The organism is Agrobacterium sp. 5Ca50 (assembly GCF_055381905.1).
Map to the genome: position 1 here is coordinate 57672 of NZ_AP026439.1, position 57157 is coordinate 114828.

53 protein-coding genes, 1 tRNA gene and 1 pseudogene (2 of these 55 only partly in view) are annotated in these 57157 nt (G+C 56.6%); 22 read left to right on the forward strand and 33 right to left on the reverse strand.

The window, feature by feature from the left end; translation table 11 throughout:
* From ACZ5FM_RS17970 to ACZ5FM_RS18030, 13 genes are all read right to left on the reverse strand, one after another.
* Nucleotides 1–1364: the 5' portion of a gamma-glutamyltransferase family protein gene (locus ACZ5FM_RS17970; protein WP_464040814.1), read on the reverse strand. Its footprint begins 217 nt before the window's first position; only the first 1364 of its 1581 coding nucleotides appear in the window; it begins with the start codon at nt 1362–1364; its stop codon lies off the left edge, out of view.
* 17 nt (nt 1365–1381) lie between these two features.
* Nucleotides 1382–2548, reverse strand: coding sequence for an amidase (locus ACZ5FM_RS17975; protein ID WP_464040815.1), 1167 nt, complete (start codon nt 2546–2548; stop codon nt 1382–1384).
* 14 nt (nt 2549–2562) lie between these two features.
* Entirely contained in the window at nt 2563–3522 is a 960-nt protein-coding gene (locus ACZ5FM_RS17980) for a PDR/VanB family oxidoreductase (protein ID WP_464040816.1), read from the reverse strand.
* Nucleotides 3523–3527: 5 nt separating this feature from the next.
* The gene (locus ACZ5FM_RS17985; protein ID WP_259147410.1) at nt 3528–4328 is read right to left on the reverse strand and encodes an ABC transporter ATP-binding protein; all 801 of its coding nucleotides are present in this window, start codon (nt 4326–4328) and stop codon (nt 3528–3530) included.
* A 2-nt stretch (nt 4329–4330) separates the two neighbouring features.
* Nucleotides 4331–5164 (reverse strand): ABC transporter permease, encoded by an 834-nt coding sequence (locus tag ACZ5FM_RS17990; RefSeq protein WP_259147245.1) that lies wholly within the window; start codon nt 5162–5164, stop codon nt 4331–4333.
* On the reverse strand, nt 5161–6855 hold the full coding sequence (locus ACZ5FM_RS17995) for a CocE/NonD family hydrolase (RefSeq protein ID WP_259147248.1): 1695 nt from the start codon (nt 6853–6855) through the stop codon (nt 5161–5163). The genes ACZ5FM_RS17990 and ACZ5FM_RS17995 overlap by 4 nt, the downstream gene beginning before the upstream one ends.
* Nucleotides 6852–8246 carry an FAD-binding oxidoreductase gene (locus tag ACZ5FM_RS18000; protein WP_275642118.1) on the reverse strand — a complete coding sequence of 465 codons (1395 nt, stop codon included), beginning with the start codon at nt 8244–8246 and terminating at the stop codon, nt 6852–6854. The genes ACZ5FM_RS17995 and ACZ5FM_RS18000 overlap by 4 nt, the downstream gene beginning before the upstream one ends.
* 4 nt (nt 8247–8250) lie before the next feature.
* A complete protein-coding gene (locus ACZ5FM_RS18005; RefSeq protein WP_259147254.1) occupies nt 8251–9075 on the reverse strand; it encodes a creatininase family protein in 825 nt (274 codons plus the stop codon).
* Nucleotides 9076–9144: 69 nt separating this feature from the next.
* Entirely contained in the window at nt 9145–10140 is a 996-nt protein-coding gene (locus ACZ5FM_RS18010; RefSeq protein WP_275642117.1) for an ABC transporter substrate-binding protein, read from the reverse strand.
* Nucleotides 10141–10171: 31 nt separating this feature from the next.
* Entirely contained in the window at nt 10172–11563 is a 1392-nt protein-coding gene (locus ACZ5FM_RS18015; protein WP_275642116.1) for an FAD-binding oxidoreductase, read from the reverse strand.
* A gap of 16 nt (nt 11564–11579) precedes the next feature.
* Nucleotides 11580–11999, reverse strand: a complete 420-nt coding sequence (hpxZ, locus tag ACZ5FM_RS18020; protein ID WP_210323932.1) for an oxalurate catabolism protein HpxZ — start codon at nt 11997–11999, stop codon at nt 11580–11582.
* Nucleotides 11996–12781 carry a cysteine hydrolase family protein gene (locus ACZ5FM_RS18025; protein WP_464040817.1) on the reverse strand — a complete coding sequence of 262 codons (786 nt, stop codon included), beginning with the start codon at nt 12779–12781 and terminating at the stop codon, nt 11996–11998. Before ACZ5FM_RS18025 ends, hpxZ begins: the two co-directional genes overlap by 4 nt.
* A gap of 3 nt (nt 12782–12784) precedes the next feature.
* Nucleotides 12785–13207 (reverse strand): cupin domain-containing protein, encoded by a 423-nt coding sequence (locus ACZ5FM_RS18030; RefSeq protein ID WP_192488974.1) that lies wholly within the window; start codon nt 13205–13207, stop codon nt 12785–12787.
* A 141-nt stretch (nt 13208–13348) separates the two neighbouring features.
* On the opposite strand from ACZ5FM_RS18030, the gene ACZ5FM_RS18035 reads away from it, so the two are divergent.
* Nucleotides 13349–14272 (forward strand): LysR family transcriptional regulator, encoded by a 924-nt coding sequence (locus ACZ5FM_RS18035; RefSeq protein ID WP_464040818.1) that lies wholly within the window; start codon nt 13349–13351, stop codon nt 14270–14272.
* A 79-nt stretch (nt 14273–14351) separates the two neighbouring features.
* Here the strand turns inward: ACZ5FM_RS18035 and ACZ5FM_RS18040 are convergent, their stop codons facing one another.
* The 5 genes from ACZ5FM_RS18040 to ACZ5FM_RS18060 form a co-directional block, all read right to left on the reverse strand.
* Nucleotides 14352–15182, reverse strand: a complete 831-nt coding sequence (locus ACZ5FM_RS18040; RefSeq protein WP_259147266.1) for a carbon-nitrogen hydrolase family protein — start codon at nt 15180–15182, stop codon at nt 14352–14354.
* Nucleotides 15183–15198: 16 nt separating this feature from the next.
* Complete coding sequence (locus tag ACZ5FM_RS18045; protein WP_192488971.1) at nt 15199–15951, reverse strand: aldolase/citrate lyase family protein; 753 nt, start codon at nt 15949–15951, stop codon at nt 15199–15201.
* Nucleotides 15952–15992: 41 nt separating this feature from the next.
* On the reverse strand, nt 15993–17366 hold the full coding sequence (locus ACZ5FM_RS18050; RefSeq protein WP_464040819.1) for an aminotransferase: 1374 nt from the start codon (nt 17364–17366) through the stop codon (nt 15993–15995).
* Nucleotides 17363–18871 (reverse strand): NAD-dependent succinate-semialdehyde dehydrogenase, encoded by a 1509-nt coding sequence (locus ACZ5FM_RS18055; RefSeq protein WP_464041048.1) that lies wholly within the window; start codon nt 18869–18871, stop codon nt 17363–17365. Before ACZ5FM_RS18055 ends, ACZ5FM_RS18050 begins: the two co-directional genes overlap by 4 nt.
* 125 nt (nt 18872–18996) lie before the next feature.
* Nucleotides 18997–19458, reverse strand: coding sequence for an Lrp/AsnC family transcriptional regulator (locus ACZ5FM_RS18060; protein ID WP_250985054.1), 462 nt, complete (start codon nt 19456–19458; stop codon nt 18997–18999).
* Nucleotides 19459–19597: 139 nt separating this feature from the next.
* Here ACZ5FM_RS18060 and ACZ5FM_RS18065 point away from each other — a divergent pair, with 139 nt between their 5' ends.
* From ACZ5FM_RS18065 to ACZ5FM_RS18105, 9 genes are read left to right on the forward strand one after another with little or no spacing between them, the layout of a single operon-like run.
* Complete coding sequence (locus ACZ5FM_RS18065) at nt 19598–21145, forward strand: ABC transporter substrate-binding protein (RefSeq protein ID WP_464040821.1); 1548 nt, start codon at nt 19598–19600, stop codon at nt 21143–21145.
* 22 nt (nt 21146–21167) lie between these two features.
* Complete coding sequence (locus ACZ5FM_RS18070; RefSeq protein ID WP_192488967.1) at nt 21168–22112, forward strand: ABC transporter permease; 945 nt, start codon at nt 21168–21170, stop codon at nt 22110–22112.
* Nucleotides 22109–22924 (forward strand): ABC transporter permease, encoded by an 816-nt coding sequence (locus ACZ5FM_RS18075; protein WP_060725923.1) that lies wholly within the window; start codon nt 22109–22111, stop codon nt 22922–22924. Before ACZ5FM_RS18070 ends, ACZ5FM_RS18075 begins: the two co-directional genes overlap by 4 nt.
* A gap of 3 nt (nt 22925–22927) precedes the next feature.
* Entirely contained in the window at nt 22928–24592 is a 1665-nt protein-coding gene (locus tag ACZ5FM_RS18080) for an ABC transporter ATP-binding protein (RefSeq protein ID WP_464040822.1), read from the forward strand.
* A complete protein-coding gene (locus tag ACZ5FM_RS18085; protein ID WP_464040823.1) occupies nt 24589–26145 on the forward strand; it encodes a serine hydrolase domain-containing protein in 1557 nt (518 codons plus the stop codon). Before ACZ5FM_RS18080 ends, ACZ5FM_RS18085 begins: the two co-directional genes overlap by 4 nt.
* Entirely contained in the window at nt 26138–26995 is an 858-nt protein-coding gene (locus ACZ5FM_RS18090) for a creatininase family protein (RefSeq protein WP_275642106.1), read from the forward strand. Before ACZ5FM_RS18085 ends, ACZ5FM_RS18090 begins: the two co-directional genes overlap by 8 nt.
* Nucleotides 26988–27686 carry an RraA family protein gene (locus ACZ5FM_RS18095; protein ID WP_464040824.1) on the forward strand — a complete coding sequence of 233 codons (699 nt, stop codon included), beginning with the start codon at nt 26988–26990 and terminating at the stop codon, nt 27684–27686. The genes ACZ5FM_RS18090 and ACZ5FM_RS18095 overlap by 8 nt, the downstream gene beginning before the upstream one ends.
* The gene (locus tag ACZ5FM_RS18100; protein WP_464040825.1) at nt 27683–28576 is read left to right on the forward strand and encodes an N-formylglutamate amidohydrolase; all 894 of its coding nucleotides are present in this window, start codon (nt 27683–27685) and stop codon (nt 28574–28576) included. Before ACZ5FM_RS18095 ends, ACZ5FM_RS18100 begins: the two co-directional genes overlap by 4 nt.
* 13 nt (nt 28577–28589) lie before the next feature.
* Nucleotides 28590–29423: an alpha/beta hydrolase family protein gene (locus tag ACZ5FM_RS18105; RefSeq protein WP_312948853.1), complete on the forward strand. Its 834-nt coding sequence runs from the start codon at nt 28590–28592 to the stop codon at nt 29421–29423.
* A 32-nt stretch (nt 29424–29455) separates the two neighbouring features.
* Here ACZ5FM_RS18105 and ACZ5FM_RS18110 read toward each other — a convergent pair whose 3' ends face one another.
* Both ACZ5FM_RS18110 and ACZ5FM_RS18115 read right to left on the reverse strand, forming a co-directional pair.
* The gene (locus tag ACZ5FM_RS18110) at nt 29456–30334 is read right to left on the reverse strand and encodes a sucrase ferredoxin (protein WP_464040826.1); all 879 of its coding nucleotides are present in this window, start codon (nt 30332–30334) and stop codon (nt 29456–29458) included.
* Between the two features lie 6 nt (nt 30335–30340).
* Nucleotides 30341–31285, reverse strand: a complete 945-nt coding sequence (locus ACZ5FM_RS18115) for a GntR family transcriptional regulator (protein WP_259147286.1) — start codon at nt 31283–31285, stop codon at nt 30341–30343.
* 244 nt (nt 31286–31529) lie between these two features.
* On the opposite strand from ACZ5FM_RS18115, the gene ACZ5FM_RS18120 reads away from it, so the two are divergent.
* The gene (locus ACZ5FM_RS18120) at nt 31530–32690 is read left to right on the forward strand and encodes an AAA family ATPase (RefSeq protein ID WP_464040827.1); all 1161 of its coding nucleotides are present in this window, start codon (nt 31530–31532) and stop codon (nt 32688–32690) included.
* A 21-nt stretch (nt 32691–32711) separates the two neighbouring features.
* On the opposite strand, the gene ACZ5FM_RS18125 is transcribed toward ACZ5FM_RS18120, so the two are convergent.
* Together ACZ5FM_RS18125 and ACZ5FM_RS18130 are read right to left on the reverse strand one after the other, a co-directional pair.
* Entirely contained in the window at nt 32712–33851 is a 1140-nt protein-coding gene (locus ACZ5FM_RS18125; protein ID WP_464040828.1) for a M20 aminoacylase family protein, read from the reverse strand.
* Between the two features lie 100 nt (nt 33852–33951).
* The gene (locus ACZ5FM_RS18130) at nt 33952–35037 is read right to left on the reverse strand and encodes a CapA family protein (protein ID WP_464040829.1); all 1086 of its coding nucleotides are present in this window, start codon (nt 35035–35037) and stop codon (nt 33952–33954) included.
* Nucleotides 35038–35259: 222 nt separating this feature from the next.
* Here ACZ5FM_RS18130 and ACZ5FM_RS18135 point away from each other — a divergent pair, with 222 nt between their 5' ends.
* From ACZ5FM_RS18135 to fecE, 3 genes and pseudogenes are all read left to right on the forward strand, one after another.
* A complete protein-coding gene (locus tag ACZ5FM_RS18135) occupies nt 35260–36603 on the forward strand; it encodes an MFS transporter (RefSeq protein WP_464040830.1) in 1344 nt (447 codons plus the stop codon).
* 157 nt (nt 36604–36760) lie between these two features.
* Nucleotides 36761–37453: a GntR family transcriptional regulator gene (locus ACZ5FM_RS18140; RefSeq protein ID WP_464040831.1), complete on the forward strand. Its 693-nt coding sequence runs from the start codon at nt 36761–36763 to the stop codon at nt 37451–37453.
* 388 nt (nt 37454–37841) lie between these two features.
* Nucleotides 37842–38044: pseudogene (fecE, locus tag ACZ5FM_RS18145) on the forward strand (Fe(3+) dicitrate ABC transporter ATP-binding protein FecE); the annotation flags it as partial.
* Between the two features lie 47 nt (nt 38045–38091).
* Here fecE and ACZ5FM_RS18150 read toward each other — a convergent pair.
* Nucleotides 38092–38167: transfer RNA gene (locus ACZ5FM_RS18150), tRNA-Lys, on the reverse strand.
* Nucleotides 38168–38374: 207 nt separating this feature from the next.
* Here ACZ5FM_RS18150 and ACZ5FM_RS18155 point away from each other — a divergent pair.
* On the forward strand, nt 38375–38839 hold the full coding sequence (locus tag ACZ5FM_RS18155) for an N-acetyltransferase family protein (protein ID WP_464040832.1): 465 nt from the start codon (nt 38375–38377) through the stop codon (nt 38837–38839).
* 112 nt (nt 38840–38951) lie between these two features.
* Here ACZ5FM_RS18155 and ACZ5FM_RS18160 read toward each other — a convergent pair whose 3' ends face one another.
* The 9 genes from ACZ5FM_RS18160 to ACZ5FM_RS18200 form a co-directional block, all read right to left on the reverse strand.
* Complete coding sequence (locus ACZ5FM_RS18160) at nt 38952–39746, reverse strand: ABC transporter ATP-binding protein (RefSeq protein WP_464040833.1); 795 nt, start codon at nt 39744–39746, stop codon at nt 38952–38954.
* Nucleotides 39743–41713 (reverse strand): Fe(3+)-hydroxamate ABC transporter permease FhuB, encoded by a 1971-nt coding sequence (gene fhuB / locus ACZ5FM_RS18165; RefSeq protein ID WP_464040834.1) that lies wholly within the window; start codon nt 41711–41713, stop codon nt 39743–39745. Before fhuB ends, ACZ5FM_RS18160 begins: the two co-directional genes overlap by 4 nt.
* Entirely contained in the window at nt 41710–42549 is an 840-nt protein-coding gene (locus tag ACZ5FM_RS18170; RefSeq protein ID WP_464041049.1) for an ABC transporter substrate-binding protein, read from the reverse strand. Before ACZ5FM_RS18170 ends, fhuB begins: the two co-directional genes overlap by 4 nt.
* A 47-nt stretch (nt 42550–42596) precedes the next feature.
* A complete protein-coding gene (locus ACZ5FM_RS18175; RefSeq protein ID WP_464040835.1) occupies nt 42597–44741 on the reverse strand; it encodes a TonB-dependent receptor in 2145 nt (714 codons plus the stop codon).
* Between the two features lie 41 nt (nt 44742–44782).
* Nucleotides 44783–45706 (reverse strand): AraC family transcriptional regulator, encoded by a 924-nt coding sequence (locus ACZ5FM_RS18180; RefSeq protein WP_312948873.1) that lies wholly within the window; start codon nt 45704–45706, stop codon nt 44783–44785.
* 273 nt (nt 45707–45979) lie between these two features.
* Nucleotides 45980–47140 (reverse strand): N-acetylglucosamine-6-phosphate deacetylase, encoded by a 1161-nt coding sequence (nagA, locus tag ACZ5FM_RS18185; RefSeq protein WP_464041050.1) that lies wholly within the window; start codon nt 47138–47140, stop codon nt 45980–45982.
* Nucleotides 47137–48159, reverse strand: a complete 1023-nt coding sequence (locus tag ACZ5FM_RS18190) for an SIS domain-containing protein (protein WP_464040836.1) — start codon at nt 48157–48159, stop codon at nt 47137–47139. Before ACZ5FM_RS18190 ends, nagA begins: the two co-directional genes overlap by 4 nt.
* Nucleotides 48160–48193: 34 nt before the next feature.
* Nucleotides 48194–48958 (reverse strand): GntR family transcriptional regulator, encoded by a 765-nt coding sequence (locus ACZ5FM_RS18195; protein ID WP_312948879.1) that lies wholly within the window; start codon nt 48956–48958, stop codon nt 48194–48196.
* On the reverse strand, nt 48955–49842 hold the full coding sequence (locus ACZ5FM_RS18200) for a glucosamine kinase nucleotide-binding domain-containing protein (RefSeq protein WP_312948881.1): 888 nt from the start codon (nt 49840–49842) through the stop codon (nt 48955–48957). Before ACZ5FM_RS18200 ends, ACZ5FM_RS18195 begins: the two co-directional genes overlap by 4 nt.
* 208 nt (nt 49843–50050) lie before the next feature.
* Between ACZ5FM_RS18200 and ACZ5FM_RS18205 the strand changes: the two genes are divergently transcribed.
* The 7 genes from ACZ5FM_RS18205 (at nt 50051) to ACZ5FM_RS18235 (ending at nt 56993) form a co-directional block, all read left to right on the forward strand.
* A complete protein-coding gene (locus ACZ5FM_RS18205) occupies nt 50051–50944 on the forward strand; it encodes an N-acetylmuramic acid 6-phosphate etherase (protein ID WP_464040837.1) in 894 nt (297 codons plus the stop codon).
* Between the two features lie 61 nt (nt 50945–51005).
* Nucleotides 51006–52265 (forward strand): ABC transporter substrate-binding protein, encoded by a 1260-nt coding sequence (locus tag ACZ5FM_RS18210; protein WP_259147315.1) that lies wholly within the window; start codon nt 51006–51008, stop codon nt 52263–52265.
* Nucleotides 52266–52416: 151 nt separating this feature from the next.
* Nucleotides 52417–53352 (forward strand): carbohydrate ABC transporter permease, encoded by a 936-nt coding sequence (locus ACZ5FM_RS18215; protein ID WP_405049420.1) that lies wholly within the window; start codon nt 52417–52419, stop codon nt 53350–53352.
* Nucleotides 53353–53362: 10 nt separating this feature from the next.
* Nucleotides 53363–54202 carry a carbohydrate ABC transporter permease gene (locus ACZ5FM_RS18220; RefSeq protein WP_250985082.1) on the forward strand — a complete coding sequence of 280 codons (840 nt, stop codon included), beginning with the start codon at nt 53363–53365 and terminating at the stop codon, nt 54200–54202.
* Entirely contained in the window at nt 54199–55257 is a 1059-nt protein-coding gene (locus ACZ5FM_RS18225; RefSeq protein WP_275642086.1) for a Gfo/Idh/MocA family protein, read from the forward strand. The genes ACZ5FM_RS18220 and ACZ5FM_RS18225 overlap by 4 nt, the downstream gene beginning before the upstream one ends.
* Before the next feature lie 15 nt (nt 55258–55272).
* A complete protein-coding gene (locus ACZ5FM_RS18230; protein ID WP_250985084.1) occupies nt 55273–56274 on the forward strand; it encodes an ABC transporter ATP-binding protein in 1002 nt (333 codons plus the stop codon).
* A complete protein-coding gene (locus tag ACZ5FM_RS18235; protein ID WP_464040838.1) occupies nt 56271–56993 on the forward strand; it encodes a copper homeostasis protein CutC in 723 nt (240 codons plus the stop codon). The genes ACZ5FM_RS18230 and ACZ5FM_RS18235 overlap by 4 nt, the downstream gene beginning before the upstream one ends.
* A gap of 70 nt (nt 56994–57063) precedes the next feature.
* On the opposite strand, the gene ACZ5FM_RS18240 is transcribed toward ACZ5FM_RS18235, so the two are convergent.
* Nucleotides 57064–57157, reverse strand: partial view of an ABC transporter substrate-binding protein gene (locus ACZ5FM_RS18240; RefSeq protein ID WP_464040839.1) — the 3' portion only. The gene runs 1046 nt beyond the window's last position; the window shows 94 of its 1140 coding nt (coding positions 1047–1140); its start codon lies off the right edge, out of view; it ends in the stop codon at nt 57064–57066.

Here is a 57157-nt window from a genome sequence, read left to right on the forward strand (position 1 = left end):
CAGCGCGGTGCGGTGATTGCTTCCTGAAGCGGCATGCCAAAACGGGCATGGCGGGTAAAAATTGCAGCTTGCGTCTGCGGTTGGCCCTCACCGCCCATGGTGCCATAGGCCATCACGCGGCCGTCGGCGAGCTTCGCGAGGGCCGGATTGAGCGTATGGAACGGCCGTTTGCCGGGCTCCAGCTGGTTAGGACCTTCGGCAAGCGAAAAACCGGCGCCACGGTTCTGGAAAAACACACCGGTCTCGGGGCAGGTAAGTCCGGAGCCGAACTCCCAATAGACACTCTGGATAAAACTGACGACATTGCCGTATCGGTCGGCAGCCCCCATCCAGATCGTATCGCCCTCTGCTGGTTTGTACGGCCATTGCAGTGCCCGGTTCATGTCGATCCTGGCGGCGAGATTATCGAGCGCTTTAGCCTCAAGCCATGTCTGGGCGTCGGCAGTCATTGTGGCCGGATCACCAAGGTCACGATTGCGTTTGATGAAGGCCTGTTTTGTTGCCTCGATCAGCCCGTGAATGTGGTCGTAACCTTCGCCAGTTTCGACCTGCAGCCGATCAAAGAGACCGAGGATCATCAGCGAGGCGACACCCTGGGTAGGCGCGACCATGTTGTGGAGCGTGCCCTCACGCGTCGTGACGCTGAGCGGTGTAACTTCACGCGGTGCATAGTGCCTGAAATCCTCAACCCGCAACGGACTGCCGTTGCGCTCAAGAAAGGCTGCATGGCTTTGAGCGAGATCGCCGTCATAATAGGAGCGCAGGCCGTTGCGCCCGAGCTCTTCCAGCGTATCGGCCAGTCGTGACTGTCGCAGACGCGCGCCAGCTGGAGGTATTTTTCCATCGATCAGATAGGTTTCGGCAAAACCCGCAACACCGGCAAGTTCGTGTAATTTGTCTGATGTGCAGATTGACTGGTTGGCGGTGACGGCAATTCCGTCGCGTGCTTTCGCGACGGCAGCTGAAACAAGTTCGGAGACAGAAAAGCGCTTTGCGTCATCAACCATCGAAAGCGCCATGTCCCATCCGCCGATGGTGCCGGGGACGGTCAGTGCGGCTTCGCCGTTGCGCGTAGGAATGGCGGCGACATGACCACGGTCACGGTACCAGTCAACTGTCGCAAGACCGGCTGCCTGTCCACAGGCGGAAATGCCAGTAAGTGGTTTGCCCGGTCTGTGGATTAGCCAGAAGCCATCCCCGCCGATACCGTTCATGTGCGGATAGACAACGGCGATCATCGCGGCTGCGGCAACCATGGCTTCCATGGCGGTTCCACCTTCATCGAGAATACGGCGTCCGGCATAGGCAGCTTCGCGGTGCGGTGCGGTGAAAGTGCCGTTAAAGGCGAGCGCGGTTTGCAGCATGCTGATGTCCTGACGCGTCAGAAGGATTGAAACGAGGCGGCGGCTTTGATGAGCAGCAGGTCGCTGCCCGGTCTACCGACCAGGGAAAGTCCAACGGGTGCGCCATCCACCGTTCCGAAGGGAATGCTGAGTTGCGGTAGACCCGCATGACCGGCGACCGACATCAGGCTCAGCGCTCGATTGCGATAGGGCTCAAGTTCTGACTGCGGTGTTGTCAGCAAAGGTGCAGGGCCGGGCGCCGTGGGATAGAGCAGGATTGTCCCTTCCGGCAGAAGTGCATCCAGCCGGGCACGAAGTCGCTCGCGGTAGGCGCTGGCCTCCTCGAATTCGGCTTCGGTGATTTTACTCGCCATGGCGAAACGTTCTTTGATGCCGGGGCCAAAGGCAGGTTGGCGCCGGGTAATCCAGTCCCCGAAATGCTGCCAGATCTCGTATCCCTGATGGAGACGAAATGCGCTTAAGGAAGCTTCCGCTCCACCGTCAGGCAGGATCGTATCAAGCTTGTAGTCGAAGTCGGGGAGGGCAGAGCGGATATGTTGACGGGTTTCATCCATCGGTAAAGCCCAAAGGTCTTCGGGTGCCCAATAACGAATGTCTGTAGCGTCGGGTGATGTCCCGCAAAAGACCGAGATGATCCGTTCCATCAGATTGCGATCCCGCGTGAAGAAACCCGATACGTCATAACTCGCGGCCAGCGGCACCATGCCCTCGGATGAAATCAGCCCATGGGTAGAGCGCCAGCCATAAAGGCCGCAAAAGGAGGCGGGAAGCCGAACGGATCCACCGGTGTCTGTTCCTAATCCAATGTCGGCAAGGTCAGCGGCCACCGCAGACGCTGAACCGGAGGAGGAGCCGCCTGGTACGCGCGATGGTGCTGCCGTATTCAACGGCACGCCGTAACGTGCGTTCAAACCCATCAGGCTGTAGGCAAGTTCGTCCATATGCGTTTTGCCGATGATGGAGGCGCCGTTTTTCAGTAGCGTGTCGACAACGCCCGCATTCACCGCTGCTGGTTTCTGATCCTCCGCAAATTCCGGGTTTCCAGCCCCTGTGATCAGGCCCCTAATGTCGAAATTGTCCTTCGCAGCGACGCTCAAGCCGGAGAGCGGCTGGTCGTTGATTGCCGGGCTCGCTTGAAGCGGGTGATCAAACCATTGGATAAAGGCGTCGCAGAAATCGGGCATGGGGCAGTCCTAAATTACAGATCGAGGGTTAGTTGGGCGGTTTTGGCGCGGGACACACAAGGCATGATCCACTGGCCGGATGCGATCTCCTCCGGGGTGAGAAATGTGTCGCGATGTTCGGCCTCGCCTTCAAGCAGGGCCGTCATGCAGCTTCCGCAAAAGCCCTGTTCGCAGGAGTGTTCGATGTCGTGGCCATTGGCCATCAACACGTCGAGTATGCTGCGATTGGTCGGCACATCGATTGTGGTTCCGCTACGCGCAAGAACCACACGAAAACTATCCGCATTCTCTGGAGCCGCCGCTCCGGAAAACCGTTCCTCATGGATTTCCGTCTCGGCCCAGAGGCGTGATGCCTGCGTGCGTACGTGATCCATGAAAGGGCCGGGGCCGCACATATAAAGATGGCTACCGCTGCCTCTTTGCGCGAAAATTCCATCCAGAACCGGTGCTAGTGCCGCGGTCTCCAGACCAAAATGAAAATGGACATGGTCTGCGAAGGCGCCGGATGAAAGCACTTCGAAAAAGGCGGCCTGTTCTTTCGAACGCGCGAAGTAATGCAGTTCAAATGGTTTGCTGGCGGAGAGGAAATGCATGGCCATGCTGTAAAGCGGTGTAATGCCGATACCGCCTGCCAACAGAATATGCCGCTCGGCTTTGCTTGATACGGAGAGAAGGCTTCGCGAAGCACCCATCTTCAACTTGGCGCCGATGTGCGCGGCCTCATGAAACCATTGTGAACCACCCCGTGACTGAGGTTCACGCTTGATGGCAATCCGGTAGAAGTTGGTTTCCGCCGGATCATTGCAAAGCGAATATTGCCGCACCAGACCGTCGGGCAGGTGGATATCGATATGTGCCCCTGCCGGAGAAGCTGCGAAAGGCTCACCATCGGTACTTTCCAGTCTGTAGGAGCGAATGCCGTCTGCCTCATCATCGATGGCGGTAATGACGATGTCACGCATCGAAACCTGCATCGGCCTTACTCCATCGCCTTGTTGAGCAGCGCGGATACGTCGCGGCAGTAACCAGCATATTCAGGGGAAAGGCGGTATTCGGCATCGCGTGGATAAGCCCGCTCGATGGGGATTTCGCCAATGATACGGCCGGGGCGGGCTGCCATGACCACGATGCGGCTTGAGAGAAACACGCTTTCATAAACACTGTGGGTGACGAACATCACTGTGGACGAGGTAGATGCCCAGATGCGCAACAGGTCGTTGGACAGGCGGTTGCGGGTAATTTCATCCAGCGCTGCAAAGGGCTCATCCATCAGCAGCAGTTTTGGTTTTGTGACCAATGCGCGGGCGATGGAAACACGCATTTTCATGCCGCCGGACAGCTCGCGCGGATAGGCATTCGCGAAGTTTTGCAGGCCAACCATTTCAATGACGGACAGCACGTCATCACGGGCGGCGTTTTTCGATTTTCCCGCCAGTTTCAGCGGCAGAAAAATATTGTCGAAAACCGTTGCCCAAGGCATGAGGTGCGGCTCCTGAAAAACGAAACCGATTTCCCCGCGTGCGTCGGTTACGTCGTCTCCCGGTCGGTCGACACGCCCTGCGGTGTGCTGGCCAAGGTCGGCAACAATGCGCAGTGCGGTAGACTTGCCACAGCCGCTTGGGCCGAGAAGGCTGACGAATTCGCCGGGCTGAACTTTCAAGTTAAGGTCGCGAAGAGCAACCGTGCCATTGCCATAAATCTTGTCGACGCCGCTGAGGCGCACGATTGGTTTTACCTGTGTCGAGGCAATGTCGAGCATAGCGGTGTTTCCTGCGTTCATCATCAACCCTCCTGCACCAGTTCGCTCTCATGCCACCGGCTGAGCAAAGCATGTTGCACCTTGGCCATGATGAACCAGATAGTCAGACCAAAGGCGGAGAGCATGAAAAGTGCCGCGAACATGCGGGCGACATCCAGCATCGCGCCGCTTTCAACGATGGTCCAGGCAAGGCCTGTGGCATTACCAGCGCCAGCAACAAATTCGGCAACCACGGCACCAATGACTGAAAGACCGGAGGATATCCGCGCCCCTGCCAGTATGAAGGGAAGTGCGGATGGCAGTTGCAGGTAGCGAAAACGCTGCCAGCGGGTTGCCTTGTAGAGGCTGAAGACGTTGCGCAGGCCGTGATCGGCAGATTTCATGCCGACTGCGGTGTTGGACAGCATGGGAAAGAAAGCCACGATCCAGGCAAGGATCATCAGTCCAAGCCATACCCGGTTCAGGCCAACCCAGATTACCACGAGCGGAGCAATCGCCACCATGGGGGTCACCTGCAGGGCAACGGCATAGGGCCACAGGATACGTTCCACCTGCTTGTTCTGGGTCAGAAGCACGCCCAGGGTTACGCCGGATACGAGTGCGGCGACAAAGGCGCAGACGGTGATCGATGCAGTGAACCCAAGAGCGCTCAACAGCGAGGGGAACTCATCGACCATCTTGACGATAATTGCCGACGGTGGTGGCAGGATAAAACGCGACACCTGAAAATGGGTTACCAGTGCTTCCCATGCAATGAGGAAAATAACACCGCCGAGAGCTGGAGCAGCAGTCTCGGCCGCCGCCCTGCGCCATTTGACCGGGGTTGGATTGGAAGAGCTCACAGCAAGATCGGTCAAGACGGCACTCCCGAAAGTTTGGCGATGGGCAGACGCAGGGTTGAGCTATGCGACGGGCCATGTGACACGCAAATCGTCGTAACCACCGCCTTTGTTTTTGGGGTGGATACCGGGTCTTCACCGGTGCCGGGATTGACCGGATGGGCGGGGTAATCGGAGGCTGCAATGGATAGTCGCAACTGTTCACCCGCCAGAATGGTCGAACACGTTGTTGTCAGAGGCAGGGTGTAGGTTCCCTCGCCAGCGTCTCTATAATGTGCATAACCGCTCGAAATCTGCAGGACCCTACCGTCCTTTGTGACTGCGGAGAGAACGCAGGACAGATCGAAACTCGGGCAATCTGAGGTCGCGGATATCTCGATCACCGGTTCTCCGGCCAAGGTCAGGCTGGATTGCAACGGCGCGGTCGTGAATGTCAGAACATCACCGCGCTCGTCAGTGATGCGGCGGTCGACAGGGCCGGCCGGTACGCCGTAACAGCCACCGCTTACAGGAGCTGGGCGCCAAGGATCGTGTACGATGTAATCGCTGGCATCCAATAGACCTTGCTGTTCGCTCAACGTGCCGTCATCGGCGCGGATCGCCGCACGTCCGGTGCTGCCAAGGTAGAAGGTCTGCTCATCCTCAGGCCAGCTTTCCAGGTCGCGCCAGGATTTTGTGCCCATGTCGAAGAATGAGATTGGCTTGCTGGTGATTTCGGTAGTTGGCTTATGTTTGAGAGCCTGATCGAAGAATCGGATATGCTCCATGTCGGTGTCTCGCTCCGCCGCAGGCCCGAAGTCGACAGTGCCGACCTTGCTGACCCAAGGGAAATGGACCCAGGGGCCGATGATCAACCGTGATATGCCGTCATCGCCGTGCGAAAGCTCTTTCCACGCTTTGATCGTGCTGGCCAGATGTGTGTCAAACCAACCGCCAATGACCAGCACGGGGAGTTTGCGGGCCTTGATTTTTTCGGCATGGGTTGAAGGGGAAATTTTGGCCCAAAAATCGGAGTCCGCAGGTGTTTCAAGCCAGTCCATGACATGAGAGTAATCGCGGTATTTTGCCAGAATTTCGGGCTTTGCGGCAATTGGACCGTTAACCGGTAGGTTGGCGGATACAGCCATCAGTGCCGCGTAGGCTTCGTCGTCACCGGCACGGCGTGCCGCTTCGGCGGTGATCTGAATGCCCCAGCCGACCATCTGTTTCATCCGCAGCGCGCCGTTTTCATAGGCCCAGGTGGAACCTGCATCCCATGGACCCATGGCCGGTGCGATGGCCTTTAGCGACGGGCTGTTGCCAGCGGCGGCAAGGAGCTGGTTGTAGGACTGATAGGAAAAACCATACATCCCGACATCGCCGGTCGATCCTTCCAGTGCTGCAGCCCATTCAACCGCTTGCGCACCATCCTCGATATCGTTTTCGCCGGGACGGAACACACCTTCCGACGTGCCGCGACCACGGATGTCCTGGACCACAACGATATAACCATGCGACGCATACCAGGCCGGATGCGCGTAACAGATGGTGCATGCGATGCGACGGCCATAGGCTTGCCGCTGAAGAAGCACCGGGTAAGGGCCGGGGCCAACCGGACGGTAGATATCTGCATCAAGCCTTATGCCGTCACTCAAATGCATCGACTGCGTTTCCGGAGGCAAAACGGCAAGCCTGCCAGTGAGGTCTTTGGTGTTTGAAATGTCGTTCATGCCTGACGCCGATCCCATTTGTCTGTTGGAAGTTCGATGGCGAATTTTTCATCGGCCTTGTCGTCGATTTCGAAGCGGCCTGGATTGAGCAGATTGTAAGGATCGACCTGACGTTTGAAGGCGATCTCGCGTTCGGTGATTTCCTTTTTGCCGACGGCGCGCACATTGGAGGTATGTGAGTTGGAGACCACGGCTCCGGCCTCCTGCATCAGCCGCACCATGGTGGCCATCTGTTCCGGGCTTTCGTAAACGAAATAGGGCGAGCCGGAGCCAACCACCTGACCACCAACGCGCAGGATTTCCATGCGCATCGGGCCATAATGGCTGACCTTGTCGTGCACCCGCTGCACAAGTCCCACCAGATCGGCATCGCGGAAGAAGCCTTCGACGACGGAACGGCCGGGCTCGGTCTTTTGAATCTGGAACAGCGCGTGGCCGAACACGAATTCCCAGATCGGCCCGCCATAGGGACCTTTGCCTTCTGGCGCGGACGAAACGATGGTGCCACCGAAGGAGGCGACACAGGCCTCGAAATCCTCCCAATTGTCTTTTGCGATCATGGTCGAGCAGATCGAATGACCTTCGGGCACGATATCGGCAAATTGCCGGATCAGCTTTGGTGTTGGCCATTCCTGAACCGAAACGACCTTGCGGTTGATGCCCGCTTCATTGGCAAGCGTCACGCCAAAACGCACCGCCTGCATGTATTCCGGGAAAGCAACAATTGCTTCGATCCAAGGCCATGCCGGAGCAAGTGGCATCTCGACTTCGGTGATGATGCCGGTTGCGCCATAGGTATGGTGAATGAGCTGCGCGTCTGGCCCACGCAGTTCGATCAAGCGTGGTTCTTCCTCCATTGTCAGCACCTGCGCGCCGGCAATATTGCCGCGATCACGCAGGATGCCGTAGACGACCGAACCCGGCCCGCCGGTACCGCCAGCGATGTGGCCGGCGATGGTAGCAATGCGAGCTGTTGTCGGGTGGACGCGCAACTCCCAGCCGATCTCGCGGGCTGCCTTGTCAATGTCGATGACCAGTGTGCCTGCCTTAGCGCGGGCCATGCCGGGAGCTAGCTCGACCATGCCGGCATAGACGCTCATGTCGAGCAGGATGCCGCCCCGCAGCGGCACGCTCTGGCCGTAATTGGCAGACCCGCCACCTCGTTCGGTGATGGGGATGCGATAACGGACCGCTGCCGAGACGACCCGCTTCAACTCCTCAATGGTTTTCGGCGTGACGACTACATCGGCCTGCTTGCCTTCCAGCATGGTGCGCAGCAGCGGGCTGACGGCGTAGCGGTCACGGCTTTTGACGCGAATGCGGCGCGGGTCCATCGTCAATTCGACACCCTCAATGGCGGCGGCGAACTCGGTCAGCGGGTATGAGGTCATTGGCTCATTTCCCCTTCGTGTACATTGTCTCGGATGTGATGCGATCGAGTGGGTAGTGGGCAATTTCGCCGATCAGCTTGATCAGTCGGTCAGACGCCCGCTCGACGGTGATGCGGCCGCGCTCCGCGTCGGCTGCGGCGGCATTGCCGCAAGCGCCGGATGGGTGAATATCCTGCGACTGCCAGCCGAAACCGACTGCACCGCCTTCGGTCATCAGCATGTCGTATTCTTTTTCGAGCTGCTTGGAGAGCGGTACGAAATCCTCGGCATACTGCATGTCGACGAGTTCCGGGTGCAGGTAACGCAGGACGCTGGTTTCGACTTCGCCGGCATGAATGCCGTGTTTGCGTTCTTCGCCATCGAAAAGGTCGCTCAGGTCGGTGAAGCGCGACCACTGCGATGAAACGGCGAACATGCCGAGATTGACCCGCAATTGGCGGCAGACGATTTCCATGACCTGCGGCTGGCCACCATGCGAATTGACGAACAGCACTTTGCGCACACCAGCGCGGTAGGCGCTTTCGCAGACTTCGTACCAGAGACGGCCGAGCGTTTCGGCAGACAGTGTCAATGTTCCGGGGAAGGCAGAATGTTCGTTGGATTTGCCAACACTCATGGTTGGCAGGATAAGGGCTGGAAAATCGGGTGCCATCTTGGCGACCGCATGTTCCATGATGCCATTGTTTATGGCGGCGTCCACTCGGACAGGTAGATGCGGTCCGTGTTGTTCGACGGCGCCAACCGGTAGAACGGCCACGATCTTGCTCATGTCCAGCGTTGCAAAGTCACGCGCCGTCAGATCCCACCACCAATGCGATTTCAGTTTCATACTCATATTCCCGGTTATTATGCGAAGTGTTGTGAGAGGGGCGGCAAGCGCCCGCCCTCGACGTCGTTGTTAGTTCATCGGCTTTTCGAGAAACTGTGTCGTAAAGGCACTCGCGTAGTCGAAGTCCGCAGCAAACAGGCCGTTAGCGACCAGCATCTCATAGTGAGACTTCCATCGCTCGGCTGAGATCCAGCCAATACCGTGTTTGGCGGTGTCGTCGTTCTCGACCAGGTTATTGGCCGTCATCATCTCGTGGCTGTAATCCATCAGCTCTTTGGTGATCTGGGGATTGAGCTTGTTGATGGCAGCAAAAGCGACCGACGGGTCTTTCAGAAAATCGACCCAGCCCTTGCGAGAGCCGTCAACCAGGCACTGCACGACCTCAGGCTTCTCATCGATCATCTTCTGCGAGACCACGACGATCACGGTGTAGGGGTTGTAACCCATGTCCGACAGCAGGAAGTAGGATGGCAGCTTGCCGGTCTCAGCCTTGATGCGGAACGGTTCCTGCGTCACGACACCCTGCTGGATGGAGGTTTTGTCCGACATCCAGGTTGCTATCTGGCCAGTGTAAGTGCGCAGCTGATCGTCGGTGTAGCCATATTTGGATTTCAGGAATGGCCAGAAAGTCGTGCGGTTGCTCTGCGAAATCAAGACAGGTTTGTCCTTGATGTCTTCAGGCTTCTTGATGCCGGATTCATCATGATACAACATCACCGTCAGGAACTTCTGCATTGAGGCCATCACGGCCTTGGCCGGGAAGCCGACAGAATTCATGCGCAAAACGCCATCATTCTGCGGCAGCAGCGCCACATCGACCGCGCCTGTTGTCAGAAGCTGGGTTGGATCGATACCAGGTGCCCCTTCGCGCAATGTCATGTCGATGCCGCAGGCGGCATAATAGCCTTTCTCAAGAGCTTCATAGAAACCTGCAAATTCCGGCTGGGCTTTCCAGCTTAGCTGAAAGGTGACTGGTTCGTTGGCGGCTGCCGGAGCGGCGAGGCCTGCAAACACGGCCAGGGCCGCGATGGAGGATTTCAGGTAATTGCCTATCTTCATTTCCATTGTTCCCTCATTGTTGTTTTGGGGTATGCGATCAGGCGGTTTTGGCTTCCAGCCAGCCATCGGTTTTCAAAAATTTATCGATGACGGCATCCTTGGTTTCATCAATCTCGAAACGGCCCGGATTGAGCAGGCCTTCGGGATCCATGCGTTTCTTGAAGGCGATGTCGGCCGGGCCGATTTCCTTTTTCCCGACGCCACGCACGTTTGAGGCATGGGGATTGGCGACGCGAATTCCCTCTTCGCGCATCATCCGCACGACATCGTCGACCTCTTCTTCCTTTTCGAACGTGATGAAGGTTGAGCCGGAGCAAACGAGATCGCCTTCCCAGCGGCGAACCTCCAGCCGCAGGGGGCCGGTGTGACGGATGCGCTCATAAACCCGCAAAACCTGACCCTCGAGGTCGCTTGAGCGGAAAAATCCCTCAACCTCTGTGACCGTCGGCACGGTTTTCTGGACTTGAAGCGTTGTGTGACCAAAGGCAAATTCATGCATTGGCCTGCCATAGGGGCCTTGGGCTTCAGGTGCCTCGGTCAGTATCGTGCCACCAGCCTCGCTGACCATCTCGTGGTAAAGCTCCATCGAGGAGGCATCGATCATTGCCATGACCACGGACTGTCCTTGCGGCACAAAGGGTGCGAAAGGGGTAAGCCACTGACCGATTGGCCACTCGTAAGCCGAGGCCAGTTTTTTGACGAGCCCGGTCTCGTAACCGATTGCCAGTGCGTGACGTATGGCTGTCGGGTAGTCGTTGAAACCGACCAGGATCTCAACCCATTTGCGGGCCGGTGCCAGCGCAAATTCGACTTCGGTAATGATGCCGTTGGTGCCGTAGCCATGCTGCAGAAGACGGGTCTCCTTGCCGCGTAGTTCCACCAGTTGCGGCTCCGCTTCTACGGAACAGGCTTCCAGTGCGATGATGTTGCCCCGGTCACGCAGAACGCCCCAGGTGATAGAACCCACACCGCCCGTGCCGCCTGCGATGAAACCGCCAATCGTTGCCTGTCGTCTGGTGGTCGGGAAGAAACGCAGTTCCTGTCCCGTTTCCTGAACTGCGGCCTCGATATCCTCGATCTTTGTTCCCGCACGTGCCCGCACCGCACCATCGCGAATGGATACGATGCCGCTCAGCCCGGAAAGGTCCAGCATGGCACCGCCACGAAGGGGAACACTCTGACCATAATTTGCAGTTCCCGCACCACGTGGTGTCAGTGATATGCGGTGTTTGTGGGCGGCTTTGGCAACAGTCAGAACCTCATCCTTGGTGCGGGGCGACACCACCAGTTCCGCCTGCAATCCCGCCAGTGTCTTTTGCAAGAGCGGGCTAAGCGAATAGTGATCGCGGCTTTTTGTCCGGATGGTGCGTGGATCTGTTGTTGCGGGAATATCGCCAAGATCTGAAATGAAGGCATGAATATCAGACATTCCGGCCTCCTGCGGCTTAACGGTCGGCGTTGATGAGTGAGACGTGAGCGGCGGCAATTTTCCAGCCGTCGACGGTACGTATCCAGGTCTGGCTCTGGCGCCCTCGGGTTCCGGTTGCTGGCCTGATAAATTCGAGATTACAGGTCGCGACATCGGTTCCGTGGGTCGTGATGACGCGGCGAAGGACGTCCCGTTGCGGCGAGCCGCCAGTACGCCCGACACGGTAGGCGCGGATTTCTTCTATGCCGTAGAGATTTTCGGCAATGCCGTAGCGTAGCGTTTCGCTGGCAGACCAGAAAAGCGCGTCAAGCGTGTCCAGATCATTCGCCATCAATGCCACCTCATAGGCGTCACACAAAATGGTGACTTCGGCGATGACGTCGGGCAAATTGACCGGCAATACGGCTGCGCTTGACGGAGTGGTGTTCGTCGTCATGCCAGCTGCTCCCGAATTTCGTTGGAACCGCAGACAAAACCGAAGCACTGGCGCACATTGTAGAGGGTAGCATCCATGCAGAAGGTCGGTGATGTCGTGGCCGAACAATCTTCCAGCATGATGCAGTCGAAACCCCGGAAGTTTCCGTCCTGTAGTGTGCACAGAACACATTGGTCCGCATTCACGCCAGCAAACAGCAAGGTTGTAACGCCGAGATTGCGCAGGATGCTTTCCAGAACCGTGTCATGAAAACCGGACATGCTGTATTTGTCGACACAGATATCATCCGGCTCGATAGCCAGTTCATCAACGACCTGTGCAGCCCAGCTTCCGACCTGAAGAACCTCCGCGTTGCGTGATGGCAACTTGTCGCCGATGCCGATGCTGACGCCGTCCGAATTGTAGACATGCAGCACGCCGGGCGAAAGGTTGGCGCGGTCCGCCCTGTTGCCCCAGTTCACCCAGATCACGGGGACGTCGGATTTGCGCAGCACTGGTAAAAGCGCTTTTAACGGCTCAATCGGCGCGCGTGCAGGGGTAACGTCTACGCCAATATGGGCAAGCCAGCCGTCGGGATGGCAGAAGTCGTTCTGCATATCGATGACGATGACCGCGGTGCGGGCCGCGTCGAATGTGATGGTGCGGTTACGGTCCTGTACCGAGACTGGACGTGCGCTGACCGGTACACGGATCATGTTGACCGTGTCAGCTGAAACCCGCCATTCGTTGCGGGCTGATGGGCCGAGGGGATTGAGGTGCGCCTGGGTTGCCATAGTGTCCATTGATCAAAGCCCCTGCAGAACGCGAAGGTCTTCTTCGTCGAGGCTGATGCGCTGGCCGCTGCGGATAAGTTCGGAAAAATCCTGGTTCGGCGTCATCACGGTCAGTGTGTAAAGCTTTGATGTGCCTGTGTTTTTGACAATGTGGACGCTGCCGGGGTTGAGCAACAATGCATCACCTTTTTTGATCGGCATTTCGTCGCCGTCGCTTGCGGCGGTGCCTTCACCGTGCAGCACGTAGAAAAATTCATGCGCATCTGAGTGGCTGTTGGGAGGCGTTGCGCCACCGACATTGAAGATTTCGACGACGAAGATGTTGTCGGTTGGTGCGGATTTCGGGTCGAACAGGATGGCGAAGTAGTTGGTATCCGTCGGCGAGATCTGGAACGCCTCGGCACTTGTCGCATTTTCAAAAGAAAAGGTTTTCATATTCGCTTCCTATGGTATTTGCCTAGTTTGTAGGCGTGGCGTTTTTTCAGGCGCATAGACATTGTTAGCAAGGATAAAATGAATTAAAAGCGCTTAATTGTGTTGTTTGCGTTGCCTTTTGGGCAACATGGATTTGACGTTATGCTGCACGCCAGATTGCTCAGCTATTTCGATGAAGTGGCCCGTTCACGCTCGATCCGTAAGGCCGCCGAAAAGCTCAATGTCGCGCCGTCCGCAGTTAGCCGGCAGATTCTTGCGTTCGAAGAGGAGCTCGGAACGCCGATTTTTCAGCGCACGACCCGCAAGCTGTTGCTGACGGCGGCGGGTGAAATTCTCATTAGACATATCCGTGCGACGTTGAAGGACATGGAGCGCGTCCAGTCGCAGATCGAGGAGCTGAAAGGCTTAAGACGGGGTGAAATTACGGTCGCGGTTATGAGCGGCCTTGCCGCCAACCTGGTGCCGCGTGCTGTTGCGCATTTCCAGAAGCGTAATCCGCGCGTCAAACTCCAGCTTCGGCTGCTGCCGACTGGTGATGACATCATGGACAGCGTGGAAAATGGTGAGGCACATATCGGTATCGGATTCGACTTTCCATCCAGACCCAACATCCGCGTTCTTGATGTAGCAATCGGCCGTCTGGGCGCTGTCATGGCGCCGGATCATCCGCTGGCGTCGCGGTCCAGCATTCGGATCAGTGATTGCATCGGTTACCGTCTGATCGTTGCGGATATGACCATGGCTATCCGGCCGCATCTCGACAGGCTGTTTAGCAAAATGAAGCTGGAGCCGCAGTTTGCGGTCGAAACCAACTCGATTGAGGTCATGCGGCACACGGCCCTGTCGGACGAGGGTATTACTTTCCTAACGCCATTCGATATCGAATATGAGCTAAGGCAGGGGAGGCTAGTCTATATTCCGATCCATGAATTGGCGCATCACACGCAGCAACTGATGCTGATTGGAAGTGAAAGAACACCAAGTGCTCTTGCCAGCCTGTTTGTCGAGAACCTGCGGCAGGTGATCCAGCAGGTTTCAAGTGTGCCGGACCTAACGTCGACTTAGTGATTTATTGCCCATATCAAAAATGACACTCCGCCCGCGAGAGCGGAACGCCATTTGTTTAATCGTCGCGAAAACAGCCTTAGGCTCGGGCCGCGCCCGGTCTTGAACGCATCACGCAATGGTTGGCAACGGGCAGGTTTTGCCGGACGGACTTGATGTATGGTAGGTCAATCCGCGCCGTAATGGCGGTTACCAAATCCGGGCTCTGCGCAATCATGTGACCCCAAGGATTGACCACCATCGAGTGGCCGTAACATGCCTTCCTGCCGCCAGCATGAGTGCCGGTTTGCCCGACAGCCACAAAATATGTCTGCGTTTCAATGGCGCGCGCCCGTGCCAGGATTTCCCAGTGGTCCTTGCCGGTCGAGAGTGTAAATGCGGCAGGCAGGACAATGATTTCGGAGCCAAGGTCACGCAACCGCTGAAACAGCTCGGGAAAACGGATATCGTAGCAAATACCGCAGCCAACGGTGATATCTCCGACCTTGTAGGTGACGACATCCTCACCGCGACGGATGGAGTCAGACTCGCGGTAGACAATGCCTTCAGGCGTTTCGACATCAAAAAGATGGATCTTGCGGTATCGTGCTATCTGTTGTCCGTCCGGTCCGAACACCAGTGACGTATTGTAGAAGTCCTCTCCTTCCTTTTCGACGATCGATCCCGCATGCAAGGTTACGCCATGTCGCGCTGCGGTTTCTGAGAGAAAGGACCAAGTCTCGCCACCGGGAAATATTTCAGCACTGGCGTGCATGGCGTTTCTGTCATCATCCAAAAATGCAAAATATTCCGGCAAGACGACGAGTTGAGGTTTTTCATCGCGGATGGCGGTCTCAATAAGCTTCGCCGCGGTTTGCAGGTTCGCCGCCTTGTCGTTTTGCGAATTCATCTGGATCAGTGAGATTTTCATGTCGCTATTTCCTTTGTCAGTGCGCTGGCGAGAGAAGTTGCGCGGTGGTGTTCCAGGCGTCACGAAAACCAAGTGCGATGGCACCATGCTCCATGGTCAACACAAGTGTGTGGGCATTATTTTCTAGGGCGAATTGCTTTTCGGAGACACTCCAGGCTGGTAGCAGCCAGTGTTTGCCAGCGGCCTTAGCTGCATCGGCAATCGCTTTCAGATCGGCAAAATCGGCCTCGCTGCGTTTGTAGGATCCGCGGCCGCGCCGCAGGGAGAGATCGCTCGGACCAATAAAAACGCCGTCCACTGTGTCGAGTGACAGGATGTGTTCGATATCTCTCAATGCGCTGGCGTGTTCGATCATTGGGTAACACCTGGTCTTGCGATCCTGATCGATGAACCATTGGTCATCGGGACTGCCATAGGCCACGGTTCGACCTCCGGCAAAGCTGCGCTCGCCATGCGGCGGGAACTTTGCAAAGGCACATGTTTTCTCTGCATGGGCAGCATCAAGAATGTGGGGAATGACCACGGCATCTGCGCCGAAATCCAGCGCCTGCTGGATGGGACCACGCTCAGGCGCCAATACCTTGGCCAGGACCTCCAGCCCCAAACCCTTGAGAACCGGAATGAACCGTTCAAGTGTGTCGAGGTCAAAACTGCCGTGCTCGATATCGAGCACGACGGCGGTGTAGCCGATGGAGGCAGCAATTTCTGCAGCTGCGATGTTCGGCCCGGAGAGCCAGACGGCTGATTTATGTCCGGAATTTTTTGTCATGCGACGGTATCCCTGATCTGGAAATGGATTGGCTGGCGCATTTATCCCAGCACCTGTCTGACGGCGTCGGCGGTGACCGAAACAATCTCTTCGGCTTCTTCACGTGTCAGGCACAGCGGTGGCGCAAAGCCGATGATGTCGCCCTGCGGCATGGCGCGCGCAATGATGCCTCGCTCCAGCATGGCCGCCACGATGGAGGCGCCCACTTTCTTTGATGGATCAAAGAAACGGCGATCATCGCGATCTTCCACCAGTTCCACGGCGGCCATCAGGCCGTCACCACGCACATCACCGACATTGGCGTGGCCGCCAACGGCCTGTGCCAGTGCATCGCGGAACCATGCGCCGGTAACGCGTGCGTTCTCTAGCAGACCCAATTCGTCGATCAGCTCTAGATTGGCGACACCGGCTGCGGCGCAGATAGGGTGGGCAGAGTAGGTCCAGCCATGGCCGATCGGCCCGAGCTGATCAGAACCCTGAACCAGAACATTCCACATTTTTTCGCTGACGATGCTGCCGGAAAGCGGTGCATAGGCAGAGGTCAGTCCCTTTGCGATGGTGATCAGGTCCGGTTCCATGCCGTAATGATCTGAGCCGAACATGCTGCCCAATCGCCCAAAGCCGGTGATGACTTCATCGGCAACCAACAAGATATCGTATTTGCGCAAAACGGCCTGAATGGCCTGCCAGTAACCCTGTGGCGGTGGCACGATGCCGCCGGTGCCGAGAATTGGCTCTCCCACGAATGCGGCAATCGTATCCGGGCCTTCGGCCAGAATAAGCTCTTCCAGCTTGTTTGCGCAGTGTGCCGAAAACTGGGCCTCATCCATGCTGCGGTCTTCGCGGCGGAAGAAATAGGGTGCTTCGGTATGCAGGATCGGCACACGCGGCAGGTCGAAAGCCTTCTGGAACGCTTCAAGGCCAGTCAGGCTGCCGGTCATGATGCCAGAACCGTGGTAACCGCGCCAACGCGAAATGATCTTCTTCTTTTCCGGACGACCGAGTACGTTGTTGTAATACCAGATCAACTTGATGTTGGTCTCGTTGGCATCGGACCCGGAAAGGCCGAAATAGACGCGGCTCATATTGCGCGGTGCCCGTTCAATGATCATCCTCGCCAGTGTTACTGACGCTTCGGTGCCATGACCGACATAGGCGTGATAGTAAGCCAGTGACCGCGCCTGTTCGGCAATGGCGTCGGCGATTTTCTGGCGGCCGTAACCGACATTCACGCAGTAGAGACCGCCGAAGGCGTCAAGGCTGCGGCGACCATTGGTGTCGGTAATGTAGACGCCTTCGCCGCTGGCGATGGTGCGAATGGGGCTTTCACCGCGTGCATGGGCGCCCATGGCCGTCGAGGGGTGGAAAAAGTGATTGCGGTCCCAAGCGTTAAGATCGTTGCGATGGTCGTTCATGCGTAGTTCCTTTCCATCCCGCGGTCAGCGGGGGTGTCGATGCACAGATATTTGAGTTCAGTGAATGCCTCGATGCCGTGGCGTGAGCCCTCACGCCCCACCCCGGACTGTTTCCAGCCGCCGAATGGCACCGGGCCGCCGGTGATTTTGATGCGGTTGATGGCAACCATGCCAAATTGCAGTGCGCGTCCCATGCGCCACTGGCGCGCGCCGTTTTCCGTCAGCACATAGGCGACAAGGCCGTAATCGGTATTATTGGCGCGTCTGATGACCTCTTCTTCGCTGTCGAATGCGTTGACTGCGGCCACAGGGCCGAATGTCTCCTGGTGCATGATAAGTGCGTCATCCGGCACGTCGGCAAGCAAAGTAGGGGTGTAAAACAGTGATCCGGCCGGGTGACGTTTTCCGCCGGTCAGGCAGCGTGCACCATAGGCCATTGCATCCTTCACCTGGTTTTCGACGCCGTCTATTGCCCGCTGATGCATCAGCGGACCGATCTCAGTTGCCAGATCCAGTCCGTTGCCAACACGAAGGGCTGCAATACGTTGAGTAAATTGCGTCAGAAACTGTTCGTAGATCGAGCGATGCACGAAGATGCGGTTTGCCGCGAGGCAATCCTGGCCGGAGGTCGCAAATTTTGCGTCCATGGCGATGTCGACTGCACGCGATACGTCTGCATCTTCAAAAACAATCAGAGGTGCATGGCCACCCAGTTCCATGACCAACCGTTTCATCGAGGGTACACACCGTGCGGCAATCAGTTTTCCGACGGTGGTTGATCCCGTAAAACTCAGTGCGCCGACACGATTGTCATCGCACAGTGCTCCGACGATTTCTTTGGAATCGCCGGTCAGTACATTCAAGACACCCGAGGGAATGCCGGCACGCTCGGCGAGTTCCACCAAGGCCAACGCAGAAAGCGGTGTTTCTCCAGAGGGATGGGCGACGACCGTGCAGCCCGCTGCCAGTGCGGCAGCTGCCTTACGTGTCAGCATCGCGGAAGGAAAGTTCCACGGCGTCACCAATGCGGCAACGCCAATCGCTTCCCTGCGGATAATCATCTCCGCGCCAGGAAGATGCGACGTTACGCTCTCCGTGTTGAGGCGTTTGCCCTCTTCTGCATACCATTCCGGGAACGAGGCGGCGTAATCCTGTTCTCCTAGTGCTTCATTGAACGGCTTGCCCTGTTCAAGCACCATGATCCGCGCCAGATCCTCGCGGTGTTCGCGAATAAGCTCCGCCCAGCGACGCAATAGGGTGCCACGCTGTTCCGGCAACAATGCCTGCCAGACGGGAAATGCAGCCGCGGCTGCCGCGACGGTCTCGCGAACGTCGTCCACACCGACGGCAGTGACCCGTGCCACCGGCAGACCGGTTGCCGGGTCATTGACTGCAAAATCGGCAGGTCCAGCGATCCAGCGCCCGCCGGAGTAGGAAAGCTCGCGCAGCAGGCCCGGATCATTCAGGCTGTCGAGTGCGGCATGCCGCCTTTCGTGGCGGCTCATCCGGGCCTCGCTCATGTGTTCTGTCCTTGGCTGTTATTAATACAGCGAGTATTGCAGAACACGGCGACATGATCGGGCCAAAGAGAACTGCTGCGCAGCCCGTGCGGTCTGATCCTGGACTGAATTTAGTCCATCCGGTCTTTCACAGCCCGGGTCACGATATAGGTAAAGTAGCGCTGGATACCGATTTCCATGGCCAGCATTCGGTCGACGAGGCGTTGATAACTGTCGATATCAGTGGTTTCCACGGTCAGGAAATAATCGACGCCACCGCCGACTGACCAGCAGGACACAATTTCTGCTATGTCACTGACGGCGCTCTCGAAGCGTTTGAAATCCGCATGGCGATGGCTGGCCAGTGTTACTTCCATCAGTACCCGAACGGGCAGTGGTTGTTCCGCCCTGGATATGCGGGCGTGATAACCGGTGATCACGCCTTGTGCCTCAAGCCGTTTCAATCGCGCCCAGGCAGGGGTGGCCGACAGGCCAACGGCCTCCGCCAGCGCCTGTTTGGTCATGCGCCCATTGCGCTTCATGGCCTCGATAATGCGCAGGTCTATTGCATCCAGTTTCAGTTTTTCCTCCATGGGGCCGCCGCGACAGTTGCGGAATGGCGTAATTTGGGTGGTTCGAACATGTTTTCATAATGCACATCGAAACATGCTTGACTATGATTTTTACATATGAAATGTTTTTTACATCAACATAAAACAAGAGGGCGAACTTATGTCACTGTCGAAACCGGCCTTGCGTGCACTATTTGCATCTGTGGCCCTAGCTATCCCCGCACTTGCTGTAGCCAACACGCTGAACGTTCAGATTACCGCTGATATTAGAAGCTCCCAACCGGGTATAAACCGCGATGCTGGTACGGATTCCGTCATGCTCAACGTGGTTGAAGGACTGGTTGCGGCAGGTGATAAGGGCGAAATTCACCCGATGCTGGCCAAGGAATGGACCGTATCCGACGATGGCAAAACCTATACATTTACGCTGCGTGACGGCGTGAAATTTCACAATGGTGAGACGATGACCGCTGCCGATGTGCAGTGGAGCCTTGAAAAGCTCATTCGTGATCCGGAATTCAGTTGCAAGACATTCTTTGACGGCAGCCGTGACGCCAAGGTGGAAACAATCGAGGCGAAGGACAACACGGTTGTCGTAACGCTTGATCGTCCCGACGCGATGTTCCTGAACTATATGGCGCAGGCGCAGTGTGGTTCTACAGGTATCGTGCACCGTGCGTCATTCGGAGATGACGGTAAATGGAAGGCGCCAATCGCCACCGGCCCATTTGAATTCGGCGAATGGAAGCGCGGGCAGGGGCTGACACTGAAGAAGTTCGCTGACTACTCCATTTCAGGAGAGCAGCCCGATGGTTACGGCGGACGCAAGGAAGTCCTTGTGGATGAGGTGAAGTATGTTGTGGTGCCAGACACCGCAACGGCGGTGGCCGGTCTCAAAAGTGGCGCTCTTGATGTGCTGCCCTACCTGCCGCCGGGCGAGGCCGCAAAGTTGAAAGATGAAAAGGACTTCAACATTGTTGCGGCTCCTCACGGTGGCCTCGTGACCATGCTGTTCCAGACGGCTGATCCATTGATGTCGAAGGTTGAAATGCGTCAGGCTGTCATTGCTGCGCTGGATACACCGCAGATCGTTGATTCCGTAACCTACGGGCTGGGCGTTCCCAACAATTCGCTCGTTGCATCCGGCTCGCTTTATCATACGGCGGCACAGGATAAGGGGTACACCTATGACCCAACTGCGGTGAAAGCCTTGCTCGACAAGGCAGGCTACAAGGGCGAGAAGATCAATATTCTCACCAACCGTCGCTCGGCCATCAACTACGATACCGCAATCATCGCGCAGGCCATGTTGCAGTCTGCCGGTATCAATGCGGAAATCGAAGTTCTTGAATGGGCAAGCCAACTCGACCGCTTCAACAGCGGCAAATACCAGATCATGGCATTCAATTATTCCAACCGCACCGATCCGGCGCTCGCCTATCAGACGGTTGTCGGTTCGAAAGCCAAAAAGGCCAATGCTGTTTGGGATGATGCTGATGTCAGCACACTCGTCAATCAGGCGCTGCAGGAAACCGATCAGGCAAAACGTCAGGCAATCTTTGATGACCTGCATGCCCGTTTTCTGGAGCAGGCACCGCTGGTGATGCTGGCCAACGGCCTCGATGTCGGCGTGTCCGGCCCGAAGGTAAAGGGATATCGCACCTGGCAGGGCTTCGCTCGCTTCTGGGGTGTCGAGAAAACCCAGTGAGAATGACTGGCGGATACTGACCATGCTGAAATTTGCCCTGAGCCGATTATTGTCGGCTGTCCCCACCCTGTTCATCGTTTCGGTGGCGGTGTTTGGCCTCATCCGCCTGATACCCGGCGACCCGGCCAGCCTGATGCTCGGCGATCTCGCCGATGCAGATGCGCTGGCCGCCGCCCGCAAGACGATGGGACTGGATAAACCCGTGCCGCTGCAATTTGTCATCTGGCTCGGCAATGTCGTGCAAGGTGACCTCGGCCACTCTGTGCTGAATGGCCAACCGGTGCTTGATCTTGTGTTGCAGCGTTTTTCGACCAGTGCGTGGATGGTGCTGATTGCAGTTGGTCTTTCCGTACTCATTGCCGTGCCACTCGGCATGGCAGCGGCATGGAAACAGAATGGCGGACTTGATCTTGCTATTGTTGCCATGTCCACTTTGCTGCTTTCAGTCCCGACCTTCTGGTTGGGATTGATGATCCTGCTCGGCTTCGGCCTCAAACTCGGCTGGTTACCGGTGCTGGGTTATGTCTCGGTTACTGACGACCCGATTGCCGGATTGATCTACCTGATCATGCCAGTGGCAACGCTGGTGCTCCATGAAGTAGGCATTATCGTTCGTATGGCCCGTGCCTCGACGCTTGATGTCTTGCGGCTGGATTACATTACCCATGCCCGCGCCAAGGGTTTGGGTGAGGCGGCTGTGCTTCTGCGCCACGCGGCACGCAATGCTTTTGGCCCGACCTGGACGCTGATCGGTCTTATTCTCGGCAACCTTCTTGGCGGTGTTGCGGTGGTGGAAACCGTGTTCACCATTCCGGGCCTCGGCCGACTGATCGTCGATTCCATTTACGCCCGTGATTACGCTGTGGTGCAGGGATGCCTGCTGTTTGTGGCTGTCACCTACCTGCTCGTCAATTTGCTGGTTGACCTGCTCTATCCCCTGTTCGATCCGAGAGTGACTGCAGAATGAAACGCCATCAACGAAACCGTATCCTTGGCGGCGCTCTTCTCGCCTGTTTTTTCGGGGCGGCGCTTGCCGGACGCATCTGGACACCTTTCGATCCGATGCGCATCGATCTGCGCTCCAAGTTGCAGGCGCCGGATGCTACCCACTGGCTTGGCACCGATGAATTCGGTCGTGACGTCCTGTCCCGACTGATGACGGCGGCAGGTACCAGTGTGTCAATCAGCCTTGTGACGGTGTGCATTGCAGTTCTGGCCGGCGTGTCGTTTGGTGTTCTGGCGGGGTATGCCCGTGGCTGGACAGATCGCGTCATCATGGCATTCAACGATGCGCTGCTGGCGTTTCCCAGCATGTTGCTGGCGCTGGCGCTGCTATCAATTACCGGCGCCAATATGTACGGCATCATCCTGGCGCTCGGCATTGCCTATACGCCGTCCATGGTTCGCGTTGTGCGCGGTTCGGTGCTGTCCCTGCGTGAGCGGGAATTTATCGAAGCGTCCCGCATCATGGGCAATTCGGCCGCCTATACCATGTTCCGCCACATCGTGCCGAACTGCCTTGGTCCGGTGATCGTGCTGGCAACCTCCATGTTCGGATCGGTCCTGCTGACTGAGAGTGCACTCAGCTTCCTTGGTCTTGGTGTACCGCCGCCAGCGCCGACCTGGGGCAATATGCTGGCCAGTGGCCGTCCCCATATCGCAGAAGCCGTATGGCTCGGCATCTTCCCTGGTCTCTGCATTTCGCTGTCGCTGCTTGGCATAAATCTGTTCGGTGATGCGATCCGCGACCGTTTCGACCCCCGCATGCGAGGATTGTAAGCAATGAAACAGCCTCTTATTCAGGTCGAAAACCTTAGCCTTTCCGTGAATGGAATCAACGATCACCGCATCGTCCGCGATGTTTCGTTCAGCGTTGGTGCGGGTGAAATCGTCGGTATTGTCGGCGAAAGCGGTTCGGGAAAAACCATGGTGGCACGCAGCCTCATGGGTCTCCAGCCACCAGCTATCGCCATTTCCGGCGGGGATATCCGTTTCGAAGGTCGCTCGGTACCATCAATGAAAGGTAAGGACATCCGCGCTTTGCGCGGCTCCCGGCTGGGCATGGTGTTTCAGGAGCCGATGACTTCGCTCAATCCGTCGATGACCATCGGCAAGCAACTGGAAGAGCCACTGAAACTGCACGCGCGGCTGGATGCTGCGGCGCGGCGCGCCAAAATTCTCGAGATTTTGCGGCGGGTTGGCATTCATGACCCAGAAGGTGCCTTGTTGGCCTTTCCGCACCATTTTTCCGGCGGCATGCGCCAACGCATGATGCTGGCATCTGCCATGCTGCTGCGACCATCCCTGCTGATAGCCGACGAGCCGACTACGGCGCTTGATGCGCTGGTGCAGCGCGAAGTGCTGGAACTGATGTTGGAGATGGTGCGCAGTGAAAACACGGCACTGTTGATGATCAGCCATGACTTGCCCATGGTGGCGCGTTATTGCGACCGTGTGATCGTGATGCGACAAGGCGAGATTGTCGAGCAGGGTCCGGTAACCGACATCATCTCTAACCCGCGCCACGATTACACACGCGAGTTGCTGCAATGCATGCCGATGCGTGGACCGCTGAGAGACATCGATCCGCAATCGAAACCGGTCATGGAAGTGCGGGGCATCGAGGTGACATACAGCGCCCGGGCAGGGTTTTTGGCACCGCAGACGACCAAGAAAGCTTTGCATGGCGTCGACCTTGTCGTGCGGCCGGGTGAAATCGTGGCGCTGGTCGGCGCCTCCGGTTCCGGCAAGACCACGCTTGGTCGTTGTATTGCCGGGCTGGTTCCTGCATCCGCCGGCCGTATTTTCTTTGACGGTGAAGAGGTAAAGCCGGATTCACCGGCATGGCGTAACTACCGTCTCAATTGCCAGATGATCTTTCAGGACCCGTTCGGCTCACTCGATCCGCGCATGAAAATACGCGATATCGTGTCGGAAGCCTTGCGTCACGACACTACGTCGATGGGGGAAGAAAAGCAGCAACGAACCCGCGCCATTCTGGAAGAGGTGGGGCTGGACGGGCGTTATCTTGACCGGTTCCCGCACGAGCTTTCCGGTGGCCAGCGTCAGCGCGTGGCAATTGCGCGTGCCATTGTCGGGCGACCGCAGTTCGTGATCGCTGATGAGGCGGTGTCGGCGCTTGACGTTACTGTGCGTGCCAGAGTGCTGGAACTGCTGGCTGATCTGCAAAAACGATATGGTTTTTCGTGCCTGTTTATCAGCCATGACCTCGGTGTGGTCGAACAGCTCGCAGACCGGGTAGTGGTGATGCGTGATGGCGCCATAGTCGAGCAAGGCAACCGCGACGACATTTTCGATGCTCCGCAGTCGGAATATACGCGGGCCTTGCTGTCCGCCATTCCAACCCTAACCCGCACCAAAACCGGCGTTTCGCTGAATTGGCGTTTCGCAGAAACGGAAAAACAGCAGGCGGACGCATTGCAATGAAAATGACAGCAATAACCGCGGATCTGCCACGGGCAACACCTGCTTCGCGTGGCACGGATGCGGCGATAATCCTTACCATGCTGGATGAGATCAAACGTCACGATCTCGAATTGCATAGCCTTCTCGTCTGGCAGGATGGTGCACTGATCACCAGCGCTTACTGGGCACCTTATTCACTTGCCCGCCCGCATATGATGCATTCCGTGACCAAAAGTTTTACTTCCATGGCTGTTGGTCTGGCGGTCTCGGATGGTCTGCTGTCGGTCGATGATGCGGTTCTGCAATTTTTCCCTGACTATGCTGGACCGGTCGACGATAACCTCCGGGCCATGAAGGTGCGGCATCTGCTGACGATGACCAGCGGTCACGGACGTGGCATTTCCGGTGGCTCTTGGCGGCGAGTGCTTTCAAGCTGGGTGGACGATTTCCTGCGCCAGCCGAGCCCCCACAATCCTGGAGACGTGTTCGTCTACGACAGTGCCGCAAGCTACATGCTGTCCGCCATCGTGCAACAGGTCACAGGACGCATGATCGCGGATTACCTTTCCGAGCGGATATTCCTGCCGATGGGCATGTCCGCCAACATGACATGGGATACGGGCACTGACGGCGTCAACACCGGCGGTAATGGTCTCAATTGCACCAGTGAGGACATGCTGAAACTCGGCATATTGCATTTGCAGGGTGGCGAATGGCAGGGCCGACAGCTTCTGCCACGCCCATGGGTTCAGGCGGCAACTGGCATGCAGATCCGCGACGTGGTGCTCGGTGTGTTTACCGGTGACCATTATCTCGGCCCAGACGAAGTTGGTGAGGGTCAAAAGGTTAGCCGGCGTGAAGGCTACGGCTATCAATGGTGGCGTGGGCCCTATAACAGCTTTTCCGCCAATGGCCTGTTTGGCCAATATTGTATCGTGTTGCCGGATGAAAATACCGTCGTGGCGTTTACCGGCGGGCTGGAAGACAGTGATCGCCGTGTCCATCAGCTTATCTATGACGTGCTGCGTCCAGCACTCGGGAAAGGCGGCGGCACCCCTGAGAGTGCCGAGAAACTGGAAGCGCGTTTGGCTGGATTGCGGCTTGAAAATTTTGATGAAAACCGGTTTTCGTCAGACAAAGTGCCATGCGGCATATGGATGGTCGAGCCCAACGATCAAGGTATCAAAAGCATCGCTCTTGCGCCCGACAATAACGAACTGAGTGTCATTCTTCGCGACGCCGAAGGTGAACATCTCGTGCGGGCAGGATGCGGTTTTTACGTTGAAACCGTCACCACAATACCCGGCGCAAGGCTGCACCATTCCTACCAGCCTGCTGGCGGGTTGAGGGTCTTGGCGTCCGCCCGTCTTCTTGAAAATGATGGTGCCGGCGCGGTGCTGGAAATGGACTGGATATTCGTTGAAACGGCGTTCCGCGATACTGTCCGCTTACGCTTTGCAGACGACTTGATGACGCTTTCGCGGCGGGTAAATGTCAACTCATCCGAGCTTGAATTGCCTGACATCAAGGGGCGATTGCTGGAGCAGCATGCAAGGGAGAAACAGCATGGTTGACGATCAACAGGTTGCGATTTCCCGCATGACACATGAGACATTTGCGCAGCGTATGAAGCGTCCCGCAGTCATTCTCATTCCGCTTGCGTCGCAAGAAGAGCAGGGCCCGCATGCGCCGATGGGTGATTTCATGCTGACTGAAAGGCTGGCGGAAATGAGCGCCCGGGCGGGCGACGGACTGACAGCACCTGTACTACCATTTGGCCATGCTGAATTTTTCCGCGCCATTGCCGGTGGAATTCAGTTGCGCGCCGCGACGTTCACTGCAGTGCTCGAGGATATCCTGACCTCCTTCCTTGATCACGGCCATGAACAGCTGCTGATTTTCAACGGCCATACAACCAATGCGCCGCTGATCGATCAAGTTTGCCGCAAGTTGCGCCGTGAAAAAGGCGTGCTGATACCGGCACTGAACATCTGGCAGAGCCTGCCAGATAGCCTGTGGAAGACACTTTACGGCGATGATGTTGCGCGTGTGCGTGGCCACGGCGGTGAGCCGATGACCTCGGTTTATATGCATCTTTTTCCCGAACTGGTTCGAACCGAAGCGATGCGCGATCCTGCCCCGCGCGGCAGTGTGTTTGGTTTGCCTGTCGGCGGTGTCTCGGCCACTCGTTTTGAAGGAATTCCGGTCCAGATACCGCTGGATTGCACTGAGGTTGATCCGGCCGGCATGCTCGGTGGTCGGGCCTCATTGGCACGTGCTGAAAAAGGCCAGGTGATCTGTGACCATATTGTCGGCCATACCGCACGGCTGATGCGTCATCTGGCCGGTTTCGATCCACGAAATGCTGTACAGCCGTTTGAGGCATCTGCCGCAGGCCTGTCGCAAGGAGAACGCCATGACTGAATTACGCATCGGTGCAATGCCGCTTACGCCTGCGCAGGAGATTGTCGACGCGTTGCAGCAAATTGAAACGGCCAGTGTCGGGCATCTGCGTCATACCGGTTTCATGAGCGGTTCCATTCAGGCGATCCTGCCGCAACAACAGGCCCGTGCCGGTGTCGCCGTCACGCTCGCCATTCCGGCCATGTGCTCGACCCTTTTGCATTATGCGCTGAGTCAGGTGCGCCCCGGCGACATGCTGGTAATTGATAGGCTGGGCGACAGTCGCCATGCCTGCCTGGGCGGTGCGGTGGCACGGGCTGCGCGTATGGCGGGCGTCGCCGGTGTGATCATTGACGGCCCGTGCACCGATGTGGCGGAAATCATCGCCGAAGGACTACCTGTCTGGTGCCGCGGTGTTTCGTCTGTGACAACACGTCAGCTCGATCTCGGTGGCACATTCAATCGTCCGATCGCCTGTGGTGGTGTGCCGGTTTTGCCGGGCGATATCGTTTTGGCGGATGCCTCCGGAGTGGTGGTGCTGCCAGCAGATGAGGCAGCAGACATAGCCGAGATCTGCATTGCCCGTGAAACACGTGTCGCCCGTACCATGCAGCGGCTGCTTGATGGCGAAAAGCTCGGTGACATCACCCGCGCGGTAGACAAGGTGAATGCGCGCCTCAACCCGGGCGCAACGGAAGGAACACAGAAATGACCCCGCTCTATGGCCAGTTGAAAGATGTGACGCTGGATGGCGTGCTTTCGGTGATTGCGCCCCGCACGCCTTTGGTCCCTATGGTGTTTGACAGCCCCCATAGCGGTCTAGACATGCCCAAGGGGTTCAACCCTGCTGTTTCCGCAGAGCGTGTGAGAGTGGCCGCAGACACCCATGTCGATGATCTGTTTTTGTCGGCATGTGATGTCGGTGCACCGTTGCTGAGTGCGCATTTTCCCCGCAGTTTTCTCGATGTGAACCGGTCCTTGCTCGACATGGACACCCAGTTAGTGGACGGCGATTGGCCTCATCCCGTGCGTGAAAGCGCAACCGCAAAACGCGGCATGGGCTTGATGTGGCGTTACGCCTGGGGCGATGAGCCAATGTATGCGGCACCCATGAGTGTGGCGGAAGCTGAGGCACGGATCGCCACCTACTGGCAGCCCTATCATGAGCATCTGGCTTGCCTGCTGAATGCGGTCTACAGCTGGTTTGGCCGCGTTTATCACATCAACTGCCATTCCATGACCGCCGTTGGTCATGCGATTTCGTCTGATCCTGCGGGTACGGTGCGGGCAGATATTTGCCTTGGCGATCTGCATGGCGGGTCAGCCTCCAGTGAATTTATTGCGCTGATCACCGAAACTCTTGAAGCGGAGGGGTTGGTCGTTGCGCTCAATAAACCTTTTCGTGGCGCGGAACTGGTCGCGGCCTATTCAAACCCCGCACTTGAACGTCACAGTGTGCAGTTCGAGATCAACCGCAAGCTCTACATGGATGAGACAACGCGCGAGCGTAACGACGGTTACGAGGCATTAAAGGACATTCTTGCCCGTATGAACCGCGTGCTGGCCGATTACGCCAGCCAGCAACCACCGAAAAAACTGTAAGGGAATTTGTCTCATGTCTGTCCCGCACCAAGCTGCGCCACTTAATTTCTATCGCCGTGGCCGCACACCGATCTTCGCGTCACGTATGGATCAGCGCTTTTCGTGGTGCTGCTATATTCCAGAAGGTTATGACCCAACCGGTGAAACCGTGCATCCGCTTGCCGTTCTCGTTCATGGCAGCCTGCGGGATGCTGATATCCTGCGGGACGAATTCATCGATTTTGCCGAACAACATCAATGCGTTCTGCTGGCACCGCTTTTCCCGGCTGGCATCGATGATCCTGATGATCTGCATAATTACAAACACATGATCTATCACGGCATTCGTTATGATCTTGTTCTGCTGGATATGATCGATGAACTGGCGACACGTTACCGTGTCGAAAAAGACAAGGTGCTGATGCACGGATTTTCCGGCGGCGCGCAATTTGCCCATCGTTTTCTCTACCTTCACCCGCGCAGGCTTCGGGCCGTTTCGGTGGGTGCACCCGGTACCGTCACGCTTCCCGATGATCGTGCCAAGTGGTGGGTCGGTTTAAACGGCATGGAAGAGATATTTGGCCAGCCCATTGATATCGATGCAATGCGTCAGGTGGCCGTGCAGCTGGTGATCGGTGACGCGGATATCGAAATCTGGGATGTCACCGTCGGGCCAAAATCACCCTTCTGGATGGAGGGCATCAATGATAGCGGTGAAACCCGCGTTGAGCGCTTGCGCACCTTGGAAAAGGGTCTGAAGGCGGTTGGTGTCGAACCGCGTTTCGATACGGTTGCTGGCATCAGCCATGATGGCACCGGCATTCAGCCGCCCGTCAAGGCATTCTTCTCGGCAGTTCTCGAAGGCTGAGGAAATATCGGTTTGGCCGAAAACTGCGGTGTTCAGTTTTCGGCGAGAACAGATGTGGCGACCCATCGCGCCACATTTTTTGTGCCCGCAGGTTCACCAATCGTGGCGCAGCGTGTGTTGACCGCAAACTCGGGTCTCTCAACGGTTACAGTGGCGTGTTGCGTGCCAATCGTCGCGTGGAAATGAACTTGGTCGGGGTTGGAGATGTCGCTCTCAGTCTTGTGAAGTGTCACCGCCCCCGTTATGCCGCGCTGTCCTGCCCATTCCAGCAGCGCGATTTCTGCCGTCTGTGCAGGCGCATCGTAGGAGGGGTTGCCGCGATAGGCGGGCAGGTAGGGAATGCCCTGTTCCAGGCAGTCGAGAAAATCTCCAACCTGCAACGGTTCCAGTCGGCTGTAGCGGGCCCTTTGTGGTAAAACGACAAGCGAGGCGGCAAATCGGCATCCACCGAGATGGGTGGATTGCAGAATACGAAAACGATTTGGATCGGCTTCCTGCCGCAGAGCCTTCCATGTCGCAAAGCCGTAACGGGCGCAGCAAGGGTCCTGCTTTCCATCGGTGCAGCATACGATGGTCAAGCGTGGGTCGTGTATGCCCTCAAGCAGGCCTCCACCGGCAATATGCATCAACAGCTGTTCGGCTTCCTCAGGCGTTACATGGTCCCTGACAGTATCTTGATGCGTGAAGCCGATGTCGTCGCCATCCACCAGCGCGACATGAATGCCTGCGGCGTTTGCGGCCAAAATCGCTTGCCCAAGCCCCTCGGACATGCCGTGCGACTTGATGCGTGGCACACGCCAATCACCGCGCGGCCAGTGAAGCAGCACATAGCTTTTTGATGATGGGCCAAGCCCCGATGCCGGTTCGCCGCGCTCAGCACACAGGTCACGGCAAAAGATGCGTGATGCCATCTGCGATCAATCGCCCAGCCGGGCGGGGTGGGCCTCGCCACTTGCGGACGAACGGCTGAGGTGCCGGAAAAGGATGGCTGAGGCCAGCTTTCGGTCATCGCTTTTGATGGCTTCGAGGATTGCCAGGTGATCACGCGCTGCCTTGCGCACGCCAGCCTCGCTCAACTCGGCAAACTCGGCATATTCGGTCATGCGCCGCAGGCTGTTCTGGCGGCGGATTGCCTGCTCAAGAAAGCGGTTGTTTGCCCAGGAAACCACAGTTTCGTGGAAACGGGCATTTGCCTCAAACCACGCGGATCCTTCGATGGATGCCAAGGGGGCATTGAGCAGTGCGGTCTGTTCACTTTGAAGTGCCAACAGCATGTCCATGTCGACCCGGAATGTATCCTCCATGACGGCGCCGCACTCGATGATAGCGCGGAAGGCATAGCTTTCATTGACCGCCTGCCGGTTGTCGAGGCACTCGGCAAAACGCCAGCCGTGCCCGTCTCGTCGCTCGGCGAGTCCTTCGGCAGACAGGCGCATCAGCGTGCGACGCACGACACCACGCGACGTGCCGAAATGTTCCAGCAGTTCCGTCTCGGAGGCTTCGCTGCCGATCAAGCCGTTTGCTCTCGCATGCATGATTTGCCGGTAAAGTGTATCCACCCCTGATGGCGGCACCAATTCGTCCAGCCTGTCGTTTTCGGCTGGCGCACGCACCAGTGCAAAACCTCTGTTGTCGATCTGTGCCAACATGCCCTTTTCAGTCAGAAACTGCAGGACTTGCCGGACCGGGGTGCGGGAAATGCCAAACTCACGCGCAAGCACCGCATCGGAAATCTTTTCACCTGCCGCCCAGCGTCCACCACGGATAATAGGCATCAGTTTGCGGGCCACCTCGATTTGCAGGGAGCTTAACTCACCTGTCTCAAGGGTGAACTGTTCCGGCGTATACCCAACTGCACTCACGAACGACGAATCCCTTAAAGTCAAAATGATTTATAAACACACATAATACAAAAATCCTCAGGCTTTAAAAGATGATTTATGCCTGAGGATTTTTTTAGATTTCTCGTGTGAGTTGTCGGCCTGATGGAGCCGGTGTACTGCACATTCTTTTCTGCCGGTGACGGTATGCGACGATTGACGCTGTTCAGTTTCGAAGTGAGCCAGCTCTTGCCTTGCCCTTGCAATTTGTGAGAGCTTTCCGTCTATGATTTTGACCATCGCCATATCAGGGTATCGTTCTCTTCGAAATCTGGTTTTGCCGTTAGACAGGCTGACCGTCGTGACCGGCGCAAACGGCTCAGGCAAATCGAGCTTTTATCGGGCGCTTCGGCTTCTTGCCGATGTTGCGCAAGGCCGGGCCATTGCTTCGCTGGCGGCGGAAGGCGGATTGCAGTCTACAATCTGGGCCGGGCCGGAAGCCTTTTCGCGTGGCATGAAGGATGGCAGCGTACCCTTGCAGGGAACCGTGCGCAAAAATCCGGTTGCCTTGAAACTTGGGTTTGCATCTGAAGACTACGGTTATGCCATCGATCTTGGCCTGCCGGTGCCGCCACCGCCACCAAGCTATTTTTCGCTCGATCCTGTCATCAAGGCGGAGGCAGTCTGGGCGGGTGAGGTCTTGAGCCGACGCAATGCATTCGCAGAACGTGCAGGCCCCGCTGTTACTGTGCTTTCAGCAAGTGGCCAGCGTCAGGTGCTGATCCGTGATCTGCCATCTTTTGAAAGCATGATGACGCAATCGGCAGATCCGAAAAACCTGCCTGAACTGCTTTATCTTCGTGCGCGCATGAACGGCTGGCGCTTTTACGATCATTTCCGTACCGATCCTTACGCACCAGTCCGGCAAATGCAGGTGGGAACCCGCACGCCGGTGTTGTCGTCGGATGGAGCGGATCTTGCCGCCGCAGTTGCTACCATTTTGGAAATCGGTGACGCTGCGGGGTTCCACGCCGCTATCGATGATGCTTTTCCGGGAAGCACCGTCGAGATTACGCAGGACCGTGGCCGCTTCGAGCTACTGATGTTGCAGAGGGGGTTGCTGCGACCGCTTTCAACTGCCGAACTGTCCGATGGCACGCTTCGTTATCTGCTTTTGGTCGCAGCGCTGATGACACCCCGCCCACCATCGCTCATGGTGCTGAACGAACCTGAGACAAGCCTGCATCCAAGCCTGCTTTCGCCACTGTCGCGCCTGATCATGCGGGCTTGCGAGCGCTCACAGCTTATTGTCGTTTCCCATGCGGATGAACTGGTCTCGGCTTTGGAGGCAGAGGGTCAGGCCATGATGGTGATGCTCAGCAAGGTGCTGGGTGAAACCGTGGCTGGAGACATTGAGGCGCCTGGCTGGAACTGGCCCGCACGGTGAGGATGACCAGCCAAGTTGGTCTTACGTTGCGGCTCGTATGAGCTGGCACCAGAATTCGACGCCGGTTGCGATGATCTGGTCGTTGAAGTCGTAGTCAGAGCTGTGAAGCGGCGCACTGTTGCCGTTTCCCAGGAAGAAGAAAGCGCCTGGTCGTTTCTGGAGAAAATATGCAAAGTCCTCGGACGCTAGTTGTGCCGGTGTTCGACGATCAACATTCTGCCTTCCCACGAGGTCTTCTGCTACGGAGCTAACCAAAGCCACATTGTCCGGTGTGTTCACTGTAGCGGGATACTGGCGGATGTAATCCACCTCGATCTCGATGTTGTGGGCCTTGGCTGTTGCCTGTGCGACCTCAGACAGGCGTAGTTGAACTTTCGCACGTGTCTGCTCATCAAAGGCACGCACCGTGCCTTTCAGTAGTGCCTCGGAGGGCAGAATATTTTCCGCCGAGCCCGCCTGAAAACAGGTAACGGAAAGGACAGCAGCCGCAATCGGGTCGACATTACGTGCCACGACCTGCTGCAGAGACTGAACAAGCGACGCCCCTGCAAGAACAATATCTTGCGCAAGATGAGGGGCTGCGGCGTGTCCACCCTTACCTTTCAGTCGAAGAGCAAAGATGTCTGAGGACGCCATGATTGCTCCGTCGTGCAGACCGAAGCTGCCCGCAGCAAGCCCGGGCATGTTGTGAAGACCGTAGACCTCATCAATATCAAATCGATCAAGGACGCCATCGTCGATCATGGCCTTTGCACCAGCGCCGCCTTCTTCCGCTGGCTGAAACAGCAAGACGGCGGTGCCGGAAAAATCTCTTTTGACGGCGAGTTGGCGTGCCGCACCGAGTAACATGGCGGTGTGGCCATCATGACCACAGGCATGCATCCGGCCATGATGGTGTGATGCATAATCCAGCCCGGTCGTTTCCAAGATCGGCAGGGCATCCATGTCGGCTCTTAGGGCAATGGATTTTCCACCGCCAATGCTCCCGCGAATGGTTGCGACGATACCGCTTCCGCCAATACCGCTAGAAATTGTATCAACTCCGAAGCCCATCAAACGCTCCAGAACAAAATTTGACGTGATGGGTAGGTCGTAGAGCAGTTCCGGAACACGATGCAGCGACTGGCGCCATTGTACTATCTCGGCAACGAGATGAGCCATTGTGTAGTTTCCTGAAAAGTGCGCGCTGCGAGCTTTATGGAGCAAGAATTATGCTCACTTAGTCTGCAGCGCTTAGATGGTTTGTCTGGCTAAAGTGATTTCAGCCGGCGGGTGTGAAACGGCAGACTGCCCGCACACCGTCCACTACAGTCTCTGTCTGCATCGCTGCCGAAAGTCGCTTGAAATCCGCCAAAACCGGAGCTGCGATATCTGCGTCGTCAATGAGCACAGGCATGCCATCGCTATTACAATGGGTTGCCCGGAATTCGATTTCTCGGATTTTGTGGTTGTCTATCGCGATGGAACACACCATCGACCATGGATCGATCTGCGAAAAGATATCCTTCTGCACAGGGGTGGCGTTGTCCCAGTCCTGCTGGGCGATGTGGTTGCCAAGGCTGTATAGAATTGGCTTGCCCTGGTATGTTTCAACGCCAGCCGGGCTATGTGGATGGTTCCCGAGAACCATGTCTGCGCCAGCATCAATGATCGCATGCCCGAGTGGCTGCTGATATTCCGCTTTCGGGTTTCCACGTCCAAAGCCCCAGTGGACGCTGACGACAAGCACATCAACCTTCGACCGCAGGCTTTTTATTTGGGCAACCAGTCCTCCAACATCCTCAGCGACCGCGCGACTGCGCATCCTCATCGGTGCACCGGGTTCTGTCGCTAGCAATACCGGATTGATTTCCGGCCATTGTTCAATGCGGATGGGTGAAATGCCGGGACGGCCTTCGGTCGCCGCATAGTCAGGTGGCAATAGGCATGACACGGCGATTACACCGAGCTTCGTTTCGCCTATCTGCACAATATGGGGTGCCTGCGCTGCTGCAAGATCTTCACCGCCGCCCACAGTGGCAATGCCTGCCTGATGTAAATGCGCAATGGTGTCCATGAACGCTTCGGCGCCGAAGTCTCGCGTATGATTGGTGGCGACCGTCATCATTGAAAAACCGGCTTTGCCTAGGTCTGCTGCGACGGCTGGGTCGACCAAATATGCAATGGGCGCATCCGTCCGGTATCCCTTCGCCGAAAACTGAACTTCGCAGGATGCCCACACGATATCTGCCTCACGCAGATAGCGCAGCGTTTTCTCATATCCGGCACTTACCGGGTTGCCATCGGCATAGAGGCGATTGCGCACGACAATATCACCGGCGGCTGAAAAAACGAGTTTTGAAGACACGGACAACTCCTAATGTTTTTTTGATGCATTTAACTAAGGACAATATCGAGCGTTTTGTCTGGAAATGTAAAGGCGTATTTTGATGTATCGCAAAAAAACTCGATTTTATGTCGTGATAATTGACTCATGATGTTTTTATGATGCATTAATTGTTAACGCGGATAGTGCAGATAGTGCCCGCGAGATGTTTGAGCGTTCAAATAACAAGAGGGGACCTCCAAAATGAGCGTTGGTTTGAACACAAGTGGAAAGGTTGCGGCATCAGGCGATCTGGACGCGATCTACAAGAAGGTCTTCTGGCGACTGATACCCATTCTCATGGTGTTATGGGTTCTGGCGTGGATCGACCGTGTGAATGTGAGTTTTGCAAAGCTGCAGATGATGGAGGAGTTGCAGTTCAGCGATGCCGTTTATGGCCTTGGCGCTGGCATATTCTACATTGGCTATCTAATCTTCGAAGTGCCGAGTAATCTGTTGCTGCAAAAGATCGGAGCGCGAAAGACGATTGCGCGTATCGCCATCGGCTGGGGCATCATCTGCATGTTGATGGCGCACGCTACCACCCCAGCGGTCTTTTATACGCTGCGCTTTCTGCTGGGTGCATTTGAAGCGGGCTTCTTCCCGGGTGTGATCATGTATCTCACACTGTGGTTCCCGACAGATCGCCGCGCCAAGGTATTTGGTATCTTCATGTCTTCAGTCGCATTGTCGGGCGTCATCGGTGGGCCACTTGCAGGATTGATCATGACACAAATGCACGGCTATCTGGGAACGTCAGGCTGGCAGTGGCTTTTCTTGCTGGAAGGTATTCCGACAATTCTGATCGGTCTGTTCGTTCTAAAATATCTCACCGACAAGGTTGAGGACGCCCATTGGCTTACCGTCAGGCAGCGCGCAGAACTCCGGTCTGATCTTGACCGAGACAGCAGCGCACTGGGTGAGCGCCAGCATTCATTGTCGCTTGTTCTTCGTGACCGTCGCCTCTGGATTTTCACACTCGTGTATTTCCTCATCATCGTGATGAATGCGACCGCGGCCTTCTGGGGTCCAACAATCGTGCGGGAGTCTGGCTTTGAGAACATTGCGACGATCGGCTGGATCATTTCAGGCGTATCCCTGTGCGGATCAGCGGCGATGATTTTCAATGGCGTGATGGCCGACCGTACCGAACGGCCGCTTGCCCAATGCGTCGCTTCGATCATTGTCGGCGGACTTGCCTTCATTGCCCTGTCCTTTCCGATCTATAATAACGCGCCTCTGGTCATTGCGGCTTTTGCTTTCGCGCTGGCCGGCGCATATGGGGCCATCCCGGTGTTCTGGCAGATGCCGAATAAGTTGTTCGCGGGAACGGCTGCTGCCGCTGGCATTGCGATTATCAACTCCTTTGGCAACCTCGGCGGCTTCCTGGCACCTTACGGTCTGGGGCTCCTGAAATCTGAGACGGGCAGTGTTTCCGTCGGACTTCTGACAGTTGGCGGTCTTGGTTTGCTGGCTGCTGCGCTGCTTGTTCTGATTGTTCATCGGTTCATGAGCGCGGAAAAAAAGGCAGTTCCCGCAGAAGTGTAAACAAGCGGTCTCATCGCCTTTGAGGTGCTTTCGCACCAATATCTGACATTGCACCAGTACCCTGATATCTTTAGACATATTAGGGTACTTTTTACACACGGTGGGCCAATTCGATGGCCGGATTTCCGCCGTCGTCCAATCCTCACGCGGAGCCTGCATGACAGACGCCACCACTCCACCGAAACAGTCGCTGGGCGACCGCGTCTATAATGATCTTCGTACCGCTATTACGCTGGGTGAAATTCGTCAGGGAGTAGTTTTCAACGAGGCTGACTTGATGGCGCAGTACAAGGTCAGTTCGTCGCCATTGCGCGAAGCATTGACCCGCTTGCGTCAGGACGGACTGGTCAAGGTAATTGCAAGACGGGGATACACGGTCACCGAACTCAGCCTGAAGGACTTTCACGAGCTGATGCAGATGCGGTTGATCATTGAAGGGGCTGCTGCGGAGCTCGCCGCTCCACGCGTAACCGACAAACATATTTTTGAAATGCGGCGCCTGTCCAGCGCCAAGCTTGTGGTGGGCGACAAGGTCAGTTATCGCCAGTTCATGCAGGCCAATCAGGACTTTCACGAAAAGATTGCAGAGATTGCTGACAATGGCCGGTTGCGTCGTGCCATCAGTCAAATGTTCGACGAGATGCAAAGACTGCTTTTCGCAGATCTCGACCTTGGTGATGGCGAAGAACTGGAACATGACCACGATGAAATCATCGAAGCTCTGGCACTTCATGATGGAAAACGGGCTCGGACAGCCATTATCCGCCACGTCAAGCAATCGCGCGACCGGGTGATTGGAAGAATGATCCGTCAGCAGAAAGATTTCGAAGGCACCAATATCTTCGAGTGATCTGAGCCAAATGCTTACGCCTCGTTTTCCGAACCGCCAACACGACTCTGTATGGCTGGCAACCTCTGACCGAAAGCATGCGCCGTTGAAATGATAGAGACACGTTCTTTAATTGAGCAATCAATATTTTATCAGTCTATTGACGGTATTAACTTGCCATTAGGCTGGTTTTTAATCCGGATGGGACATTAGCGATACAAAGGCAGAAAGTTTTTTAAAGCTCCGGCGCTGTGAGCGCCTTCGGTCGGAGCGGGTTTCGGCCTGCCGGGTTTGGCACAGACGATTGATGTTTTACGCAACTGTTGGACAAGGCGATTGAACGCATTGTCCTTACCAGGCATACCTTAGCCGGATACGTACAAAATGCGGCTATCGACCAGCTGCGCAAGGCCGCACGAACGTCGCCGTGCTGCATGATGTCAATCATGCCTGCCGTTACGCATCACACCTCGTTGCGATGAACAATGGAGTGATTGTTGCCAGCGGGCATCCGCAGGACATTAGACCGTCTTCAACCTGCCCTGCATCGTCATTCCCGATCCCATCTCCCAGACACCAATGATCGTGCCGAAGCGAAAGGGCGCTGGTTGAGAGAGTGTGGGTACGTTAAGGAGAGTGCTCCGTGAGATCTGTTAATTTGGTGGGTGATGTAGGGCTCGAACCTACGACCCGCTGATTAAGAGTCAGCTGCTCTACCAACTGAGCTAATCACCCGCCGACAACGTTAAGCGTTGTTGCTGGGGGCTTTAAACCTGATTTGTGTTTCTGTCCATCGCGGGCATTGCTCTTTTTGCATTCTATCCACCGCGACTTTAATCTGCCGCTGTCGTTCGGTGGAGAAGCGGCTTAGAAAACATCATGGTTTGATTTTTCGAAGTGGGCGAGAAATCACCGTGCTCAGTTGTATAAGGTGAGTTGTAGATGACAGAGTTGAAATTCCGTGCCGCGAAAATCGAGGATCTAGCCGCCATCGTCGCGATGCTGGCGGACGATATCCTCGGAAAAGACCGAGAAGACAGCCGCACGCCCCCAAACCCGCGCTACGTTTCGGCGCTACAGGCAATTATTGCCGATCCAAACCAAATGCAGGTTGTCGCAGAGCTCAACGGTGAGCTGGTCGGCACGATGCAATTAAGCTTCATTCCTGGCATCGCAAGAATGGGCGCTTGGCGCGGTCAGATTGAGGGTGTTCGCACACGTGCGGGACACCGGGGAGCTGGTATTGGTCAGGCGATGTTTGAGTGGGCAATCGAAGAGAGCCGTCAACGCGGATGCTCTCTCGTGCAGCTAACCACCGACAAGGACCGCCCCGATGCACACCGATTTTATGAAAAGCTTGGCTTCGTCGCCACGCACCTTGGTTACAAACTGAAACTCGGCGCGTAAATCCTAATAACGAAAAAGCCGTCGTCGCATTCACTGAAGCCATCTCCCAATCCCCGAGGATTGGGCTGAAAGCTTGCCGTTTGACAGGTTTTGGATAGGTGGGAGGGCCCGCCTAGGGCGTTTCTTTGTATGTTCGCTGATTACGTGGAAGGGCAAAAGTATCACCGTCCTGCAAAGCCACCGTCATAGGCAGTCCATAAACCTGCATCAGTGCGTCCGGGGTCATGAGGTGTGAGATGGGGCCGTTGAGCAGCAGCTTGCCCCCAACAAGTGCCACGACACGGTCGCAGTAGCGGGCGGCCATGTTGACATCATGCAGCACGATGACGGCCGAGAGCCCCGTTTCGCGGCACATATCGTGCACCAGTCCGAGGACCTCTACCTGATGCGCCACGTCAAGCGCGGAGATTGGTTCGTCGAGCAGCAAGGTGCGGGCACCCTGCGCCAGCATCATGGCGATCCAGCCGCGCTGCCGCTCTCCCCCTGACAGCGTATCCACCAGCCGTTCCGTCAGATGTGACACGCCGCAACGCGCGACGGCAGATGCGATGGCTTGTCTGTCTTCCGATCTTAAGCGCCCCAGTGCTCCACGCCAGGGGTAACGGCCGAGTGCAACGAGTTCACCGAGTTGCATGCCCTCCGCTGGTGGCGTGACCTGTGGCAGATAGGCAAGGTCGCGGGCGAGCTCTTGTCGGCGCCAGTCGGTGAGCGCGCGCCCATGATAGGCAATGGAGCCGGCGGATGGGTGTGCCTGTCCGGCAAGCAACCGGAGAAGCGTCGATTTGCCGGACCCGTTGCGCCCGACGAGCGCGGTCACGACGCCCGGCTCAAGCTCAAGATCGAGCCCATCGATTAATTGGCGGCCTGGGACGTTGTAACCAACGCCGGACAAAGCGAAGAGGGTCATGCTTGGCCTTTTCTGAGAAGAAGAATGAACAGCCAAGGCACGCCGATGAGTGTTGCGAAAAGCCCGATAGGCAGTTCATAGGGATATGTGGCGGTGCGCGCGCCAAAGGCTGCAAGCACCATCAGCAAGGCACCGAGCATCCAGCTGGCCAACAGGAAAGGCCGAGGGCGGACGATGCCGGCACTGCGGGCAAGATGCGGCGCCATCAGCCCAACGAAACTGACCGGGCCGACAAAGGTTGTGGCTGCGCCCGTCGCAAGGCCCGCAGTCATGATCAGGAGGAACTGAACACGCCGGACAGGAAGCCCAAGCGCCGATACAGTTTCCGTACCAAGCGGCAGCATTTCCAGCCAGCGTGCCGCAATGAGCGGGACAAAGAGCAGGGCAAGTGCCAGCGTTGCAAGTATTGTCGCCCCACCTGACGTGATCGAAGATGCGCTGCCCGCCAGCCATCCGAGTATGGACCAGGCCTGAGGGCTGCTCGATGCTATGATCGCCATCAACACGGCAGAGGCGAGCGCTCCGATCGCCAGGCCGGCAAGCAGGATCCGGGCCGGTGCCATGTCCCGGCGCAGCACAAAGATTGAAAGGCTTGCCAGAGCCAGCGTGCCGCCCGCAGCTGTTCCAAGCACCAGTGCAAGGCCTGATGGTTCAGTGATCAGAAAGACCGTGGCCGCGTAACCCAATGCGCTTCCTCCGGTGACACCCAGAACTTCGGGCGCAGCCATCGGATTGGCCGTCAATCGTTGCAGAACTGCACCCGAAATGGCAAGCAGCGCGCCGGCTGACGCGGCGGCGACCAGCACCGTCGCCCTGATCGGTAAAAACGTATCGTGCAGCGCGGAGGGCACGATATTCCAGCCTTCGGGACCACGTCCGGTAAACAGGCAGATAACGAAAGTGACGCCTGTCAGAAGGGTGATAATGCTCAAAAGCCGGACCGGATTGTCGGAGCGCGGCTGGTTGTGCCTGCCATCCTCGGCCGTCTGCGGTACGGTTGCCTGCATTCGGGGAAGAAGCCAGATCAGCAGCGGCCCGCCGATCAGTCCGGTCAATGCTCCGGTCGGCAGGGAAGGTCCGCCGAATGCGGCGACCAACAACAGGATGTTGTCGGTGAGCGACAGCAGCAGGGCTCCGGACACTGACGCGATCATCAACCGTTGCAAAATGGTCCGGGCGCCGAGACTGCGGGCGATAGCCGGCGCCGCCAGTCCGACGAAGCCAACCAATCCCACCTCCGCTGAGACGAATGCCGAGAGAAGAACAGCCAGACACAGGGTCACCAAGCGCAGTCCCGCTACTTTCAAGCCGAGACCCCGGGCACCTTCCGCGCCGAGAGACATGACGGCCAGTGGCCGGGCGAGCAAAGCTGTGCCAACCAGCGCTGCGAGCAGGCACAGAAAAAGACGCAAGGCAGGAACAAAATCGTTCTGTGTGAGCGCACCGCCGTTCCACAAAATCAGTGTCAGCAGGTAATGGCCTTGTGAAAGGGTGACTGCCATGGCAACTGCCGATGCAAGCATGCCCACCAGCATGCCGGTGATCGTGATTGTCACCGGCGCATAATTCCTTTGCGCACCGATCGTCATCACCAGAAGGGTTGCCACGGCCGCGCCACCGAGCCCGACCAGCAGATTGCCGCCAGCCAGCAAACCGGGGGCAAATACCGTTGCCATAACGATGGCGAGTTGTGCACCAGCGGCGGTACCCAATGTAGTCGGATCGGCCAGGGGATTACGCAGGACAGTCTGCATCAACGCGCCTGCCAATCCCAGCAGTGCACCGACAAGCAGGGCGACCGCCGCGCGGGGGACCAGACCAAAGGCCAGAAGGATCTGCTCAATCGTCATGTCGGTGGCATGCCAAGGCAGGGTCGGCCAGTTTGTGATGGGCAGGGCATATAATGCGGCAAGAAACCAGAGACCGGCTGCCGTGACGCTTCCGATGGCAAGGGGCCATAATCTCATGCCCGTTCCTCCAACGATCGCGTCAGCTCTCGTGCGAACTGAAGTGCTGAAGGCATGCCGCCAAAACCGTTCATGTCGCCGAACCGCAAGACGCGACCGGCGCGCACTGGCGGCAGCGCATTCCACAGCGCCGAGCGGGAAAGCCCGTTTTCTGTCTGAATGGGAATATCGCCCGTTATGACCAGCCAAGCATCGGGAAACTGCACAATGTTTTCCATCGGCACGGGAGCGGCGAATGAGAACCGGGTACCAGCTCCCCAGGCGTTGCGCAGCCCGACTTCCTCGATAATGCCGCCAAACAGGCTGTCGGTGCCATACACGCGGACATGACGCGGATCTCCGATCTCGATAAGGAGGAAGGGCCTGGAACTCCAGCTTTGAACGCGTCTGCTCAGGGATGCGATCGCGTCAGCGGCGGCGCGCTGTGTGTTTTGCCCGAGCTCGGGTAGATCCATCCGCTCCGCCATGCTGGCTATCAGTCCCATTGCTTTCGGCAGGACGGGTTCACCTGGTAGGAAGACCGACTGGGAAAACACAGGCGCGATGCGCTCCAGTTTCGGTGCGAAGGTCGCGTAATAATTCGACGAGAGAATGAGGTCTGGTGCTACGAGGCTCAGCGCCTCGAGGTTTGGCGAACCGCGCAGGCCCAAATCAACGGTGTTTTCCGGCACATGCGTGTCGAGAAGCCGCCGCAAACCACGCAATTCGGCAATCGCCGCTGGCGGATGACCGAGCATGGCAGCTGTTTCGGCCATCGCCCAGTCAATTGCGGCAAGCCGTGGTCCGGATGATGAGCCTACCGCAACAGCGTTCCGGGGAAGCAAGGCCAAAGCCATGCCCCCGAGAAGTGTGCGTCTGGTCAAATCGCCCGATTGGGCACCATTCACCATTTATAGGTCAGGCTCGCCTGTATGTTGCGGCCGTTTCCGAAATAGGCCGAGTTGAGACCGATTGCCGAAATGTAGGCCTCGTCCGTGACGTTAGAGATGTTCAGACGTCCGACCAGACCGTTGTCCCACTTGTAGCTTGCGCCCAGGTCGAGAAGCGTTACAGCGTCTAACTTCAGAGTGTTGGCATCGGAACTGTAGCGAGTGCCGATATGACGAACACCGGCGCCGAGCGTCAGGCCTTCCAGTGTGCCACTGGCGAATGTGTGCGAAAGCCAGACACTTGCCGCGTGGCGCGGCGTATTGGCCAGCTCGTTGCCGGAGTTCAGGCCTGCAAGAATCTCGGTCGTAGAATAGGTGTAGGCACTCTTGACCGTCCAACCGTCTGCAATTTCTGCCGCGGCTTCCAGTTCAAGACCGCGAACCTGTGCCTCGCCGATCTGGCGGATACCGGAAATCGTGCTACCACCGATGTCTTCAAACACAGTTGTGTTGCGGTCGGTTTCCCGCAAGTCGTAGAGCGCCGCAGAAAACAGGCCATCAAAGGCGGTGGGTTCGTATTTTACACCCGCTTCCCACTGCTTGCCATGGGTCGGCTTCAGCGCGACATTTTCGATGTCAACGCCGGGCTGTGGCAGGTATGAGGTGGAGTAGGAGACGTAGGTCGCGACGCCACTATCCCAGACATAACCAAGGCCAGCATGGCCGGTTGCCTGATGGTCGCGGCGGTCAAAATTCGTCGTGCCGCCGAAATTGGTCACGTTGGCACCGGACTGGTCTGTCCATTCCTGGCGCAAACCGAGTGTCGCACGCCAATTGCCAAGCGCCAATTCATCCAGTGCATAAAGGCCGACTTGCGTCGCGTCGACATTCTTGTTGGCGGTATACCATGGGGCCGCGATGCTCAGACCGCCATAGGTTGGGGAAAGATAATCGATGGCGCTGGAATAGGAAAAGCCGGTATAGGCCTTTTCCCGCAGCTTCTGGGCGTCGAGACCGAATACGAGGTTGTGTGTTGCGTCACCGGTGTCAACTTCGCCGGAAAGACGGACATCAGCTGCAAGGGCGCTGAAGGACTCGTCCTGCGTGATGATGCCGCGTCCCACCGAGCTGCCGGTTGCGGGATCAAGGTACATGCTGTGATAGTTCCAGTCATGGTTCGTATAACGGAAGGTGCCGTTCAGCTTCCAGTTGTTTTCGAACTCATGCGTAATGCCGGCCGACAGGGTTCCCATGGTGCGGTCACTATCGTCGACGGAGTCGTCACCGAAGTAGAAATCGCGCAGATCCTTGTCGTTATAAACGCCCACGAAACTGTCCGGTACGCCGGTTGGCGTCATCGGTTTGTCCTTGTGAAGGCTGCCCATAAACTCCAGTTCGGTCGCATCGCCCAGCGCATAGCTGGCGGAAAGTCCGAGATAGAGACGCTTGTTGTCGATCTCGTGGACATCGGTTCTTTCGTTGCTGACCTTACCGGTCAGGCGGTAGGAGAAATCCTCGTTTACGACACGGTTCACATCTCCGAATGTCGAAAGCGAGCTGTTGGTGTCGAAACCAACGCCCACTTCGCTAAAATCGCCGTCCGCCTGGGCGCGTTTCTGAATGGAGTTGACCAGACCTGCCGGTGTGCCTGCGCCGTAAAGAATGGATGCCGGGCCGCGCAATATTTCAACGCGCTCAAGACCGTACAGCTCGAATGACGGCGCGCTGGTGGGGAACTGCGTTGAACGCATCAAGCGCAGGCCATCGAGAAACTTGTCGTTTTCCAGGTTGAAGCCGCGCAGATAGAGACTGTCGAAGCGCGGGTCACCGCCATAGTTCTCGGTGATCACGCCGGCGGAATATCGAAGGGCGGAGGCAAGGTTGGTGGCACCAATCGCATCGATCTGAGCGCGGGGCACGACCGAAACGGAGGACTGCGTCTCAAGGATCGTACGGCTCGTCTTGCTGGTTGCTGCAGTCTTTGCAACACTGCTTTCCAATGGGGCTGTGGGGTTTTCGCCGCCCGTGACGTTGATCACGCCCAGAAACGTCGAGCGAGTGCCGTTCTGCTCATCCTGCGCAAAGGCGGAGACGGAAAGCAACGCGGAAAGGCTGACGCCCAGCATGAGAGATGCGGTCGTTTTGGTGTGCAACATCATGATACCCCCAAAGAAAATATCATGAGCGTCTAACTCCACTATTAAATAATGTCTTGAACAGGGCTGTTGCGTTTTGAATAGGGCTTCGGAAATCGCTCACGTCTCCAGCGCGATGGCGGTTGGCCGTATTTCGCACGAAACACGCGTGATAGATGGGCCTGATCGGAAAAACCGGTGGCGTGTGCGATCTCTGCGAAAGACATGGACGTTTCCGCCACCATTTCGCAGGCTGTCTCCAGCCTTAAACGTGCCTGCCAGCGCTGCGGTGTCTCTCCATGTTGCGTGCTGAAGCAGTGGGCAAACCAGCTCGGAGAAAGGCCCGCAACGGTGGCCATTTCTGCGACGGTGACTTGGCGCGTCATGTTTTCCTGAAGAAAGCGCTTGAGTGCTGAAAGTTTGTGGGGTGTGAGATTGCCGGGAGCTGGGGCGACGACATCGGTTGCCGTGGTGAAAATTTCCCCCAATGCCGCTCTGAACAGGCCATCAAGCATCATGTCGCCACGGCTTGGTTGGCGCACTTCCTTTGCCGCCATCCGGCCGATCGTCGCCAGAACGTCATTCGAACCGATAAATCTCGGTTTTGTCAGGTCGCCGTTGATGCCTGCGGCACCCAGGCGCGCATGAAGCGCCGATGTCTCGAAATGAAAATCGATATGGCTGAAATCCTGAGCCGTTTCCAGCCGGCTCCATAAAGGCACACCCGCTGGAATGTAAAACGCCCCCACGCCGCGTTTTTCATCGGCATCTTTCTTTGTCGTTAGAGAATGGGCTGGGATGTCGTCATCCAGCATTATGACGATGCGTGGATCCGGAGACACGTAGAAGCCGCCAGCTCCTGCCTTGCCACGGATGGACCATACATCGGCAATTGTGCCGGCAAAGCGTCGCCATGAAAGCGGTTCCAACGTTCGCAGAGAATGAACATTGGTCTGCATTTTTGGTGTGAACTCTGCTTTGGTATGCATCAAGGCTTCCACAGACAACTTAATAAACTATACTAATATACTCATCTATTGTTCTGCGTCCATAGTTAGACTGACGTCGGGTCACGTTTTCGAATTACGTCTGCCATTTGGAGATCGTCGTCGGGTTTGGAGACACTGGCTTTGGTGAGCGGTCGATTGATGAAGCTGAGCGCGGAATCACGCGCGGCAGAAGCGTGCGTCAGACACGAATAATCGTGCCGAAACGTAGGACGCAGTAACGCATCGAGATCGACCGTGAGGTCGATGTTGTCGTCAGGCAGTATAGGCCTGTTCGCCGCCGATCCAGGTGTGTTGCAGCTGATAGTCTTTGTTCAGCACAACAAAATCAGCATCATATCCGCTCATCAATCGGCCTTTCCGGTCCGCCACATGAGCGGTTTTTGCCGGGTAAAGACTGGCCATCCGTACTGCTTCTTCGAATTCGAGGCCCAGTTTTCGATGAACGTAGAGAACCGATGACAGCATATCGATGTCTGCGCCGGCGAGCGTGCCATCTGCTAGCGTCAGGCGCCCATCCTTGCGGAAAATCTGACGCCCGTTGAGTGTCAGGCCAGTCAAATCCGTGCCGATGCTCGACATCGCGTCGGTCACGAGGAAAATCCGTCCGGGTCCACGCTTGGCGCGCAGAGCAAGATCAATCACTGCGGGATGAACGTGAAAACCATCTGCGATAATGCCGGTGGACAGTTCGCCGAGATCAAGTGTTGCACCCACCAGGCCCGGTGCGCGGTTTTCGATCTGGCTCATGGCGTTGAACAGATGGGTCACAGTCTGTGCCCCCGCCGCGACATAATCCTTCACAATGTCATAGGTCGCGTTGGTATGCCCGAGACTGACAATGAAACCGCTATCGTCAAGTGCACGAACCTGTTCTTGCGTGGTGTTTTCCGGCGCGATCGTAATCATCAAGGCGTCGAAACTGCCACCGATCGCCAGAAGGCGTTGCAGGTCGGTGTCTTCCATCGGCCTGATCAGTTCCGGATGGTGTGTGCCTTTGCGCACAACGGAAAGATGAGGTCCTTCCAGATGCAGCCCCAGAAATCCGGGAACCTTTTCAGCTTTTGCTTTTAAACCGGCTTCGATGGCCGACGCGGTTATCTCCGGGGTATCGGTTATCAAAGTTGGCAGCAGGGCCGTTGTGCCGAATTTCGCATGGGCGGCACAAATCTGGCGAATGCCATCGACCGAGCGCTCGTCATTCAACATCACACCGCCGCCGCCATTGACCTGAAGATCAATGAAGCCCGGCACAATGATCAAGCCTGCAGCATCAACCAGCCGTGTGTCGGCGGGAATGTCAGTCTTTATCAGCAGACCGGCAACCTTGCCGTCATCGATCAGCAGGCATTTGTCTTGATGCCAGTCATGCCCGTCAAAAATCCGTGCATTCGTCAGTGCAGTTGCCATGGTCAGCGGGTCTCCGTCACTTTTTTAAGCGCTGCAGGGGCATCCGGATTAAACCCACGAGCGCGTGACCATGCTTCAACAAAACCATAAAACGGTACGATCAGCGCAAGGGCATCAGTGAAGGGATGGCCGGTTTCAATAAACGGCAAACGCCGTGCGTGGGCAGCGCCATCGGCAGAGATGAACGCCAGAGCGCCCTTTTCAGCAAGACCATCCGCAGTGGCCAGAACAGAGGAAAGGGCAGCGTCCCGTGCCGCAAATGTCACGACCGGGAAACGGCGGTCAACAAGTGCGATCGGGCCATGCAAAACCTCGGCGCTGGAATAGGCCTCGGCATGCATTTCTGATGTCTCCTTGAACTTCAGGGCTGCTTCACTGGCAATCGCCAGCGAGGGGCCTCTGCCCAGCATGTAGAGCGATTCAGCTTCACCAAGCTCATCGAAAAGCTCGTGCCAATCCAGCTTAACAGCCTCTGTCAGTTTTTCTGGAAGCTGCCGGATCGACTTTTGAAGTTCGGTGTCGAGTGTCCATTCCGAGAGTATGGCCAGGCCAGCCAGCACCGAGTTGAAAAAGGACTTGGTGGCGGCGACCGCAAGTTCCGGCCCCGCATTGATATCAACCGGATGGGCACATGCGTCGGAAAGCGGTGACGGTTTGGTGTTGGTCAGTGAAATCGTCAACGCACCGGATTGTGCTGCTGACCGGGCGAGTGCGACGATATCAGGGCTTTTTCCCGATTGGGAAATGGATATTGCCGCCGCACGATCAAGCTTCAGCGACTTGCCATAAATCGAAGCAAGCGAAGGACCAATCGATGCCACTGCGCGACCAGCCTGCTGCTCGATGGCATATTTGAGGAAATGTGCGGCGTGATCGGACGAGCCGCGTGCAATGGTAATGAGGAAATCTGGATCCCTTTCGCGCAGTGCTTTGCCGGTGGCCTGCAGCACGCCATGCGACTGTGTGAGCAGCCGTTCTGCTGCTTCTGGAATTTCATTGATTTCACGTCGCATATTTGTCGGCATATCTATTCTTCCTTGTCACATTTACCGAATTTGATCAGCCGTCCGTCAGCGTCATCTCCGCGACGAAATCATAGGCATCGCCGCGATAAAGCGAGCGGGTCAGTTCCACGACCCGGCCGGAGTCGAGGTAGGATATTCGTTCGATTGCAAGACCAGCCGACCCTTCGGGAACGGCGAGCAGTGCTGCATCCTCACGATTGACGTTGCAGGCCGAAATCCGCTGCACAGCACGCACAGGGCTGTAACCGGTGCGGCGAAGTTCGGCATATAAGGATGCTTCGATGACTTTCGGTTCCGGCAATATGTCGGATGCAAGGCTGGCCCTCTCGATGGCAAGAGGCAATTCGTTGGCGATACGCAGTCGTTCCAGACGTGCGACCATCATGCCGACCTTCAGGCCAAGCATCATCATCTCGTCTGGAGACGGGGAAAACAGACCGCGCCCCAGCCATTCGGAGCGCGTGACGTAACCGCGCCGTGCCATATCTTCGGTAAACGAGGTCAGTTGAGACAGTGGCTGCTGAAGCCGCGAAACAGGCCGCATGACAAATGTGCCCGAGCCATGTTTACGGGTCAAAAGGCCATCCTTCACCAGATCATCGACCGCCTTGCGCACCGTGACGCGGCTGACATTGGCAAATTCGGCAAGATCACGCTCTGGAGGAAGAGCCTGACCATGCGTGAGCCGACCGGACAAAATCGCATTTTCCAGGCATTGACGCAGTTTGATATAAAGCGGGCCGCTGCCGCTCGCCTGCAAATCATCGGGAGAAAACAGGTCAGACAGCGCCAGGGTCATGCTGTATTCTCCGCGTGTTTTAAGAAAGTGTCTTTGGCAAGCGAGATTGCACCGTAGAGAGCGTCCTCTGCCGGTTGAACCAGACGTTGCTGATGTCTTTCTGCAAGGTATGGTGCATAAAGTGCCGACAAACCGCCCAGCAGGCAAAGCCTGCCGCCATTGGATATCTCGGCCACCCGATCAAGCGCCAGATCAATGAAACCAACAGATTGGCTGAGCAGCGCAAGCGCCGCTGTGTCTCCCTGCGCTGCGAATTCAAAAACACGCGGTGCGTAGCGACCAAAATCACCTGGAATTGCGCTTTGTGAAAAGGCAATCATTTTGCGTGGGTCATTGGAAAACTCGCCCATCAGCGCCTGCGTCATCGACGTGCGTTGAGCAATGCCGTCATAAGCCAGCAGTGTTTCCTGCAGCGCCATCTGCCCGAGCCTGCCACCGCTTCCCAGATCGCCGAGATAATAACCCCAGCCGCCGATGTAACGGACGTCGGTGCCAATGCGAGCAATGTAGATCGTACCCGTTCCAAGAATGGCAATCGATCCATCGCCGTCGCCAAGTGCACCCTGAAGCGCAATGAGCCCGTCCGACTCGATAACTGACTGATAGAATGGCAGACGCGGCAGCACGTAGGAAACGGTGTTTTCAACATTATTACCAGCAAGACCGAGATATGTGCAGGCCTCTGTAATGAGTTCAGGCGCAAGACCAGCATCGATAAATGCGGCTTGTGCGGCCTTGGTTATGTTCTGGATTGCGATATCAGGCGCGGTCATGATGTTGGATGCGCCGCTTTTGCCACGTCCAAGAATTCTGCCGGTAGTATCTGCGACCGCTGCCCGGCAACTCGTGCCGCCGCCGTCGACTCCCACGAGATATCGATGCATGAACTGTCTCCTCAATTGATAATACCAACAAAATACCAATTTCCAAGTAGCGGCTCGATAATTTTCTATTTTTCGTAAAAATCCAATTGAAATAGGCGATTATGGCCCGTTCTTAACGCTCAAGGGGCCCAAAAATAAAAGAAAAATTAAAAGACGCTGGACAAGTGGTATTTTTTTGGCATTAAATCTGGTCATTGGGAGTTTCATAATGATTGCAGGCGGAACGGAAGGTTTGCAGGACAGGGCAAAGGGCCTCGACACGATGATGTCGAGTGAGATCCTCGCCCTTCTGAGCGGAGGACAGCAGGATGCAGCGCGCGCCGTGGACACGGCGCGGGACGATATTGCTACGGCCTCGACGCTTGCCGTGGAAGCCATTTCGTCTGGCAACAAGCTTATCTATGCAGGGGCAGGAAGTTCTGGCCTGATGGCGCTGGCTGACGCGCTGGAATTGCCAGGCACATTCGGCATCAAGCGAGAACAGATCGCCATATTGTTTGCTGGCGGCACAGCCAATCTGTCTGAAATGCCAGGTGGTCCTGAGGATGATGTTGAGCAAGGTCGGCTTGATGCGGAAGCGGTGATGGCAGCAGGAGATTGCGTTGTCATCATTTCTGCCAGTGGGTCGACGCCCTATGCGCTGGCCGTTGCGCAAGTCGCAAAGGAAAGAGGCGCGCGTATTGTCGGCATTGCCAACAATGCGGACGCGAAACTCTTCAGCCTGAGCGAGGTTGCCATTGTGTTGAAAACCCCGCCCGAATTCGTGGCGGGTTCGACGCGCATGGGCGCTGGTACCGCACAGAAAATCGCTCTCAACATGTTTTCTACCTTGATGGCGATCCGGCTTGGTCACGTGCATGACGGCTACATGGTCAATCTGCGGGCCGATAACAAAAAGCTCATCGCACGTGCGGCAGGGATTGTTGCCGGCGTGACCGGGATTGAGACGGAAGAGGCTGGACGGCTGGTGGAAAAGGCGTCCGGTTCCGTCAAGGTTGCTATTCTGCTTGCCAAGGGTGCGGGCGACAAAAAATCAGCCGAAGATCTGCTTTCGCAAAGTGGCCAGAATGTCCGCCGTGCGCTCGCACTGATCGGCGGATAAGACGGAAAAATTATAGTTGCTGGACGCCAAGATGGCGTCACATCAAGAGGGAGAACGAACGATGACTCGTAATATCACCAAGGCTCTGCTACTGGGAGCAAGCCTTCTCGGTTATGCCAATATTGCATTGGCGCAGGACGTAACGTTGACCATCGAAAGCTGGCGCAACGACGACCTCGCTATCTGGAAAGACAAGTTTATTCCGGCATTCGAGGCAAAGAACCCCGGCATCAAGGTGGTCTTTCAGCCTATGGCACCAACGGAATATAACGCCGCGCTGAACGCCAAGCTGGAATCCGGTTCTGCCGGTGATCTCATCACCTGCCGTCCTTTCGATGCGTCGCTTGAACTGTTCAAGAAGGGCTATCTTGCTGACCTGACCAAGAATGGCGGTATGGAGAACTTCTCCGACGTCGCCAAGGCTGCGTGGTCCACGGACGATGGTAGCCAGACCTTCTGTGTGCCAATGGCTTCGGTTATTCATGGCTTCATCTACAACAAGGACGCCTTCGACGAATTGAAGATCGAAGTGCCGAAGACCCAGGCCGAGTTCTTTGCAGCCCTCGACAAGATCAAGGCTGACGGCACCTATGTTCCGATGGCAATGGGTACGAAGGACCTTTGGGAAGCCGCAACCATGGGCTACCAGAATATCGGTCCGAACTACTGGAAGGGTGAAGAAGGCCGTCTGGCACTGATCAAGGGCGAGCAGAAGCTGACCGACGCCGACTGGGTCAAACCTTATGAGGTTCTCGCCAAGTGGAAGGACTACCTCGGCGACGGTTTTGAGGCCCAGACCTATCCTGACAGCCAGAACATGTTCACGCTGGGTCGCGCAGCGATTTTCCCGGCAGGTTCCTGGGAGATCTCCGGCTTCAACACGCAGGCACAGTTCAAGATGGGTGCCTTCCCGCCGCCGGTAGAGAAGGAAGGCGACACCTGCTACATTTCTGACCACACCGACATCGGTATCGGTCTGAATGCAAAGTCGAAACATGCTGCAGAAGCCACGAAGTTCCTCGAATGGGTTGCTTCGCCGGAGTTTGCCGATCTTTACGCCAATGCGCTGCCGGGCTTCTTCAGCCTGAACAAGACAGCCGTCAAGATGGCCGATCCGCTGGCACAGGAATTCGTCTCATGGCGCGAAACCTGCAAGCCGACAATCCGCTCGACCTACCAGATCCTGTCGCGCGGAACGCCAAACCTGGAAAATGAAACCTGGGTTGAATCTGCAAACGTGATCAACGGTACCGACACGCCTGCTGTGGCCGCTGAAAAGCTGCAGAAGGGCCTCGACAGCTGGTACAAGCCAGCGAAGTAAGGGCACAATCCCTTGCCCAAGGCGTTTGTAAGCGCCTTGGGCACTGACCGAAAATCACTATCGCTATAACGTCGATCCTGTATCGTTGCATCTGCACGATGTCGCGATCCATTTTCTTCATGCAAGCCGGGCTGGTTCAATGAGCGCCGACATGACTTCAATCGATCAAAGGCCCAGCCGACGCCCCGTTCGTTGGCACATATTCCTGTTTATGCTGCCGGCCTTTCTCGTCTACACGGCGGTCATGATCGTGCCGCTTGGCAGCACGTTGTGGCTTTCCTTTTTCACCGAGGTGGAGGGGCAGAGGGTTTTTGTCGGGTTACAGAACTTCAGGACGTTGTTCGGGGAACCGCGCTGGGCGGCCAGCTTCTGGAATGCGCTGACCAACAACACGATTTTTTTCATCATTCACATGCTGGTGCAAAACCCGATAGGCATAGCGCTGGCGGCCCTGCTGTCGATACCGAAGCTGCGTTTTGCAGCGGTTTACCGCACCGCGATCTTCCTGCCGACGCTTTTGTCCTTCGTTATCGTCGGTTTCATCTGGAAGCTGATCCTGTCGCCTTTGTGGGGCATCGCCCCTATGCTGCTTGATCTGGTTCATCTGAAGAGCCTGTTTGCACCGTGGCTTGGACGCCCGAACTCGGCGCTGATTGCCGTATCCCTGATCTCCGTTTGGCAATATGTCGGTATTCCAATGATGCTGATCTATGCAGCTTTGCTCAATATTCCTGACGAGGTGATCGAAGCTGCTGAAATGGACGGCATTACCGGCTGGAGCCAGTTCTGGAAGATCAAGCTGCCGCTCATCCTGCCAGCCATCGGTATCATTTCGATCCTGACATTCGTCGGCAATTTTAACGCTTTCGACCTGGTTTACACTGTGCAAGGGGCGCTCGCCGGACCGGATGGTTCGACCGACATTCTCGGCACTCTGCTTTACCGTACGTTCTTCGGTTTCCAGCTTCAGCTCGGTGACCGCTCGATGGGCGCAACCATTGCAACCGTGATGTTCTTCATCATTCTCGCCGGCGTCAGCTTCTATCTTTTCGCCATTCAGCGTCGCATGCGTCGCTATCAATTTTAAGGAGCAAAGAATGTCGAAAGCACGATCTTCCTTTGCCCGCACGGCCTCCGCCCACGCAATCCTGCTGGCCTACACCGCGATTTCTCTGTTTCCGGTGGTGCTGACAATCATGAACTCTATGAAATCGCGAAATGCGATTTTCCGGGATCCGATGCAACCACCGACACCTGCGACGTTTGACCTGGTGGGTTATACAACGGTATTGGGGCAGGGCGATTTCGTCCAGTACATGCAGAACTCTCTCGTCGTCACAGTCGGGGCGATTGCTTTGGTCCTGTTGTTTGGTGCGATGGCTGCTTTTGCCCTGTCGGAATATCGTTTCCGCGGCAATACCCTGCTGGGTCTCTATATGGCGCTCGGTATCATGATCCCGATCCGGCTTGGCACGATCGGTATCTTGCAGGGCATGGTCGCCACCGGACTGGTCAACACCAAAACGGCGCTCGTTCTCGTTTACACGGCGCAAGGCCTGCCGCTGGCAATCTTCATTTTGTCAGAGTTCATGCGCACGGTCTCTGACGATCTGAAAAATGCCGGGCGTATCGATGGGCTTTCCGAATACCGGATATTCTTCCGGCTTGTCCTGCCGCTGATCCGTCCAGCCATGGCAACCGTTGCCGTCTTTACCATGATCCCAATCTGGAATGACCTCTGGTTCCCGCTGATCCTGGCGCCCAGCGAAGCCACCAAAACGATCACACTCGGTGCGCAAATCTTCATCGGGCAATTCGTGACCAACTGGAATGCAGTGCTGGCAGCGCTTTCGTTGGCCATTGCTCCGGTACTTGTCCTTTATACCATCTTCTCGCGGCAGCTTATTCGCGGCATTACGGCAGGAGCAGTGAAATGAGCGCGCAGCCACTTAGGGTTCTCGTGGCCGGTCTCGGCAATATGGGGTTGAGCCATGCCCTGGCTTATGCGGCCAATCCGGGTTTTGAGATTGTCGGCCTCGTCAATCGCTCAACGCCTGAGCTGCCTGCAGCCCTTGCGGGACGTGAAATATTGCCATCATTTGATGAGGCGCTCAGCGAACTGAAGCCGGACCTGTGTTCGATCAACACCTATTCGGATAGCCATGCCAAATTTGCCATTCAGGCAATGGAAGCGGGCTCGCATGTCTTCGTGGAAAAGCCCCTGGCAACCACCGTGGCAGATGCTGAGCGCGTCGTCGCTTGCGCCCGTGCCAACGGCCGTAAGCTGGTGGTAGGGTATATTCTGCGTCACCATCCATCCTGGGTGAAATTGATCTCGCTCGCTCGCGATCTTGGCGGTCCATATGTGTTCCGCATGAACCTCAACCAGCAGTCATCAGGTCATACCTGGGCAACACACAAGGCGCTGATGCAGACCACACCGCCAATCGTCGATTGTGGCGTGCACTATGTCGATGTGATGTGCCAGATCACCGATGCGAAGCCGGTGTCGGTTCGAGGTATGGGCTTGCGACTTTCCAATGAGATCGCGCCGGACATGTATAATTACGGCCACCTTCAGGTGATGTTTGAGGATGGTTCGATCGGCTGGTACGAGGCGGGCTGGGGACCGATGATCTCGGAGACGGCGTTTTTCGTGAAGGATGTAATGTCGCCAAATGGCTGCGTGTCCATCGTGATGGATCCGAATGCAAAGTCCGACGACATTGATACCCACACAAAGACGTCGACCATTCGCCTGCACAAGGCCGACACCAAACCCGACGGCACATTTGTCACTCCGGACCAGTTCCTGCAGATGGAGGGTGAACCTGGGCACCAGGAGCTGTGCGATCTGGAACAGGCCTATGTGTTGAAGGCCATCCGCGAGGACATTGATCTGGACCGCCATATGACCGACGCTGTGCAGTCGCTTCGCATATGCCTTGCCGCAGACGAAAGTGTGCGAACCGGCCGAATGGTCGACCTTTGAATCTGGAGAATTGTTTTGGGTAAACTGACACTCAAATCTGTTGCGAAGTCCTTTGGCACGGTGGATGTGCTGAAAGGCATCAACCTCGAGGTCGACGACGGGGAATTTGTAATTTTTGTCGGGCCTTCGGGCTGTGGCAAGTCCACTCTGTTGCGGACGATTGCGGGCCTGGAAGATATCACCGCCGGCGAAATCGTCATTGATGGTCGCGAAGTGTCCAACGTGCCGCCGGCCAAACGCGGCATCGCCATGGTTTTCCAGTCCTACGCGCTTTATCCGCATCTGACGGTCAAGGACAATATGGGGCTTGGTCTCAAGCAGGCAGGAACGCCGAAGGCCGAAATTGAATCTCGTGTCGCTATGGCGTCATCGCTTCTGTCGCTGGAACCCTACTTGGCCCGACGACCGGCTGAACTGTCCGGTGGCCAGCGACAACGTGTTGCCATTGGTCGCGCCATTGTGCGTGAACCGACATTGTTTCTGTTCGACGAACCGCTTTCCAACCTCGATGCGGCACTGCGCGTGCAGACCCGTTTGGAAATTGCCCGACTGCACCGCCGTCTCAAGGCAACGATGATCTATGTGACCCATGATCAGGTTGAGGCTATGACGCTCGCTGACAAGATCGTGGTGTTGAATGCCGGTCGCATCGAACAGATCGGATCGCCGATGGAGCTTTTCAATCGTCCGGCCAACCTGTTTGTTGCTGGTTTTATCGGGTCGCCACAGATGAATTTCATCGACGCTGCCCGGTTGGGCGAGAGTGGTTATAAAACCCTCGGCATCAGACCGGAACATATGACCCTTTCACGTGAAAGCGGCACGTGGTCCGGCAAGGTCGTGCATGTCGAACACCTTGGTGCCGACACGATCGTTTATCTCGAAAGCGAGACCATCGGTCTGTTGACTGTGCGCCTGTTTGGAGAACATGCCTACGAGCCTGACGATGTGGTTTATGCCTCTCCCAACGGCGGTGCGACGCATCGTTTTGGCGAAGACGGCAATGCCATCAGATGACAGACATTCTGCTGGAAGTCTGTGTCGATGACATCGCAGGCCTTCAGGCGGCGATTGAGGGTGGAGCGGGTCGTATCGAGTTATGCAGTGCGCTCGACCTGGGCGGCATGACACCTTCTGCCGGATTGATGACCTTTGCGGCACGCACTCCGGTACCGTGCTATGCGATGATCCGTCCACGGGCCGGAAACTTCGTCTATAGCCCTGACGAATTGACTGTCATGGAAGATGACATTCGTTTTGCCGCATCCTGCGGTCTTGCCGGTGTTGTTTTCGGCGTAAATTTGGCCGATGGCAGGCTGGACACTGAAGCGATGAAAAAACTGTCGGAAGCAGTTCCGGGCATGCCGCGAACCCTCCACCGTGCTTTCGATCTGGTTCCCGATCTGGAGGAAGCGCTTGAGGTTGCGATTGCGTGCGGTTTCGAACGTATTTTGACGTCGGGTCGAGCAACGTCTGTTCCAAAGGGGCTGAGCGAGCTGCGAAAACTGGTGGAAATTGCCGACCGGCGTATCCGTATTATGCCCGGTGGTGGCGTCAATCTTGGCACTGTTGACGCGATACTGGAAACAGTTGAGGTCACAGAGCTGCACTCATCCTGCTCGACCAGAGTCGACATTACCGATCCCGCGGTGGTCGCATTCGGTTTTTCCGCTTCTACGATAAAGCGCACTGACGCGACGGTTGTTCACGCGTTAAAGCAAAGACTTACCCGTTAAAGCGGCCTATTCGTTTCGCCAAACGTAAAGGCAGTGCCCCACGCCAGCCATGGCGTGGGGCACTGTGTTGTTATCGGGAATTGCTCAGCCAGAAGTCCTGCCAATCCTGCAGCTTGGCAAAGTCGTCCGGGGTGGTCTCAGAGTGGTTGACGTAGAGTAGGTCA

Excerpts from the sequence above, each read along its gene's own strand:
- ACZ5FM_RS18120 (WP_464040827.1), top strand. The coding sequence starts at position 31,530 with ATGATTTTGACCATCGCCATATCAGGGTATCGTTCTCTTCGAAATCTG.
- ACZ5FM_RS18235 (WP_464040838.1), top strand. The coding sequence starts at position 56,271 with ATGACAGACATTCTGCTGGAAGTCTGTGTCGATGACATCGCAGGCCTT.
- ACZ5FM_RS18195 (WP_312948879.1), bottom strand. The coding sequence starts at position 48,958 with ATGACCCTGGCGCTGTCTGACCTGTTTTCTCCCGATGATTTGCAGGCG.
- ACZ5FM_RS18070 (WP_192488967.1), top strand. The coding sequence starts at position 21,168 with ATGCTGAAATTTGCCCTGAGCCGATTATTGTCGGCTGTCCCCACCCTG.
- ACZ5FM_RS18005 (WP_259147254.1), bottom strand. The coding sequence starts at position 9,075 with ATGAAACTGAAATCGCATTGGTGGTGGGATCTGACGGCGCGTGACTTT.
- ACZ5FM_RS18100 (WP_464040825.1), top strand. The coding sequence starts at position 27,683 with ATGACCCCGCTCTATGGCCAGTTGAAAGATGTGACGCTGGATGGCGTG.
- ACZ5FM_RS18170 (WP_464041049.1), bottom strand. The coding sequence starts at position 42,549 with ATGGCTTTGGCCTTGCTTCCCCGGAACGCTGTTGCGGTAGGCTCATCA.
- ACZ5FM_RS18210 (WP_259147315.1), top strand. The coding sequence starts at position 51,006 with ATGACTCGTAATATCACCAAGGCTCTGCTACTGGGAGCAAGCCTTCTC.
- ACZ5FM_RS18035 (WP_464040818.1), top strand. The coding sequence starts at position 13,349 with ATGCTGCACGCCAGATTGCTCAGCTATTTCGATGAAGTGGCCCGTTCA.
- ACZ5FM_RS18080 (WP_464040822.1), top strand. The coding sequence starts at position 22,928 with ATGAAACAGCCTCTTATTCAGGTCGAAAACCTTAGCCTTTCCGTGAAT.
- ACZ5FM_RS18010 (WP_275642117.1), bottom strand. The coding sequence starts at position 10,140 with ATGGAAATGAAGATAGGCAATTACCTGAAATCCTCCATCGCGGCCCTG.
- fhuB (WP_464040834.1), bottom strand. The coding sequence starts at position 41,713 with ATGAGATTATGGCCCCTTGCCATCGGAAGCGTCACGGCAGCCGGTCTC.
- ACZ5FM_RS18110 (WP_464040826.1), bottom strand. The coding sequence starts at position 30,334 with ATGGCATCACGCATCTTTTGCCGTGACCTGTGTGCTGAGCGCGGCGAA.
- ACZ5FM_RS18215 (WP_405049420.1), top strand. The coding sequence starts at position 52,417 with ATGACTTCAATCGATCAAAGGCCCAGCCGACGCCCCGTTCGTTGGCAC.
- ACZ5FM_RS18140 (WP_464040831.1), top strand. The coding sequence starts at position 36,761 with ATGACAGACGCCACCACTCCACCGAAACAGTCGCTGGGCGACCGCGTC.
- ACZ5FM_RS18155 (WP_464040832.1), top strand. The coding sequence starts at position 38,375 with ATGACAGAGTTGAAATTCCGTGCCGCGAAAATCGAGGATCTAGCCGCC.
- ACZ5FM_RS18030 (WP_192488974.1), bottom strand. The coding sequence starts at position 13,207 with ATGAAAACCTTTTCTTTTGAAAATGCGACAAGTGCCGAGGCGTTCCAG.
- ACZ5FM_RS17980 (WP_464040816.1), bottom strand. The coding sequence starts at position 3,522 with ATGCAGGTTTCGATGCGTGACATCGTCATTACCGCCATCGATGATGAG.
- ACZ5FM_RS18175 (WP_464040835.1), bottom strand. The coding sequence starts at position 44,741 with ATGATGTTGCACACCAAAACGACCGCATCTCTCATGCTGGGCGTCAGC.
- ACZ5FM_RS18040 (WP_259147266.1), bottom strand. The coding sequence starts at position 15,182 with ATGAAAATCTCACTGATCCAGATGAATTCGCAAAACGACAAGGCGGCG.
- ACZ5FM_RS18050 (WP_464040819.1), bottom strand. The coding sequence starts at position 17,366 with ATGAACGACCATCGCAACGATCTTAACGCTTGGGACCGCAATCACTTT.
- ACZ5FM_RS17995 (WP_259147248.1), bottom strand. The coding sequence starts at position 6,855 with ATGAACGACATTTCAAACACCAAAGACCTCACTGGCAGGCTTGCCGTT.
- ACZ5FM_RS18055 (WP_464041048.1), bottom strand. The coding sequence starts at position 18,871 with ATGAGCCGCCACGAAAGGCGGCATGCCGCACTCGACAGCCTGAATGAT.
- ACZ5FM_RS18000 (WP_275642118.1), bottom strand. The coding sequence starts at position 8,246 with ATGACCTCATACCCGCTGACCGAGTTCGCCGCCGCCATTGAGGGTGTC.
- ACZ5FM_RS18220 (WP_250985082.1), top strand. The coding sequence starts at position 53,363 with ATGTCGAAAGCACGATCTTCCTTTGCCCGCACGGCCTCCGCCCACGCA.
- ACZ5FM_RS18225 (WP_275642086.1), top strand. The coding sequence starts at position 54,199 with ATGAGCGCGCAGCCACTTAGGGTTCTCGTGGCCGGTCTCGGCAATATG.
- ACZ5FM_RS18085 (WP_464040823.1), top strand. The coding sequence starts at position 24,589 with ATGAAAATGACAGCAATAACCGCGGATCTGCCACGGGCAACACCTGCT.
- ACZ5FM_RS18095 (WP_464040824.1), top strand. The coding sequence starts at position 26,988 with ATGACTGAATTACGCATCGGTGCAATGCCGCTTACGCCTGCGCAGGAG.
- ACZ5FM_RS18200 (WP_312948881.1), bottom strand. The coding sequence starts at position 49,842 with ATGCATCGATATCTCGTGGGAGTCGACGGCGGCGGCACGAGTTGCCGG.
- ACZ5FM_RS18205 (WP_464040837.1), top strand. The coding sequence starts at position 50,051 with ATGATTGCAGGCGGAACGGAAGGTTTGCAGGACAGGGCAAAGGGCCTC.
- ACZ5FM_RS18160 (WP_464040833.1), bottom strand. The coding sequence starts at position 39,746 with ATGACCCTCTTCGCTTTGTCCGGCGTTGGTTACAACGTCCCAGGCCGC.
- ACZ5FM_RS18060 (WP_250985054.1), bottom strand. The coding sequence starts at position 19,458 with ATGGAGGAAAAACTGAAACTGGATGCAATAGACCTGCGCATTATCGAG.
- ACZ5FM_RS18015 (WP_275642116.1), bottom strand. The coding sequence starts at position 11,563 with ATGTCTGATATTCATGCCTTCATTTCAGATCTTGGCGATATTCCCGCA.
- ACZ5FM_RS18090 (WP_275642106.1), top strand. The coding sequence starts at position 26,138 with ATGGTTGACGATCAACAGGTTGCGATTTCCCGCATGACACATGAGACA.
- ACZ5FM_RS18135 (WP_464040830.1), top strand. The coding sequence starts at position 35,260 with ATGAGCGTTGGTTTGAACACAAGTGGAAAGGTTGCGGCATCAGGCGAT.
- ACZ5FM_RS18025 (WP_464040817.1), bottom strand. The coding sequence starts at position 12,781 with ATGGACACTATGGCAACCCAGGCGCACCTCAATCCCCTCGGCCCATCA.
- ACZ5FM_RS18180 (WP_312948873.1), bottom strand. The coding sequence starts at position 45,706 with ATGCATACCAAAGCAGAGTTCACACCAAAAATGCAGACCAATGTTCAT.
- ACZ5FM_RS18075 (WP_060725923.1), top strand. The coding sequence starts at position 22,109 with ATGAAACGCCATCAACGAAACCGTATCCTTGGCGGCGCTCTTCTCGCC.
- ACZ5FM_RS18065 (WP_464040821.1), top strand. The coding sequence starts at position 19,598 with ATGTCACTGTCGAAACCGGCCTTGCGTGCACTATTTGCATCTGTGGCC.
- ACZ5FM_RS18125 (WP_464040828.1), bottom strand. The coding sequence starts at position 33,851 with ATGGCTCATCTCGTTGCCGAGATAGTACAATGGCGCCAGTCGCTGCAT.
- ACZ5FM_RS18105 (WP_312948853.1), top strand. The coding sequence starts at position 28,590 with ATGTCTGTCCCGCACCAAGCTGCGCCACTTAATTTCTATCGCCGTGGC.
- ACZ5FM_RS17985 (WP_259147410.1), bottom strand. The coding sequence starts at position 4,328 with ATGAACGCAGGAAACACCGCTATGCTCGACATTGCCTCGACACAGGTA.
- ACZ5FM_RS18190 (WP_464040836.1), bottom strand. The coding sequence starts at position 48,159 with ATGCCGACAAATATGCGACGTGAAATCAATGAAATTCCAGAAGCAGCA.
- hpxZ (WP_210323932.1), bottom strand. The coding sequence starts at position 11,999 with ATGACGACGAACACCACTCCGTCAAGCGCAGCCGTATTGCCGGTCAAT.
- ACZ5FM_RS18045 (WP_192488971.1), bottom strand. The coding sequence starts at position 15,951 with ATGACAAAAAATTCCGGACATAAATCAGCCGTCTGGCTCTCCGGGCCG.
- ACZ5FM_RS17975 (WP_464040815.1), bottom strand. The coding sequence starts at position 2,548 with ATGCCCGATTTCTGCGACGCCTTTATCCAATGGTTTGATCACCCGCTT.